General features: G+C 33.4%; 40 protein-coding genes and 4 pseudogenes (1 of these 44 cut by a window edge). 2 read left to right on the top strand and 42 right to left on the bottom strand.

Annotated features, from left to right (window positions below):
• Nucleotides 1–454 precede the first annotated feature (454 nt).
• The 8 genes and pseudogenes from HMPREF3239_RS10110 to hflX all read right to left on the bottom strand — a co-directional run bounded on the left by HMPREF3239_RS10110 (nucleotide 455) and on the right by hflX (nucleotide 6,879).
• A complete protein-coding gene (locus HMPREF3239_RS10110; protein ID WP_256323752.1) occupies nucleotides 455–958 on the bottom strand; it encodes a head morphogenesis protein in 504 nt (167 codons plus the stop codon).
• Nucleotides 910–1,045: pseudogene (locus HMPREF3239_RS12820) on the bottom strand (hypothetical protein); the annotation flags it as partial. The gene HMPREF3239_RS10110 and the pseudogene HMPREF3239_RS12820, both read right to left, overlap by 49 nt.
• A 72-nt stretch (nucleotides 1,046–1,117) precedes the next feature.
• Nucleotides 1,118–1,312, bottom strand: a complete 195-nt coding sequence (locus HMPREF3239_RS10105) for a hypothetical protein (protein ID WP_037548898.1) — start codon at nucleotides 1,310–1,312, stop codon at nucleotides 1,118–1,120.
• Nucleotides 1,309–2,158, bottom strand: a pseudogene (locus tag HMPREF3239_RS12710) (minor capsid protein); the annotation flags it as partial. The gene HMPREF3239_RS10105 and the pseudogene HMPREF3239_RS12710, both read right to left, overlap by 4 nt.
• Before the next feature lie 123 nt (nucleotides 2,159–2,281).
• The gene (gene glnA, locus HMPREF3239_RS10090; protein WP_070855558.1) at nucleotides 2,282–3,622 is read right to left on the bottom strand and encodes a type I glutamate--ammonia ligase; all 1,341 of its coding nucleotides are present in this window, start codon (nucleotides 3,620–3,622) and stop codon (nucleotides 2,282–2,284) included.
• Between the two features lie 20 nt (nucleotides 3,623–3,642).
• Nucleotides 3,643–4,008, bottom strand: a complete 366-nt coding sequence (locus tag HMPREF3239_RS10085) for a MerR family transcriptional regulator (protein WP_053029363.1) — start codon at nucleotides 4,006–4,008, stop codon at nucleotides 3,643–3,645.
• Nucleotides 4,009–4,394: 386 nt separating this feature from the next.
• Nucleotides 4,395–5,633, bottom strand: a complete 1,239-nt coding sequence (locus HMPREF3239_RS10080; protein ID WP_070855557.1) for a methionine gamma-lyase family protein — start codon at nucleotides 5,631–5,633, stop codon at nucleotides 4,395–4,397.
• Between the two features lie 16 nt (nucleotides 5,634–5,649).
• Nucleotides 5,650–6,879, bottom strand: coding sequence for a GTPase HflX (gene hflX / locus HMPREF3239_RS10075; RefSeq protein ID WP_371106765.1), 1,230 nt, complete (start codon nucleotides 6,877–6,879; stop codon nucleotides 5,650–5,652).
• Nucleotides 6,880–7,000: 121 nt separating this feature from the next.
• Here hflX and HMPREF3239_RS10070 point away from each other — a divergent pair, with 121 nt between their 5' ends.
• A complete protein-coding gene (locus HMPREF3239_RS10070; RefSeq protein ID WP_070855556.1) occupies nucleotides 7,001–7,477 on the top strand; it encodes a glutathione peroxidase in 477 nt (158 codons plus the stop codon).
• Nucleotides 7,478–7,675: 198 nt separating this feature from the next.
• Here HMPREF3239_RS10070 and hfq read toward each other — a convergent pair whose 3' ends face one another.
• The 17 genes from hfq to HMPREF3239_RS09985 form a co-directional block, all read right to left on the bottom strand.
• The gene (gene hfq, locus HMPREF3239_RS10065; RefSeq protein WP_053029359.1) at nucleotides 7,676–7,918 is read right to left on the bottom strand and encodes an RNA chaperone Hfq; all 243 of its coding nucleotides are present in this window, start codon (nucleotides 7,916–7,918) and stop codon (nucleotides 7,676–7,678) included.
• Nucleotides 7,872–8,870 carry a tRNA (adenosine(37)-N6)-dimethylallyltransferase MiaA gene (gene miaA, locus HMPREF3239_RS10060; RefSeq protein ID WP_070855555.1) on the bottom strand — a complete coding sequence of 333 codons (999 nt, stop codon included), beginning with the start codon at nucleotides 8,868–8,870 and terminating at the stop codon, nucleotides 7,872–7,874. Before miaA ends, hfq begins: the two co-directional genes overlap by 47 nt.
• A gap of 15 nt (nucleotides 8,871–8,885) precedes the next feature.
• Nucleotides 8,886–9,809: an alpha/beta fold hydrolase gene (locus tag HMPREF3239_RS10055; protein ID WP_070855554.1), complete on the bottom strand. Its 924-nt coding sequence runs from the start codon at nucleotides 9,807–9,809 to the stop codon at nucleotides 8,886–8,888.
• Between the two features lie 456 nt (nucleotides 9,810–10,265).
• A complete protein-coding gene (locus HMPREF3239_RS10050; protein WP_053029356.1) occupies nucleotides 10,266–11,939 on the bottom strand; it encodes a glycerol-3-phosphate dehydrogenase/oxidase in 1,674 nt (557 codons plus the stop codon).
• 152 nt (nucleotides 11,940–12,091) lie between these two features.
• A complete protein-coding gene (gene glpK / locus HMPREF3239_RS10045; protein ID WP_053029355.1) occupies nucleotides 12,092–13,591 on the bottom strand; it encodes a glycerol kinase GlpK in 1,500 nt (499 codons plus the stop codon).
• A 117-nt stretch (nucleotides 13,592–13,708) separates the two neighbouring features.
• The gene (locus HMPREF3239_RS10040; protein ID WP_053029354.1) at nucleotides 13,709–14,527 is read right to left on the bottom strand and encodes an MIP/aquaporin family protein; all 819 of its coding nucleotides are present in this window, start codon (nucleotides 14,525–14,527) and stop codon (nucleotides 13,709–13,711) included.
• A 228-nt stretch (nucleotides 14,528–14,755) separates the two neighbouring features.
• Complete coding sequence (locus HMPREF3239_RS10035) at nucleotides 14,756–15,289, bottom strand: glycerol-3-phosphate responsive antiterminator (RefSeq protein ID WP_053029353.1); 534 nt, start codon at nucleotides 15,287–15,289, stop codon at nucleotides 14,756–14,758.
• A 14-nt stretch (nucleotides 15,290–15,303) separates the two neighbouring features.
• A complete protein-coding gene (gene mutL / locus HMPREF3239_RS10030) occupies nucleotides 15,304–17,337 on the bottom strand; it encodes a DNA mismatch repair endonuclease MutL (protein WP_070855553.1) in 2,034 nt (677 codons plus the stop codon).
• 12 nt (nucleotides 17,338–17,349) lie between these two features.
• Complete coding sequence (mutS, locus tag HMPREF3239_RS10025) at nucleotides 17,350–19,977, bottom strand: DNA mismatch repair protein MutS (RefSeq protein WP_371106764.1); 2,628 nt, start codon at nucleotides 19,975–19,977, stop codon at nucleotides 17,350–17,352.
• A 279-nt stretch (nucleotides 19,978–20,256) separates the two neighbouring features.
• Nucleotides 20,257–20,748: an energy coupling factor transporter S component ThiW gene (thiW, locus tag HMPREF3239_RS10020; RefSeq protein ID WP_053029350.1), complete on the bottom strand. Its 492-nt coding sequence runs from the start codon at nucleotides 20,746–20,748 to the stop codon at nucleotides 20,257–20,259.
• Nucleotides 20,749–20,769: 21 nt separating this feature from the next.
• Nucleotides 20,770–21,135 carry a YlbF/YmcA family competence regulator gene (locus HMPREF3239_RS10015; RefSeq protein ID WP_070855551.1) on the bottom strand — a complete coding sequence of 122 codons (366 nt, stop codon included), beginning with the start codon at nucleotides 21,133–21,135 and terminating at the stop codon, nucleotides 20,770–20,772.
• The gene (miaB, locus tag HMPREF3239_RS10010; RefSeq protein WP_070855550.1) at nucleotides 21,136–22,680 is read right to left on the bottom strand and encodes a tRNA (N6-isopentenyl adenosine(37)-C2)-methylthiotransferase MiaB; all 1,545 of its coding nucleotides are present in this window, start codon (nucleotides 22,678–22,680) and stop codon (nucleotides 21,136–21,138) included.
• A gap of 314 nt (nucleotides 22,681–22,994) precedes the next feature.
• Entirely contained in the window at nucleotides 22,995–23,291 is a 297-nt protein-coding gene (locus tag HMPREF3239_RS10005; RefSeq protein WP_053029347.1) for a thiamine-binding protein, read from the bottom strand.
• 45 nt (nucleotides 23,292–23,336) lie between these two features.
• Nucleotides 23,337–23,963 (bottom strand): poly-gamma-glutamate hydrolase family protein, encoded by a 627-nt coding sequence (locus HMPREF3239_RS10000; RefSeq protein WP_070855549.1) that lies wholly within the window; start codon nucleotides 23,961–23,963, stop codon nucleotides 23,337–23,339.
• Nucleotides 23,964–24,182: 219 nt separating this feature from the next.
• Entirely contained in the window at nucleotides 24,183–25,049 is an 867-nt protein-coding gene (locus tag HMPREF3239_RS09995) for a 2-oxoacid:ferredoxin oxidoreductase subunit beta (protein WP_053029345.1), read from the bottom strand.
• The gene (locus HMPREF3239_RS09990; protein ID WP_070855548.1) at nucleotides 25,050–26,810 is read right to left on the bottom strand and encodes a 2-oxoacid:acceptor oxidoreductase subunit alpha; all 1,761 of its coding nucleotides are present in this window, start codon (nucleotides 26,808–26,810) and stop codon (nucleotides 25,050–25,052) included.
• A gap of 133 nt (nucleotides 26,811–26,943) precedes the next feature.
• Nucleotides 26,944–27,738 carry a TIGR00282 family metallophosphoesterase gene (locus HMPREF3239_RS09985; protein ID WP_053029343.1) on the bottom strand — a complete coding sequence of 265 codons (795 nt, stop codon included), beginning with the start codon at nucleotides 27,736–27,738 and terminating at the stop codon, nucleotides 26,944–26,946.
• A 159-nt stretch (nucleotides 27,739–27,897) separates the two neighbouring features.
• Between HMPREF3239_RS09985 and HMPREF3239_RS09980 the strand changes: the two genes are divergently transcribed.
• Nucleotides 27,898–28,113: a hypothetical protein gene (locus tag HMPREF3239_RS09980; protein WP_053029342.1), complete on the top strand. Its 216-nt coding sequence runs from the start codon at nucleotides 27,898–27,900 to the stop codon at nucleotides 28,111–28,113.
• A 327-nt stretch (nucleotides 28,114–28,440) separates the two neighbouring features.
• Here HMPREF3239_RS09980 and rny read toward each other — a convergent pair whose 3' ends face one another.
• The 17 genes and pseudogenes from rny to truB form a co-directional block, all read right to left on the bottom strand.
• Nucleotides 28,441–30,000, bottom strand: coding sequence for a ribonuclease Y (rny, locus tag HMPREF3239_RS09975; RefSeq protein ID WP_070855547.1), 1,560 nt, complete (start codon nucleotides 29,998–30,000; stop codon nucleotides 28,441–28,443).
• Between the two features lie 612 nt (nucleotides 30,001–30,612).
• Nucleotides 30,613–31,659: a recombinase RecA gene (gene recA / locus HMPREF3239_RS09970; RefSeq protein ID WP_053029340.1), complete on the bottom strand. Its 1,047-nt coding sequence runs from the start codon at nucleotides 31,657–31,659 to the stop codon at nucleotides 30,613–30,615.
• 175 nt (nucleotides 31,660–31,834) lie between these two features.
• Nucleotides 31,835–32,977 carry a CinA family nicotinamide mononucleotide deamidase-related protein gene (locus HMPREF3239_RS09965; protein WP_070855546.1) on the bottom strand — a complete coding sequence of 381 codons (1,143 nt, stop codon included), beginning with the start codon at nucleotides 32,975–32,977 and terminating at the stop codon, nucleotides 31,835–31,837.
• Between the two features lie 157 nt (nucleotides 32,978–33,134).
• The gene (pgsA, locus tag HMPREF3239_RS09960; protein ID WP_070855545.1) at nucleotides 33,135–33,710 is read right to left on the bottom strand and encodes a CDP-diacylglycerol--glycerol-3-phosphate 3-phosphatidyltransferase; all 576 of its coding nucleotides are present in this window, start codon (nucleotides 33,708–33,710) and stop codon (nucleotides 33,135–33,137) included.
• Nucleotides 33,711–33,743: 33 nt separating this feature from the next.
• Nucleotides 33,744–34,136: a helix-turn-helix domain-containing protein gene (locus HMPREF3239_RS09955; RefSeq protein WP_070855544.1), complete on the bottom strand. Its 393-nt coding sequence runs from the start codon at nucleotides 34,134–34,136 to the stop codon at nucleotides 33,744–33,746.
• A 21-nt stretch (nucleotides 34,137–34,157) separates the two neighbouring features.
• Nucleotides 34,158–34,988, bottom strand: coding sequence for a YmfK family protein (locus tag HMPREF3239_RS09950; protein ID WP_016930681.1), 831 nt, complete (start codon nucleotides 34,986–34,988; stop codon nucleotides 34,158–34,160).
• A 129-nt stretch (nucleotides 34,989–35,117) separates the two neighbouring features.
• On the bottom strand, nucleotides 35,118–35,822 hold the full coding sequence (gene ymfI / locus HMPREF3239_RS09945) for an elongation factor P 5-aminopentanone reductase (RefSeq protein ID WP_070855543.1): 705 nt from the start codon (nucleotides 35,820–35,822) through the stop codon (nucleotides 35,118–35,120).
• Nucleotides 35,822–37,111: an EF-P 5-aminopentanol modification-associated protein YfmH gene (gene yfmH, locus HMPREF3239_RS09940; protein ID WP_053029335.1), complete on the bottom strand. Its 1,290-nt coding sequence runs from the start codon at nucleotides 37,109–37,111 to the stop codon at nucleotides 35,822–35,824. Before yfmH ends, ymfI begins: the two co-directional genes overlap by 1 nt.
• Nucleotides 37,111–38,391 carry an EF-P 5-aminopentanol modification-associated protein YfmF gene (yfmF, locus tag HMPREF3239_RS09935; protein WP_070855542.1) on the bottom strand — a complete coding sequence of 427 codons (1,281 nt, stop codon included), beginning with the start codon at nucleotides 38,389–38,391 and terminating at the stop codon, nucleotides 37,111–37,113. The genes yfmH and yfmF overlap by 1 nt, the downstream gene beginning before the upstream one ends.
• Nucleotides 38,392–38,412: 21 nt before the next feature.
• Entirely contained in the window at nucleotides 38,413–39,129 is a 717-nt protein-coding gene (locus tag HMPREF3239_RS09930) for a GntR family transcriptional regulator (protein ID WP_070855674.1), read from the bottom strand.
• Nucleotides 39,130–39,132: 3 nt separating this feature from the next.
• Nucleotides 39,133–40,590, bottom strand: a pseudogene (locus HMPREF3239_RS12815) (DNA translocase FtsK); the annotation flags it as partial.
• Nucleotides 40,591–40,739: 149 nt separating this feature from the next.
• A pseudogene (locus HMPREF3239_RS12810) lies at nucleotides 40,740–41,550 on the bottom strand (cell division protein FtsK); the annotation flags it as partial.
• Nucleotides 41,551–41,789: 239 nt separating this feature from the next.
• Complete coding sequence (rnjB, locus tag HMPREF3239_RS09920) at nucleotides 41,790–43,463, bottom strand: ribonuclease J2 (protein WP_053029332.1); 1,674 nt, start codon at nucleotides 43,461–43,463, stop codon at nucleotides 41,790–41,792.
• 386 nt (nucleotides 43,464–43,849) lie between these two features.
• A complete protein-coding gene (gene pnp / locus HMPREF3239_RS09915) occupies nucleotides 43,850–45,952 on the bottom strand; it encodes a polyribonucleotide nucleotidyltransferase (protein ID WP_070855540.1) in 2,103 nt (700 codons plus the stop codon).
• A gap of 135 nt (nucleotides 45,953–46,087) precedes the next feature.
• Complete coding sequence (gene rpsO, locus HMPREF3239_RS09910) at nucleotides 46,088–46,357, bottom strand: 30S ribosomal protein S15 (RefSeq protein ID WP_053018906.1); 270 nt, start codon at nucleotides 46,355–46,357, stop codon at nucleotides 46,088–46,090.
• Nucleotides 46,358–46,469: 112 nt separating this feature from the next.
• On the bottom strand, nucleotides 46,470–47,441 hold the full coding sequence (locus tag HMPREF3239_RS09905; RefSeq protein WP_053029330.1) for a bifunctional riboflavin kinase/FAD synthetase: 972 nt from the start codon (nucleotides 47,439–47,441) through the stop codon (nucleotides 46,470–46,472).
• A 14-nt stretch (nucleotides 47,442–47,455) separates the two neighbouring features.
• Nucleotides 47,456–47,662 carry the 3' portion of a tRNA pseudouridine(55) synthase TruB gene (gene truB / locus HMPREF3239_RS09900; protein WP_053029329.1) on the bottom strand. 711 nt of this gene lie beyond the right edge of the window, so the window shows 207 of its 918 coding nt (coding positions 712–918); the start codon falls outside the window, past its right edge; it ends in the stop codon at nucleotides 47,456–47,458.

Raw genomic sequence — 47,662 nt, 5'->3', positions numbered from 1 at the left:
AGATTTTCTTCTTTCTCTAGCTAGACGGTCTTTAATTATTTGAGATACTTCTTCTTGGGAATATGTTTTCTCATTATGTTGGGCTTGTTCATTAGGTGTTTCTAAATTCTCATTGCTTTTTACTTCTTCAGTAATATTACTTTGATTGTCTTCCACGAGATATACCTCCGTTTTTAGTCTGTCGACTTTACATTCCATACTTGCTTTTATAACGTCATCAGCACGTTTTGGACATAAAAAATAACCTTCCTTAGAAGGTTAAAAAAGTGTATAAAAATAGCACCACTTTCTATTTATATGGGTGGAAAGGATGCTACTAATTTTTTTCTTTTAATTTAATATCATTTTCAATATCTTTTATTATTTCATCAACTGTTCCTTGTCCATCAAGTTGGTATACTACCATAAATTACCACTACCTTTTGCTTAAGATGCCTAAATTATATATATTTTTTTAAAAAATATCAATATCTCTCTTTTCTAATTTAACCTTTTCCATATTTAAGAATGTTTCCTTAAAAATTTTAAAGATTTTTATTTTAGAGTAACCATTACTTTTAGATAGACATTTTATTTGTCCGCCATTAGGCACTATAGTCATGGTTTTAATAGAATCGAATTTTATAAACATAGTTAAATCATGCAAAGAAAAACCTGACTGGCCTGGATGATTATGTAACATAGTTATTGAACTAGGTTTACTATTAATCAATAATTCTGTTGACTTTTCACCTGGCAAAAATGAAACACTATTTTCATTGCCAAATACTTTTATAACTTTGCCATCTTTTAATAAATATGCAACTTCATTGCTATCATTGTTTTCTTCGGCATCTTTTAGAAGTGCTTTATGTTGTTCTTGTATAAATTTATTATCTTCTTTTGTATGTGTAGGAATATCAATATACCTTACTTTATCAATTGCTTGATTAGTAATATTACTTTGGTTGTTTTCCATGAGATATACCTCCGTTTATAGTCTGTCGACTTTTCATTCCATACTTGCTTTTATAACGTCATCAGCACGTTTTGGACATAAAAATAACCTTCCGGAGAAAGCTAAAAAAGTGTATAAAAATAGCATCACTTTCTATTTATATGGGTAGAAAAGATGCCATTAAGATATTATTCTTATTTCTTTAATTTCAGAGTCATCAATAGAGTAAATACCTAATTCAGTTTCTAAATCCATTACAAAATTTCCTGAATCACTTTCATATGGATTTTCAAAATTTATTACATCTCCAAAAAGTTTATTATCATCATTTAAAACTACGTTTACTTTATGTCCGTAAGACCTAGCTATTCTCATTTTTTCATCTCCTTCTTAATATAAGGAACTACATGTGTACCTGTCTTAGAATAATGTACTTTCCCTAATTTAGTATTAATATAACGACCATTTACAAAAGCTTTTCCAATTACAATACCAAAGTCTATAATTTCTTTTTTATTAAATTTATTGTTAACTAATAACATTATACCAGAATTTGATTTTTCCATATGTAATTTATTCAATTCTCGAGTAGGTATATTAGTGTAGCTTCGAAGCTTATAATTATTTTTAATGGTCTTCAATTTACTTTCTTAAAAAAGTCTATGATTTTTACAATGTCTATTTTGTTTTTCTAGATTAATTTCTACTTTTATTTTACCACTACGTATTATATCAAGCTTTTTTTGCTTTCCTTGTAATTTTTCTTTTCTATTACATTATCCTGTATCCGATATTTATCTTTACGTTCAGTATAGAATTTATCCCGCCAGTTTCCCACATGCGGTACTGTAGTACTTCCACACCAAGGGTGCATAGTGGAGCATTTATGCCAGGTATCATATCTTTAACTTTAAATACTTTGCCATTTAAAGAGTGGCATATTTTAGATGTTTTTTTGTCTATTTTGGCCACATATTTATATTCGCCATCTTCACCTAATTCTTTTAGATAAGTTAGCTTCTGTGATTCAGCCTGAACACGTGCTGATTCAGTAACTAATAATCTACCAGCATTATAAGTAGTGGAATTGGTTTGCTTTTTAAACTCAGATACATACTCATTAGGATGTCTCCCTCTAAGTAATACATTGCTCGTCGTTTTTTCCACTTCTTTTTGAACTAAAGCCATATCTTGCCATAATCTAGTTGTCCAGTAGTTGCCATTTTAGTATAAGAGAATACTATTTTATCTATTAGTTGCCCACTTTTTATACAAAAAAAGAAGCTAAGGCAAAATGCCTTAACTCCTTATACCACTAAGTCTTTCCCCGATTTGCTTAGCGAATTAATATTGTTTCATGTATTGATCGCGTTCCCATTCAGACACTTGAGTACGGTAATAATCCCATTCAATTGATTTAGAGTTTATAAATTGATTGTAAATGTGATTACCTAACGCTTGTTTAACTGTGTCATTTTCACGCATAGCTTTTAAAGCAGTGTAAAGTGTTGAAGGTAAGTCTTGGATACCTACAGCTTCACGTTCTTCACGGTTCATTTCATAAATATTTTGGTTAACTGGTTCTGGAACTTTAGTTTTGTTCTTAATACCATCTAAACCAGCTTGTAGGATTGTTGCTAATGCCATGTAAGGGTTAGCAGCTGGGTCTACTGAACGTACTTCAATACGAGTTGATAAGCCTCTTGAAGATGGCACACGTACTAATGGTGAACGGTTTTTACCACTCCAAGCGATATAACAAGGTGCTTCGTAACCAGGAACTAAACGTTTATAAGAGTTTACTAATGGGTTACACACAGCTGTAAATCCACGTGCATTATTTAAGATACCTGCAGTAAAGTGATAAGCATCTTCAGTTAATTGCATTTCACCATTTGGATCGTAGAATGCATTTTCTTTACCTTTAAATAATGATACGTTGAAGTGCATTCCGCTTCCGTTAACACCGAATAATGGTTTTGGCATGAATGTTGCATGTAAATTATGCTTACGTGCGATTGTTTTAACAACTAATTTAAATGTTTGGATATTATCACAAGCAGTAATCGCATCTGCATATTTAAAGTCAATTTCATGTTGTCCTGGCGCAACTTCGTGGTGACTTGCTTCGATATCGAATCCCATATCTTCAAGTTCTAATACGATGTCACGACGGCAATTTTCACCTAAGTCTGTTGGTGCTAAATCGAAGTAACCACCATTATCATTTAGTTCTAATGTTGGTTCACCTTTTTCGTCTAATTTAAATAAGAAGAATTCAGGTTCAGGCCCTAAGTTGAAATCTGTATAGCCCATATCTTCCATTTCTTTTAACACACGTTTTAAGTTGTTACGTGGGTCACCAGCAAATGGTTCACCATCAGTCGTATATACATCACAAATTAAACGAGCTACTTTACCTTGACCAGCAGTCCAAGGGAAGATAACCCAAGTATCTAAATCTGGGCATAAATACATGTCAGATTCTTCGATACGTACGAAACCTTCGATTGATGAACCATCAAACATCATTTCGTTATCTAATACTTTTTCTAATTGGCTAACTGGTACTTCAACGTTTTTGATTGTACCTAAGATATCTGTAAATTGTAATCTTAAGTATCTAACGTTTTCTTCTTTTGCAAACTTACGAATATCGTCTTTACTAAATGTACGTTTAGGCATGGTAGAAATCCTCCAAAAATTTATTTAATAAACCGTGATAAATCGCCACGATTTATTGGCAAAGCTTCACCGTGTGGTTTCTGCGTTGCGTCAACAATCATTCTTTTTCTAATCTCTTGTTCATCTGATGTAAGATGCCCTTGATTATTAGTTATGATTTGCTTAATCCCTTTAAGGTTAAATCCTTTCTCAATCAAAGATTTAATTTCAAGAAGACGTTCTAAATCATTTAACGAAAATAATCGCTTGTTTCCTTCTGTACGCTCGGGCATGACAAGTTCATGTGTTTCATAGTAGCGGATTTGTCTTGCAGTGAGTTCTGTTAATTTACAAACAACACTCATAGAGAACACGGCCATATTACGTCTGATTTTATCGTTAGACATTCATAACCTCACCTCTACTTTTGAACTTGATATTAATTTAGCATAGTTTTAATCGTATTACAAAAATATGTTAGGTTTTCTTACATGAAAATTTTAAAACTAAATTTAATATTAATTTCAAGCTCTTTTCAATAGGTAATATAGACTCATTTATATAATATTTTTTAAAAAAAGAGGCTGTGACATAAATAATATAATGGTGCTACTTCGCAAATTCGCAGTAGCTGACTGAACTGAAAAGGCGCTTTAATCAAGCTTTTCTCAGTTCTAGTTATCCTTGCGGGCGGTGCCCCAACAAAGAGAATTTCATTAAGAAATTCCACAAGTAAAGCAAGATGGGAGCGGACGACGAATGTAAAAAATTCTGTACCACTCCCATTAAGCATCTATATTAAGTTTTGTTCCTTCAAATTAGTAACTGCACGAGTAACAGCTAGTTTAACATGTTCATAAGTTAATCCACCTTGAACATATGCTTCATATGGCGGTCTTATCGGTCCATCTGCTGACAATTCAATTGAAGACCCTTGAACAAAAGTACCAGCAGCCATAATTACATCATCTTCATAACCCGGCATATAGCTTGGTTCCGGGCTGAAATGTGCATTGATTGGTGAAGCGTGTTGTATACTTTGGCAAAATGCTATCATTTGTTCTTTCGTATCAAATTGTACGGTCTGTATTAAATCCGTACGTTTGACATTATATTTAGGAACTGTTTGCATATTCATTTTTTCTAATAATAAGCTCGTAAACAATGCACCTTTCAAGCTTTGACTAACTACATGTGGTGCTAAGAAGAAGCCTTGATACATCTCTTGTAACGAATACAATGATGCACCTGCTTCTTTACCAATTCCTGGCGCTGTTAATCGATAGCCACAACGTTCGATTAAATCTTTACGTCCTGCGATATAACCACCTATCTTAGCTAAACCGCCACCTGCATTCTTAATTAATGAACCTGCTATCAAGTCTGCACCAACTTCAATAGGTTCACGTTCTTCGACAAATTCTCCGTAACAATTATCCACAAAGATTATAATATTTGGGTATCGTGCTTTAATAGCTTGAATTGCTGTCTCAATTTCTTTGATAGCGATGGAAGGTCTTTGGTCATAGCCTTTGGAACGTTGAATGGCTACTACTTTTGTCTTTTCTGAAATTGCTTCAAGTGTGGACTGAAAATCTATTTGCCCTTCTTTTAAAGGTACTTCATTATATTCAATTCCATGTTCTTTTAAACTTTCAATACCATTACCATTTACACCAATCACTTCAAGTAACGTATCGTATGGACTTCCAGTAATATATAATAGTTCATCGCCGAATTTAAGTGTACTTTGCAGCGCTAAAGTAATCGCATGTGTGCCTGAAATTATTTGTGGGCGTACAATCGCATCTTCAGCTTTAAATGTATGGGCATAGATATCTTCAAGATGATCCCGACCAAAATCATCATATCCATAGCCTGTACTCCCTACTAAATCACTTTCTGTAGCTTTAACGTAATGAAAGGCATTTAAAACTTTTTCTTGATTTAAATATGCAATTTCTTCTATTTGTTTAAAATATGGTGATAACGTTTCCTCTACGTCTTTAACCAATGATGAAATATCTGACATTCTTACATACTTCCTTTTATTGTTTTTTATATCCAGTAATCACATAATCCTCATTTTTAGGATCAAAATTCATTTCTTCAATTAGCGTATGCTGCTTCAAGAAATAAAGTCTATCTGCATTTGTACTAGGAACCTTCTCTTCATAATATGACAATGCGGCTTTCACTTGCGCGATTAAAAACGCCTTAACCTTTGATTTATCCCCTTCAACTCGACTAGAGACAAAAATGGATGGTGATGCAGATACTGGACTATCATCACTGTCACTACATTGATCTTTCTTATTAAATATAACTGCTTGAGGTATGTGACTCATATCTAAATCATTAATTAATTGATTAACTGTATCATATTGAGAACGGTACTCTGAATGACTCGCATCTACGACATGTAATAATAAATCCGCACCTTTTGCTTCTTCTAACGTAGATTTAAAGGCAGCGATTAATGTCGTTGGTAATTTTTGAATAAATCCAACAGTATCTGAAATAATTAAATTAAATCCTTCATTAATTTGAATTTGACGTGTTTTAGGATCTAACGTCGCAAAGAGTAAATCTTTCTCAAATGTTTCTTCACCTGACAATACATTAAACCACGATGACTTACCTGCATTCGTATAACCAACGAGCGCAATTTGAAAGACTTGATTTTGTTCGCGTTTATTACGGTAACGTTCCCTATGTTCCACTACAGTTTGTAATTGATGTTTAATTTCATTCATACGTGTACGAATGTGACGTCTATCCATTTCTAATTTCGTCTCACCAGGACCTCGTGTACCTATGCCACCACCAAGTCGTGATAAGCTTTTACCATGCCCTTGAAGTCTTGGTAATAAATAATCTAATTGCGCTAACTCTACTTGCAATTTACCTTCACGACTACTTGCTCTCAATGCAAAAATTTCTAAAATCAACTGTGTTCTATCGATAATTTTTATGCCCAAATTATCATTTAATGTTTTTGATTGTGCGGTAGTTAACTCATCATTGGTCACTACGACATCTATATCATGAAACTCAATAAACGCTTTTAATTCGTCAATTTTACCTTTACCAACGTAATACTTATGATCGACTTGTTCTCTATTTTGAGTGACCTGTCCTTTAACATCAAGCTGACAAGTTAATGATAAAGCTTTTAATTCTTCCATTGTTGAATCGAAATTAAATTCATTATCATTTTGAGCATGTACACCGACTAATACAGCAGTTTCCAACTTTTTCTTTGTCGCGTGTGTCATACGCTGTGTCACGTTATACATCTCCTTCTAATGTGTTTCTCAAATATTCTATCACAGTGTCTATTCAAAGACTATCTACTAAAATTATGTTACATTATTCTTATATCGAAAGGGTGATACTATGGAAAATATATATGACTTTGTGGTACAAAAATCTAATGGTGAAGATTATAAATTAGAAGAATACAAAGGCAAAGTAATGCTAATTGTTAACACTGCAAGTGAATGTGGTTTCACGCCACAATTTGAGGGTTTACAAGCATTGTATGAGAAATATAAAGACCAGGGTTTTGTTATTTTAGGTTTTCCATGTAATCAATTTGGTGGGCAAGAACCTGGTTCAGGTGCTGAAGCTAACCAAAATTGTAAAATTAACTATGGCGTAACATTCCCAATCCATGAAAAAGTAGACGTTAAAGGGGAAAATCAACATCCTTTATTCCGCTTCTTAACTGATGCAGCTAAAGGTATGTTAAGCGAAAAAATTAAATGGAACTTCACAAAATTTTTAGTTGATCGTGAAGGAAACGTCGTGAGTCGTTTCTCTCCTCAAAAGAAACCAGTTCAAATTGAAAAAGATATCGAAAAATTATTATAGATTAACATTTAATTAAACTACGATAAAAAGCTACATTATAGAGTTATCATTTTACTCTATAATGTAGCTTTTTATATTACAAACATTCCTCTATTTGTCAAAAGTGCTAAAATATGATGAGTTTATTACAAGTCACACTGTCATTAAGACCGTTGTCTACGCTCTTAAGAACTTGCAACGTTGCACTTTAATTACAACTTATTCTTCACTATTTACTGGTTCATTAGAATCTGTAACTTCAGTTTCCACAGTAAATGTGCTGATCGCATGTTTGTATATCAAATGTTGTTTACCTTGAGAAACTAAGCTGACAACATATTTGTCAAAGTCTTCAATAACACCTTTCATTTGAAAGCCGTTTAAAAAGAAAACTGTAACTTCTGTTTGTTGTGCTTTAAAGTTCTCTAGTGCTTGATCTTGGATGTTGTGGTTTGCAATCATGTTTAGAACTCCTTTTATTTATTTGGGTTGTAATCTCATCTAACATCATTTGAAGTGTCATTGTCTCTCTATCAAACCATTGAACATGTAATTTATTCTTGAACCATGTCAATTGTCGCTTAGCATATTGTCTTGAATGTTGTTTTAATGTTTCAACTGCTTGGTCTATTGATAACTCACCATTTACAACAGGTACCAGCTCTTTATATCCAATTGCTTGCATACTTTGAGTAGATTCATAACCCTGTTCTACTAGGTTCTTCACTTCATTAAATAATCCGTGGCCCAACATAATATCTACACGTTTATTTATTCTTGAATATAATGTTTTGCGCGACATTTCAATCCCTATTAATAATGTATCATAATTTTCTGTAAATTGTTGCACTTTCTTGCGAGAACTTATAAGTTTTTTTGTATTTAAGTAATATTCAATCGCTCTATACACCCTTTTTCTATTATTGGGATGTATATCTTGTGCTGATTGTGGATCAAATGTCGCCAAATAATCATGCACTTCTTGATTAGTCAATGGTTCTAATGCTTGCAATTTAGACTTGGTTTGCACTTCAACTTCTTTTGAAACGGACTCATCTTCGAATGGATAATCATAAATTAATGATTGAATATATAATCCCGTACCTCCAGCTATAATAGGAACCTTGCCCCTAGCAGTTATATCTTTAATCAAACTTTGTGCTTGTTGTTTGAAATCATACGCTGAAAATGAGTCATCTGGATTTAAAATATCAATCATATAATGGGGGATGCCATCCATTTCTTCATTCGTCACCTTAGCTGTACCGATATCCATTTGTTTATATACTTGCATAGAATCCCCACTAATGATTTCACCATTGATGCGTTTTGCTAATTCAATACTCAATTCTGTCTTACCAGACGCGGTTGGTCCGACTATAACCACTAAAAATGGTTTATTGACGTCGTTCAATCGTTATCCCTCACTTCAATTTTTCTTTATTACTTGTTTCTGAATCCAGTCAAACATATGCGTCCATATCATTTCCTTATCATCTTCAAATAAAATTTCATGTCTTCTATTCGCATAAAGTTGAACTGTTATATGATTGATGCCTGCACGTTTGAATTTTTTTCCCAACTTCCGTATACCTTTACCATAGTCACCAAATGGATCCTCCTTACCAGAGATAAGTAGTATTGGTAACTGAGCGTTCATTTTTTTGAGTTGCTTATTATTAGCCGTACTTATCATATGTTTCACTGTTTGATAGATTAATTGGTTAGATACTAAGAAACCCGTATAATCATCGTTAACAAATTTGTTAATTTCATCACGCTTAGAGGATAGCCAATCACTCTTTGTTTCAGGTTGATCTATTTTCTTATTAAATGATTTATAAACAAATTGATTCATCCACTCTAATCGGTTACGCTTTCCACAAATAAGTGTGATTAATTTTAACGAAATTATAGCTGGAATTCCTTTGTATTTAGGATATTGACCAGTACCTGTAAGTATTAAGCCTTGTGCAACATCTGGATATTTCTCTACGAACAAACGAGCAATAATTGAACCCATTGAATGTCCTAAAATGATATATGGAATATTGCTATCTGAACTATGGAGTGTTTGAGCTATTTCATAAGCATCTTGGGCTATGGTATGCATGTCATTGTAATGACCTCTTTCACTTTCATCTATATCGATACCGTGACCTCGATGATTGTGTCGTATCACATCGTATCCTTGATGCGTTAATGCCTGCACAAGTGATTCGTAACGATCCATATGCTCAGCCATTCCGTGAAAGATATGAACGACACCAAATGTTGCTATCTTCGCTTTATCTACTTTAACTTCTATCATAGTGCCGTCTTCAACGGTAATTTTGAATGATTGTTGACTCACGCATATGCCTCCTTGCAAAATTAATTACTTAACCTTAATGTCCTATATTCCTTTAAATATACCTGTCATTCTTAATGTTATCAAATTGTTAGACTCATTTTAACAACTTCAATTGCATCTTTATAGGAGCAAGTCTGAATTCATCTTGAAATCGTTGTCCTCCCCATCTTATTTTGCCTGTAAAATCACTCTATATTAGTGACATTTTCCAGTGAAATTCTCTTAAGTGAGATGTCTCCGCCAATAATCTTACTTTTGAAACACTAAAGCGGGAGTAGAACAGAATTTTTTAAAATCGTTGTCCTACCCCCGCAAGGATGACTTGAACTGAGAAACCTTAATTTAAGTACGCGCTCAGTTCAGTCAGTTACTAAATATTCATATTTTTAATGACTTTGATGTTTCATTTAATACACGCATATATGTGTTAAATTCTTAAAACATCTATTTTAAATTTTATTTTAGAACCGCAAGTTGTTCATTGCCGTGTGTTGCTTCTTCAATCGCAATATTAATTTCTTTAGTAAATTCATTGCGTTGACTTTGAGTATAATTCAGTAATTTAGCAAGCTCTTCAACGACTGCATCTTTATATTGTTTTACTTGGTTAATATTGAAATACAATTTACCTGTTCTACGAATTAAGAAATCTGTTGGTTTATAAACCATTTCATTTTGAACGCTATATACTAATTCAACGTACATTTCTAGTGGTAAATTTAATGTTTTGTCTTGTGCTATTTGTGCAATGTTAAATAATTTATCAACGTTAGAACCATATTTAGAAGCTAAACGTTCAGCAACATCAGCTTGAAGACCAATTGCCTTACCTTCTTCAACTTTACGTGCTACGTAATTTTCAAAGTTTGCACTTCCGCCTACATCACCACCAGAAATCGGTGTATGTTTCGTTTTACAATCATCAAATGTTAATTTGTATTCTTGTTTTAAACGTTTTGCTAATAAATCGACAATTTCTAAAGCCATGTGACGGTAACCTGTTAATTTACCACCAGCAATTGTTAAAAGACCTGATTTACCTTCCCAAATTTCATCTTTACGTGAAATTTCAGAAGGATCTTTTCCATCTTCTAATATTAACGGTCTAACTCCGGCCCAAGTTGATTCGATATCTTCATCTTTTACATTTACGTCTGGGAACATATAGTTAATTGCATCAATAAGATAGTCTCTATCTTCTTGTGTTGTTAATGGTTTTGTTTTGTCATTATCATAGAACGTGTCGGTTGTTCCGACATACGCTTTACCTTCACGTGGAATGGCAAAAATCATTCGTCCATCTTTTTCAGTATCGAAATAAACCGCTTGTCTTAACGGGAATTTAGATTGATCAATGACAACATGAACACCTTTAGTTAAACGTAATTGTTTATTGTTACGCGTGTAATCTTTTTTACGAACTTCATCTACCCAAGGGCCTGCAGCGTTAATGACTTTTTTAGCATTGATTTGGTACATTTCACCAGTTAATAAATCTTGAACTTCAATACCTCTCACTTTAGATTTTGCATCATAAATGAAATCGGTTGATTTCGTATGATTTAAAACTTCTGCACCATTTTCTTCGGCACGTTTCATAACTTCAATTGTTAAACGCGCATCATCAGTACGGTATTCAACATAATAACCGCCACCTTTTAAACCATCTTTTTTCACTAATGGTTCTTTGTTTAATGTTTGTTTTTTACTCAACATTTTTTTACGTTCGTATTTTTTTACACCGGCTAAGCGATCATATGCTGTTAAACCTAAGTTTGTTGTGAATTTACCGAAAGTACCACCTTTGTGCATTGGTAGTAACATCCATTCTGGTGTCGTTACGTGTGGACCATTTTCATAAACAATCGCACGTTCTTTACCAGTTTCAGCTACAACTTTGATTTGTGCTTGTTTTAAATATCTTAATCCACCATGAACTAATTTAGTAGAACGTGAACTTGTACCTTGAGCAAAATCTTGCATTTCTACTAATGCTACTTTCATACCACGTTGAGACGCATCTAACGCAATCCCTGCACCTGTGATACCGCCTCCGATGATTACGACATCATATTCTTCATTTTGTAAATTTTTCTTAATTACTTCTCTATTTAAAGTTGATAAAGCCATAAATATACCCCTCCGACATTTTATTTTTGTGAAAAAAGAGAGACCTATCCATACAGAATCAAACTGTATGAAACAGGTCTCTCAAATCTCGACTAATTTATTAACTTAATTTAATCATATCACACTTCAATAAACTAAGCCATGTTTAGAGATTAATCTTCTAATTTAAAGACCTGAGTAGCTTCAACTGCTTTTTTCCAACCTTTATATAACTTAGTTCTGTCTTCTTCAGACATCTGTGGTGTAAATTCTGTTTCTAATTGCCATCTATTTGCGATTTCATCTTTACTATCCCAGAAACCAACTGCTAACCCCGCTAAATAAGCAGCGCCTAATGCTGTAGTTTCTTGAATTTCTGGGCGCTCTACTGCAGTATTAACAATATCTGCTTGGAATTGCATGATAAAGTTATTTTTAACTGCACCGCCATCAACACGTAAATTGTTCACTTCAATTTTAGAATCTTTAGACATCGCTTCCATAACATCACGTGTTTGATAACATAATGATTCTAATGTTGCTCGAATGAAGTGTTCTTTTTCAGTACCACGGCTCAAACCGAAGATGGCACCTCTTGCTTCTGAATCCCAGTAAGGCGTACCTAATCCAACGAATGCTGGTACGAAATAAACATTATCAGTAGAATCAACGCGAGTCGCATAGTTCTCAGATTGAGGCGCTGAATTTATAATTCTTAAACCATCACGTAACCATTGGATTGCTGATCCTGAAACAAAGATAGAGCCTTCAAGTGCATAATTAACTTTACCATCTAAACCATACGCAATAGTAGTTAATAATCCACTTTCAGATTTAACTGGTTCTTCGCCAGTATTCATTAACATAAAGCCACCAGTACCATACGTGTTTTTCACATCTCCACGTTCGAAACATGCTTGTCCAAATAGTGCAGCTTGTTGGTCACCAGCGATACCTGAAATCGGTACTTTTTGGCCAAAGAAATGATAGTCTCTTGTATGTGCGTAAATTTCACTAGATGGTTTAACTTCTGGTAACAATTGTTTAGGTACACTTAATAATTCAAGAAGTTCTTCATCCCATTTTAAATCATAAATATTATACATTAGTGTACGACTTGCATTTGAATAGTCTGTAATATGTGCTTCTCCACCAGACAATTTCCACACGAGCCAAGTATCAATTGTACCAAATAATAAGTCGCCATTTTCCGCTTTTTCTCTAGCGCCATCAACGTTATCAAGAATCCATTTCACCTTCGTTCCAGCAAAGTATGGGTCTAATAATAAACCTGTTTTATTACGGAACGTTTCTTCATGTCCTTGCTCTTTTAATTCATGACAGATTGCTTGTGTTTGACGAGATTGCCATACAATTGCATGATAGATTGGACGTCCTGTATTTTTATCCCAAATAACTGTCGTTTCACGTTGGTTTGTAATACCAATACCCTCAACTTGATCAGCGTTAATTTCATTTTCATTTAACACTTCTGCCATAACTGCTAATACTGAAGTCCAAATTTCATTAGCGTCGTGTTCTACCCAACCTGATTTAGGGAAGTATTGTTTGAATTCTCTTTGTGCAACACCTTTGATGTCGCCTTCTTTATCAAATAAGATAGCTCTTGAACTTGTTGTTCCTTGGTCTATCGACATGATGTATTTTTCCATAAATTTTCTCCCTTTCTGCTATATGAATAAACAATTGTTAAAGAATTTAAATATTAAGGAAGTGTACTATAGTTATAGCACTTTTCCAAAAAAATAATCATAAATGTAAGATATTAATTAATAAATTGATTCAATATCATTTGATTTATTAGCTTTATTCAGTGCCAAACCAAGCACTAATGTAACGATAACTAGTAAAATACCAACTGCACAAATCAAATCAAATTGTCCTTTGTAGAAGACTTTATAAATAACTGCTCCTAACATGCCTCCTGCAATAGGCCCCAATACAGGTACTATAGCATAGCCCCAGTTAGAACCACCTTTACCAGCTATTGGTAGCATTGCATGTGCAATTCTTGGTCCTAAATCACGTGCAGGATTGATGGCATATCCAGTAGGACCACCTAAACTTAGCCCAATTGCAACGATTAAGGCACCAACGATAAGCGGATTTAATCCATCGGCAATTTTATTAACACCAATAAATAAAATACCTAAGCAAAGAATCGCTGTACCAATAATTTCACTCAAAAAGTTTGCAAAATAGTTCTTAATTGCTGGCGCTGTAGAAAATACACCTAACTTCGCACCTTTATCTTCTGTTGCTTTCCAATGTGGTAAATACATTAACCAAACGAGCACACCACCTACAATACCTCCAAGCATTTGACAGATTATGTAACCTGGTACTTGCGCCCAACTAAAACCGCCGTCCATCGCTAAAGCAATAGTCACCGCTGGATTTAAATGTGCTCCTGAAAATTTTCCAACTGCGTAAACACCCATTGATACAGCTAGTCCCCAACCTGCTGCAATAACGATCCAGTCAGAGTCCTGACCAGCGCTTCGCTTCAAATTAACGTTAGCACAAACGCCACCACCGAAAAGAATTAGAATAGCAGTACCTAAAAATTCTGCTAAATAAACATTCATGATGAATCCTCCTATAAGACAAAAAGATTCCTACAAAAGCGCTAATAAAGGCATTGCAGAAATCTCTTCGTCTCTTAATCTTAATATTAACTTGTTTAAATCATACAGAAAGTTTGTAAGCGTTGTCAATACTTTCGTTGAAATTTTGTCACATTTAAGTAATCCTAAAAATTGATTGTTCTCATTTTTATAAAATTAAGAAGGAAGTTGGATTGATGGCGGTACGAATTACCATAATGCACGGTTACTGGTTGTAACGTAGCTCGCACCGCTATTAAGTGCCTGAGTTATTTCGCTTTCTTCATTAATCAAACCACCAGCAATGACTTTTGAAGCAGTTTCTTCATCAATGATTTTAACAACTTTATGCGCTATACCAGGTAATACTTCTACATAATCAGGCTCAACTTTCTTAATTAAGTTAATACTTCTACTTAAGGCTTGACTATCTATAATAAACACCCTGAAAATCGTTAACTTATTTAACGATTTAGCTTTTTGAATTACTTTAGATTTGGTAGAAACGATTCCTTTAGGACTATATGTTTGAATGATATATTCACAAGCATATTCATCGACAGCCATACCCTTAATTAAATCGATATGAATATAGGCTTCAATTTGATTCGCCTTTAACAGCGCCATAACACTTTTCAAATGACCAATATGCATATCTAATAGCACACATATTTTATAATCTGTTTTTATTAATTTCTCTAAGTCTTTCATATTCCGTATCGCAGGTAAAACGTATTCTTTCATAAGCATTTTCCTCTCTACATGACGCGTTTAAATAGTTTTTCTAGTTCATAATTCGAGAAGTTGATGATAATAGGTCTGCCGTGCGGACATGTGAATGGGTCTTCCGCTTCACGTAATTGATCAATCAAATCCGCCATCTCATTATTTTTTAAATAATGATTTGCCTTAATTGATTTCTTACAACTCATCATAATCGCAGCATCTTCACGCATTTTTTTTACACTTATTTTTTTATCATTTAATACCAATTCAACCATATCTTGAATAATTTCTTCCGCTTCCGCTTTTGGGAACCAAACAGGGTAACTATTCACGATATAATCATGACCGCCAAAGTGCTCTAAATGAACGCCTACTTTGTCTAATTCTTCCTGATATTGGTCTATAATCATTTGTTCATCTTTTGAAAAGTGAAAGGTTAATGGTATCAACAAATCTTGGACTTCATTCGTCACTTCGCCAATTTTTTCTCTAAAATATTCATATTTAATACGTTCTTGAGCAGCATGCTGATCAATCATAAACATGCCGTTTTCATTTTGCGCAATAATATATGTACCATGTACCTGGCCGACAACTTCCATATATGGAACACGTCGCGATGGTGTGTTACTTACCTTTCCTTTAATATCATTGCTATCTTGTGGTTGATATAGTGCTTGTAGATCTTTTGGCGCTATTTCATCACTCATATTGGCTTCTGATGCGCCTTTTGTTGCGTAATTTATATCCTGATTATCTGGGTTAGTCGTATCACTATCCATTTCATTCAAAATTTCTTTTTGAATTTGGAAGTAATCTTTGTCATCGGCGCGTTTATTATTGTGAACGATGCTTTTCGTACTTTCATTTATGCTATCTTTATTATCTGGACCATCGTACTCATAATTTGCTTCATTTAAGTTATCGTCATTAAAATCACTAGATGTCTTATAGGTTGGAGTCGCAGTCTCTTGATTCAATTTCTGTTGACGTCTCTCAAAGTCTATTTTTTGCTGTTCAAATTGATTTAATACTTTATTTTTTTTAGGTCTTCTATCCAAATTATTTTGCGGAATTAAAATTCTATCCTTGAAAGCCTCTCGAATTTTCTCAACAATTAATTGATATAATTGTTCTTCTTTTGATAATCTGACTTCTAATTTCGTTGGATGAACATTCACATCTACAAGTATTGGATCCATTTCGATATTTAAGTAACAAATCGGATAACGTCCAATTGTAAGTAGTGTATGATACCCTTCAATAATTGCCTTATTGAGTACAAAGTTTTTAATATATCTGCCATTAATAAATATTGAAATATAATGCTTATTACTTCTTGAGTGCTCTGGTTTAGCTACGAAACCTTCTAAGTGATAATCACTCGTATCACCTTGAATATGTACTAAATCTTTTGCAACTTTTATACCATAGATTTCAGCCATAACTTCATTTGTTTTACCGGAACCGTTAGTTTTCAACAATGTTTTTCCATCTGATATTAAAGAAATACGTATATCGGGATGACTCATTGCCATACGATTGACGATATCTGTAATTTTGCCTAACTCTGTATATAAACTTTTTATATATTTTAGGCGAGCTGGTGTATTGTAGAATAGTGATGCTACTGTGATGTCGGTACCTTTTTTAGCTTTAGCTGGTTTACGACTTAAAATTTCGCCATTTTCGGCATAGATTTCATGACCATTCTCACTATCTGTACACGTCTTAAGCGTAACTTTAGCTACTGAAGATATACTTGCTAATGCCTCACCACGAAAACCTAATGTTCTAATGTGAAATAAATCATCATCTGCATCTAACTTACTTGTTGCATGTCTATGAAATACTAAATCTAAGTCATCTTGTTCAATACCAGTACCATTATCTACGACTCTGATAGAAGAAATGCCTGATTGTTCTACTTCAATATTAATTTCAGTAGATTGTGCATCGATTGCATTTTCTAACAATTCTTTCACAACTGAGCTTGGACGCTCTACTACTTCACCAGCTGCTATTTTATTCGCAAGAGACGTTTGTAGTTCCTTAATTTTGCCCATTTTCCAACACCTCTATCTCAATTGATTTTGTAATTCACTTAGTTTAAGTAATGCTTCAATCGGTGTCATATTTGATATATTAAGTTTTTTAATCTCTTCTTCGATTTCACTTACTGTTGGTTCTGAATCGAATAGATTAAATGATGCTTGTTCAAATTCATTGCTTGTTGCATGATTGTCAGTTTGTACTTTTTTATCGCTATCTTTTTTATTTTGTGTAGCGTTAATATCGTGGCTATCGACTGACACCGATTCCTTAAGCACTGAATTACTAGTTTCTTCATAATCATTGGCGTTTTGATGTTGTTCGAAAGCATCTAAAATAACTTGCGCACGATTAATCACTTCATCTGGTAGGTTAGCCAGTTTAGCTACTTGAATACCATAACTATCATCAACAGCCCCATCTTTTACTTTATGTAAGAAGATTAACTCTCCTTGATATTCATCAGCGGCAACATGTACATTTTTAAGGCTTGGTAGTGCTTGATCTAATGTAGTTAATTCATGATAATGCGTTGAGAATAACGTTTTTGCGTGAGACGTTTGAGCAACATACTCAATCATGGCTTGGGCTAAAGCTAAGCCATCATACGTCGAAGTACCTCTACCAATTTCATCGAAAATGATTAAACTATTTTCAGTCGCATATGTTAATGCTTTTTGTGCTTCTAACATCTCTACCATAAATGTACTTTTCCCTGATACTAAATCATCTGCAGCACCAATTCGAGTAAAGATTTGATCAAATATTGGCAATGTTGCCTTATCACATGGAACATATGCCCCCATTTGAGCCATAATACTGATGATTGCAACCTGTCTCATGTAAGTTGACTTACCTGACATATTAGGACCAGTGATAAGATAAATAAAGTTGTCTTTGTCTAATTCACAATCATTAGGAACGTAGTCATTATAGTCCATTACACGTTCAACCACAGGGTGACGTGAGTTTTCTAATTTTAATGTTTTATTATCACTAAATTCAGGTCTAACATAGTTGTATTTTTGTGCAATTTCAGCAAAACTTTGCAAGCAATCAAGTTCAGAAATAATTTTAGCCTGCTTTTGAAGTCTTTCCGTATAAGTTTTAATATGTTCTCTTAAACGAACAAAAAGTTGATACTCAAGTTCTACTGCTTTATCTTCAGCACCTAAAATAATATCTTCTTTTTCTTTTAACTCATCTGTTATAAAACGCTCAGCATTTGATAAAGTTTGCTTACGGTGATAACCATATTCATTCGGTTCAAATCCTTGTAAGTTTGCTCGTGTAATTTCTATAAAATATCCAAATACTTTGTTGTAGCTAATTTTAAGTGATTTAATTCCTGTTCGCTCTCGTTCTTTAGCTTGTAACTGTGCCAACCAATCTTTACCATTTTTAGAGGCCTCTAAGAATTCATCTAATTGTTTACTAAAGCCATGTTTAAACAAGCCACCATCTTTAATGGAAATAGGTGGTTCTTCAATTAAACTGTCTTCTAATACCTGTAATAAATCTTCTAATGGTTCAAGAGAACTAAATTGGTTTGTTGCAACGTCATTCATACTTTCGAGAAGTGCTTTAATATTAGGAATCTCAGAAATTGAATGTTTAAGTTGAATTAAATCACGTGCATTGACGTTACCATAACTTACGCGACCAACTAATCGTTCTATATCATAAACTTGATTTAAATAACCTCGTAACGTATCTCTTTCAATGAAGTGATTCATGAATGATTCAACTATATTTAGTCTCTCTTCTACTCTTTCTTTATTAATTAAAGGTCTGTCTATCCATTGCTTAAGTCGACGCGCCCCCATTGGTGTTTTCGTTTCATCCATTAACCATAAAAGCGTGCCTTTTTTAGATTTTAATCTTATACTTTCAGTTAATTCTAAATTTCTTTTAGCGTAGTAATCCATCTTCATGAAATCAACTGCAGCATATGTGATTGCACTCTCTAAATGAGATAGATCTCTCTTTTGTGTATGATATACATAGTCGAGTAATAATTGAGTAGCTTGATACGTATGATGATCAGTTAGTTGATTAACCTCATATGAAGCATCCGAAATTGTTTCTCTAACAGTTATTGTTTCTGTTGTTAAATAGATTTGTTTTTTAAGGCTTTCATCAATTTCTTGATTAACAACGATTTCGTTAGGATTTATCGTTACAATTTCATTTATTAAAGTATCTTCATCTTCAATTTGAGTAGCTTTTAATTCACCAGTTGAAATATCACAATAACTTAAGGCATAGTTACTATCTTGTTTAATAAAACTTAAAATATAGTTATTTTGGTTCTCATCCATACCACCTTGTTCCATTACTGTTCCAGGTGTTACTACTCTAACTACTTCTCGTTTTACCATACCTTTCGTTTGCTTAGGATCTTCCATTTGTTCACATATTGCTACTTTGTAGCCATTATTTATTAACGTTTCAATATAGCTATTCGCAGAGTGATAAGGTACGCCACACATAGGAATTGGGTTTTCTTTTTTAGCATCTCTTTTAGTCAATGTAATTTCTAATACTCTAGACGCTTCTTTTGCATCCTCAAAAAACATTTCATAAAAATCGCCTAATCTAAAGAATAATAAACAATCTTGGTATCGCGATTTAATTTTCAAATATTGTTGCATCATCGGTGTCGTATTCGACATATTTTCACAACCTTACTATATTTTTCCGAATTATAACGTACTTTTAACTTATATATTTTAACATATGAAATGTTACAACGCTCGTGAGTTCATTTAATTTAACTTTATATAATATTGCAAAATTTATTTATCACAATGATCAATAAAAAAAGATTATCATAACAAAATTAAGAATATAGACATTTTTTATACGTCTGCCTCTTTCTTTTGAAAATGATAATCTCAAATTAATTAAAACAACTCTTCATTCACAAAGTATTATTTTTTAAACTTATCCAGTAATCCTCGTTTTTTCAACATAAAAAGTAAGAAATAACTAATCGCAGCACCTATAAAACTTGAAATAATAAACGCTATCATTAATGGTTTAACAAAGAAATCTTGCATGCCTAAGAACCATGCCATTGGAATACATAACAAACTTCCTATTATACCAGTACCAATTACTTCACCAACAGCAGCCATAAAAATATGTTTCCTGTACATATAAAACACACTGGCTAAAAGTACACCAATCATACTTCCTGGAAATGCGAAAAAGCTACCAGTGCCAAATAAATTTCTTAAGATCGATGAGATGAGTGCTTGAGCTAAACCATACCATGGTCCCACAAATACTGCACATAATACATTGATAAAATGTTGCACAGGTGCTGCTTTTATAGGTCCCAATGGAATGATAATAAAACTACTTAACACAACGTTAGTGGCAATCAACAATGCTGTAAGTGTTAGTTTTCTATTGTTCATAGTGCTTATCCCTTTCTTATATTATTCCTTATGTTCATCTTCATTATGTTCGTTTAAACGATCTTCCATAGTACTTATCATCAGTTGTAATAAATCATTCGCTTCATATTGTGCAGAGCGAAATTCCTCAACTATTGGTAATTCATTAATTTCATGTTCTAAAGCTTCAATCTCATCTTCTGATTGTTGATAGGCATGCTGTTTACCGTAATTTTGAAAATTAACTGACTGCTTTTGTTGTTTTTTTAAACGGTTCATTTTATTTTCAATATTACGATTGTCATGAATTTGTTTTTCTATATTTTGATATGATTTTATAAGGTCTAAATCTTTAATTTTATTTGTGAGTTGATCGGCTTGTTTTAAAATTTCATCTTTGCTATACATTTAATTAGTCACCATTGGCGCACTATGAAATTCTTTGAATGTACCATTTAATGAATATTGTTTTGTTTCATCAATTTCAACGTCTACTAATTTTCCGATTGCCTCACGTGGACCTTTAAAGTTTACTAATTTATTCTTCTCAGTATAACCGGCTAGAACCGTATCATCTTTCTTACTAACACCTTCACATAAGACAGTTACTGTGTGCCCTTCATATTGATTCATCGCTTTTTCAGAATAATGACCTACTTTTTTATTTAAACGTTGCAAGCGCTCTTTTTTCACATCTTCAGGTACATTATCTTTCATTTTAGCAGCTGGCGTACCATCTCTTTGAGAATATAGGTACGTATATGCATGTTCAAATTGGACCTCATCATATAATGATAGTGTTTCTTGGAATTGTTCTTCGGTTTCGTTAGGATATCCAACAATTATATCTGTCGTTAATGCGACATTCGGAATGGCATTTTTAATTCTATGTACCAAATCTAAATAACTTTCTCTCGTATATTTACGTCCCATAATTTTTAATACAGCATTATTTCCAGATTGCACAGGTAGATGGATATGTGGCACTATATTTCCACCTTGAGCTATAACTTCAATCATTCTATCCGTAAAGTCCCATGGATGACTTGTAGTAAAACGTACTCTTGGGATATCAATTTTAGAAATATCTTCTAATAAATCTCCTAATCCATAATCTAGATCCTTAATATCTTTACCATATGAATTCACATTCTGACCAAGCAAAGTGATTTCTTTATAACCATCTCGTGCTAAACCACGAACTTCGTCAATGATATCTTCTGGTCTACGACTACGTTCTTTTCCTCTAGTAAATGGCACAATGCAATATGTACAGAATTTATCACAACCATACATAATATTAACCCATGCTTTCGTACTGCCTTCACGAACTTTTGGTAGGTTTTCAATAATGTCGCCTTCTTTAGACCAAACTTCTACAACCATTGCTTTAGAAAGATATGCTTCTTCTAATATTTCTGGTAATTTATGGATATTGTGTGTACCAAAAATCATATCTACATTTTGATATGACTTAAGTATCTTATTTACGACTGACTCTTCTTGAGACATGCATCCACAAACACCGATTAATGCTTCAGGTCTATTCTTTTTTAAATGTTTTAGGTTACCAATTTCACTAAAAACTTTATTCTCAGCATTTTCACGAATTGCACAAGTATTAATCAAAATAACATCCGCTTCATTTATATCATCTGTAGCTGTATAGTCTAAAGCTTGTAAAATCCCAGCCATTACTTCTGTATCGTGTGCATTCATTTGACAACCATATGTTTTAATTAAGAATGTACGCCCTTTTCCCATTCCTTGGTATTTGTCTTCTATATGAAAATCGCGATTATAATTAATATCTTGTTTACCTCGTTTACGTGCTTCTTTTAAACTAGGTGGTTGATAAATTTTTTCGAAGTATTTACTATAATCTTTTTCTACTTTCTTATCGCGCTCATTTAAGATATTTATCGTACCAGCTTTTCTTTGTTCTTCATTCACTTTAAAAAATTCCTTTCTATATGCCCTAATATCATTAGTTCATTATATTAAAATTAATTATAAAGTGCAAAAAGAGTTAAAATAGTTAATAAATTTGTCATTTTAAAAAGGAGTGAGTCAGAATTCTTTTAAAATTCATCGTCCACTCCTAGTTTGCTTTGCTTGTAGTATTCTTAATGATGCTCTACTTGTTGGGGCCCTTGACTAGAACTGAGAAAAGCTTGATTAAAGCGCCTTCTCAGTTCAGTTAGCTACTGCGAATTTACAAAATAACATCATTATATTATTTATGTCCTAGCCCCTTCAAAAGCCATTTATTCACTATCATATTTTCCTGTTAACGTTTCAATTGTGATACCAGCTGGTACATGATAAAACTTAACTTGACTAATAATACTTGGACATTCTAATTCAACCATTCGTTCATGTAATTTCTGAATTAGGATTAAACATTCACTCATATCGCCTTGAACTGTGGTTTCAAGAGGACCCACTCTAAAATGTAGACCAGAATCATTTATGATTTTGATAGCCTCATCTACATACGGTATAACGTCTTCGTTGTTAGGCGTTTTTGGAACGATTTGAATACTCATTAATGTATCTTGCATTAATAATCACCTCAGTCTATTCTATTACTTTAATTCTACCACGCATTAATTAAAATTGCCTTCAGTAATTGCTATATTAATTGCTTTACTAAAATCAAACATCTTATCGTCCCAATTCGATTCGTCCAACCTACTTTTACGGTTGCTCTTATTATTTTTGAATAAAGATTTTCTCAAACTAGACGTTAACTCTATTTGCACACCTACACCATTTTTTGTACAATTCACGATATTATTATCTTGAGTACCAGACATATGACTAGGTGCTTCTTTTACTTCTATACCAATTTGACTTAATTCTTCAACAATACGCTCTTTTAAAAGATTATCTTTACCACCGATATAAGCGATTTCATCTTCACCAAGACATCCATGAATTGTGATTGCACGTTCACTTGTTTTTACTAAATCCATAGCAATGTCATTATCATAATTAATAGATGTTACGTGCAACTCATTGTTTCCTTTTGTTCGCATACCATTAAATGCAAAATAATTAAATTGTCCATCATTAGCAATAACACGCGCAAGTTCAGTAGTAGCAGGTTCTATTCCACCGCCATGTATCGCTAGAATTGTTATTTCGCTATCTCTATTATCAGTGACAATTTCCCAATCTTCATTCTCAATCGTTTCACTTTGCAATTCTCTCATAGACTGATATTTATCCATTTTGAAACCTCACTTAAGTAAATTATTATTACTTTTCTTTTCCCTTCATTTTATTCCTAAAAAGTATTTATCTAAAATTTAATAATGATTACTTAAACTAAATACTTTTAATAGTATCTAAATACTAATGTATGATTCAAAAAATATGTAATGAATAGGTCGTTATACAAAAAACTCACCTCCAAACATACGTTGTTTAGAAGTGAGTGAATTAAATTTTTATACAAATTGAGAAGTTAAGTTGTTGAAATCTTCTTCAGTTATATGAATATCTCGCTTAGATAATGCACTTTCATTTAGTTCTTCTATTTGAGATTCATATGACGGGGTTTCAGTGTCTTGATACACGATACCTTTGACTAAAGACTCATGATCTAAAACAGTCTTCATAGCTAATTGTTTATCAGACGTATCATAGCCTTCTATGTCATCTAAGCTTGTTAAATGTTCTTTAAACCAATCATACGTATTTACTTTGTTATAAGTAACACATGGTGAAAAGACATTTACAAATGAAAAGCCATCATGATTAATCGCATCTTCAATGAGCTTAGTTAGCGCTTTAATATCACTAGAGAACCCTTGGGCTACAAATGTTGCACCTGATGATAATGCTAATTCAAGTGGTGCAACATTCTTCTCGATATTACCTTTAGGCGTAGATTTTGTTATGAAACCTACTGCAGATGATGGAGAGGTTTGCCCTTTAGTTAAGCCATAAATTTGATTGTCCATAACAATATACGTCATGTTCATATTACGTCTTAATGCATGAATAGTATGTCCCATACCAATAGCGTATCCATCACCATCGCCACCAGAGGCAATGACAGTTAAATCCTTGTTCGCCATTTTAACCCCTTGTGCTAGTGGTAATGCGCGTCCATGTATACCGTGTACGCCGTATGAATTAATATAACCAGATAATCGGCCTGAACAGCCAATACCAGTAATGATTGCTACTTCCTCAGGCTCTAATCCGACGTTGGCAGCTGCTTTTTGAATAGCTGCTTGAACTGAGAAATCACCACAACCTGGACACCAATTTGGCTTCACATTATTACGAAAATCTTTAAATGTAGCCAATTAAACCAACTCCTTAATTTCACTTACTACTTCTTGCCCTTTAGATTCAATTTCATGAGGTAAGAAAGGTGTACCATCATATTTAGTTTGATTAATCAATTTATCTTGAATTGTTGTATTCATTTTAAGGATATTTGAAAGTTGCCCTTGATAATTATGTTCAACAACAATGACTTTAGATGCTTTATTAATAGCTGATTGAATAACATCTTTCGGCATAGGATGAAGTTGACGAATCTGCATAGTATTCACTTTTAAACCTTGCGCATTAAGTCTTTCAGCGCCTTCTTGAATCGCACCTTTACTAGATATAAATCCAATAAATAAAATATCGGCTTCTTCGTGTTGTTCATTTAATTCAACTGGCTTTTCTATTAATAGATTTGCTGTTTTACGCATTCTCTTGTCCATTTGTTGACGTCTATTTTCAGCCGCTTCACTTGGTTTACCTTCTTCATTGTGTTCTACGCCAGTTACATGATGTATACCACCTTTAACTCCAGGTATAGGTCTAGGTGATACACCATTTCCTGTTAACGCATATCTTCTAAAGTATTGTTTGTCATCCTCTTCACGTTCAATATCAGATTGCAATAATTCGCCTCGTTGAATGTGAATTTTATTATAATCAAGATGTTCAACCGTTTGTTTACCTAATGATAATTGTAAATCACTCAATACTATTACTGGACATTGATATGCTTCAGCTAAGTTGAACGCTTCAATCGTTAAATAGAAAGCATCTTCAGCATCAGTAGGGGCTACGACAATCTTTGGTATATCCCCATGCGTACCATAAATCATTTGCATTAAATCAGATTGTTCTTGTTTAGTTGGTAAACCCGTTGATGGTCCACCACGTTGTGTATTAATAATTACTAATGGTGTTTCCGTCATACCTGAAAGGCCTATAGCTTCCATCATAAGTGAAAGACCTGGTCCTGCACTGGCAGTAAATGCTCTAACACCTGCATAATTAGCACCGATTGCCATATTAGCTGCAGCAATTTCATCTTCAGTTTGTACTACTGTACCGCCTACTTTAGGTACGTTCGCAATCATATATTCCATTATTTCAGATGCAGGTGTAATTGGATAGGCAGCCATGAAACGAGAGCCCGCTGAAATAGCACCTAACCCTATTGCATCATTACCAATCATATATAAATGAGGATCTTTATCCGTTGGTTGCAATTTAAAATCTAACTGTAAATCATTTATTTGTGCTTTCATCAATGCATAACCTTGATTTAAAGCTTCAATATTCATTGCTACAACGTTTTCACCTTTTTTGGTAAACATATTTGTTATAAGCGTTTCGAATGTAGTTGTATCTAAATCCATGATGGCACACGTTGCACCAACAGCAACCATATTCTTCATAAGTGCAGTACCTAGTTCTTTAGCTGTGCTAGTAAATGGTAATTCAATAAGTTGAGCACGACACGCTTCAGGTTTCGTCGGTTTTGCCTTTGCATCAGCAATAATAATACTATCCTCGCGCATTTCATGATGGTTCAATTCAATTGTTTCTTGGTCAAAAGCCACCAAAATGTCCAAATCATCACTAATTGCATGTACAGGTGTAGTGGATACTCTAATTTTATTATTAGTGTGTCCGCCTTTAATACGGCTTGAGAAATGTCTATATCCGTATAAATAATATCCTTTACGGTTCATCGCTGTGGCAAAAATTTCACCTGTCGATTCGATACCTTCACCTTGTTGTCCGCCCACTTTCCATGATATTTGTGATTTCATATCATATGCCTCCTGTGGAATTAATTCATAATAAATCATAACAAAAATAACCACCGTCTTACTATGACAACAGTGGCAATTATTTAAATTCATACTAATGGACTATATCCAATCGTCTATGAATGGTTTCAAATTATTTATTAAAAGGATGATCGTCGTTGATGAGTATTCTTTCAATATGCTTAGTTTTTCCTTCTTTATCTAAATCTATAATAACACCTGAAAGAACACTTCTGCCATCATTCGGCACAACATGACGTTGTGGCAAGCTTGTGATAAATCGTTCAATGACTTCATCACGATTAATTCCGAGTATTCCGTCATAATACCCTGTCATACCTACATCTGTGATATAACCCGTACCATTAGGAAGCACACGTTCATCCGATGTTTGAATATGTGTATGCGTTCCCACTACCGCACTGACTCTGCCATCTAAATACCATCCCATTGCGTTTTTTTCTGATGTCGTTTCCGCATGGAAATCCACAAAAATGTAATTCGTTTCTTTTTTAGCTTCTTCAATTAGTTGATCAGCTTTTTTAAAAGGGTCATCTATATCTTGCATAAATGAACGTCCTTGTAAATTTATAATCGCTAATTTAATATCATTAATTTGAATAAATCTCATACCTACACCAGGTGCTTCACTAGGGAAATTTGCTGGTCTAACCATTCTATTTGCATTATCAATAAAATCATAAATTTCACGTTGTCCATATGTATGATTGCCCATTGTCATGAAATCTACACCATCTCTTAATAATTGTTTATACAATTTTTCAGTTAAACCTTTACCATGTGCTGCATTTTCAGCATTAACGATACTTACAGTCGGTCTATAAGATTGTTTAATTTTAGGTAAATATTCAGCAATCGCATTTCTTCCAACTTTTCCTACGATATCGCCAATAAATAATATTCTCATTGAATGTTCATCCTCTCATAAAAATAGTTTAATTCATATAGGGCTATAATAAAAGAGGATATTCTCACTCTTTTTAAATTAGATATCTATTTACTTTAGCATGTATACAACATATGTTAAGATAGATTTAACAAAAATAATAGGAGTTGTAAAATTTACATGTCAATTAATATTGATCCAGAGAAGTTTGCAGAATTAGTGGTAAAATCTAATCCGTCTAAATCAGAAGATGCAGAAGACATTGCTAAAGAAAGTCTTGAATTATACATCAATGCTTATCGTTTAGCGGAAAGATACTCAAATATTGCTACTAATTGTTATGATACAGCAGAAATTATTTCTGAATTGAAAAAAACTGATTTACAACTTAAATAATTTATTAAATCATCAATTAAGTAAAACACAAAAATATTTTAAGTTTACATTTAACAATTATTATAAGTGATTGAATTTTAAGTGTTAAGTTGTACATTTGCACTAATGTTCAATCATTGGTTCGGAGTGAGATAAAGAAATTTATCTTGCTCCTTTTTATATCTTAAACTTGAAGTATGACAAATGATCAATTAATTTTCAAGTTCTCCCTTTCATATATGTTAAAGTTCACCTGGTACTTCTTTTACGGTATGACCTCATTTTTAACTTTTAAATGACGCTTTAAAGGCATAAAAAAACAGATCCAAAAATTGGATCTGTTAAAAATTATTTCGCATACTCTACTGCTCTTGTCTCTCTTACAACTGTCACTTTGATGTGACCAGGATATTGTAGTTCATCTTCAATTTGTGATTTAATGTCTCTAGCCAACCTGTGTGACTTCAAGTCGTCTATTTCCTCAGGTGATACAATGACTCTTATTTCTCGACCTGCTTGGATTGCGAATGCTTTTTCAACACCATCATAACCTTCAGAAAGTGTTTCTAAACGTTCCAATCTACGTATATAATTCTCTAATGTCTCTTTACGAGCACCTGGTCTTGCTGCAGATAATGCATCAGCAGCTGCTACCAAAATAGATATGATTGACGTAGGTTCTACATCACCGTGATGTGAATGAATTGCATTAATGACAGTGTCATTTTCTGCATATTTCTTAGCTAGTTCAACACCAATTTCTACGTGACTTCCTTCAACTTCATGATCGATGGCTTTACCTACATCATGAAGCAATCCAGCACGTTTGGCTAAGCTGACATCTTCCCCTAGTTCAGCAGCTAACATTCCAGATAAATGCGCTACTTCAATTGAATGTTTTAAGACGTTTTGACCATAGCTTGTTCTATAATTAAGACGACCTAAAACTTTAACTAAGTCTGGGTGCATGTTATGAACATTAATTTCAAATGTGGCTTGTTCACCAGCATCTCTTATAATGTCATCTACTTCTTTTCTAGCTTTATCAACCATTTCTTCTATTCTGCCTGGATGGATACGTCCATCTGAGACTAAATTAACTAATGCAGTACGCGCGATTTCACGTCTAATTGGATCAAAACCAGATAAAATGACTGCTTCTGGTGTATCATCAATGATTAAATCAATACCTGTTAATGTTTCTAAAGTTCTAATATTTCTACCTTCTCTACCAATTATGCGACCTTTCATCTCATCATTTGGTAAATTAACTACTGAAACTGTTGACTCTGTCGTATGATCAGCAGCTAAACGTTGTACGGTAGTAGCCAATAATTCTTTTGCTTTTTTATCAACTTTTTCTTTAGCTTCTTTTTCTTTTTCTTTAACAAGTACAGCAATATCTTGTGACAGTTCTTGTTCAACCCTTTGAAGTTGTTCATTAACAGCTTCTTCTTGAGTGAGACCGGAGATGCGTTCTAATTCTTGTTCATGCTTCATTATTAATGTTTGAACACTACTCTCTTTTGCATCTACTTGTTGTTGTCTTTCTTCAAGTTTAGATTCCTTTTGTTCTAAAATCTCATCTTTTTTATCAAGAAGATCAGATTTTCGATCTAAATTTTCCTCTTTTTGAAGAAGTCGGGCTTCTTGTCTTTGAAGCTCACCACGTCTTTCACGTAGTTCTGATTCAGTTTGTTCTCTTATGATTTGGTTTTCTTCTTTTGCCTCTAATAATTTTTCTTTTTTGATATTATCAGCTTCTTTTTGACCTTGCTTAATAATATCATCAGCAGTTTGTCTAGCTTGTAATTGCTTTTGATGCAATAAATTTCGGGCTACAATATACCCCACAACAACCCCTAGAATAATCCCCAGCAAAATGAGTAGGAGGTTTAATAAATTCACATAAACACCTCCTTTTTCTAGGTATTTGCTTTGTATATCAAAATCTCTTCATGATTTTTATGAATGTATAATAATTATACATATCAATTGTACGTTTATTAACTTGTTAGTGTCAAGATATGAAATTGCACTGGTGTGATGGTCATTCATTCCAATCCCCGATCCCCACCTTGCTTTGCTTGTTGAATTTCTTATGGAAATTCTCTTTGCTGGGCCCCCAATCCCCAGCTTGCTTTGCTTGTTGAATTGCTTGATGTGATTTCTTGTGTTGGGTCATGTACAACCGGGATATCTATTTAATTGAATTCACTTTATTTAAGTGTTTGTTAAATTCTATGCCATACAGCAAATTGCTATCACTATTTATAACGTTTTCTCAAACTATGTATTCATTGAAAGTTCTATTTTTATATAACAAAAAGTCTACTACATTTTCACTGATACACTACTTCTGTTGACACTTTTTTCATTGTCCATAACGAAAGTAGCTTATCAAATGTAGAAGACTCTTATCATGTTTCAAGCAACTATTTAAATGAATCGTTTTGTTTACTCATACGTTTCAAGTAAATTAATATACCTGTGTTTAATTCAAAATTAAAGTTTTAAACGCTATTCTTCATCAAATAATGTTTGAGGCGCATCTTCTTCTTTATCCTCAACATCACCATCAAAAATACCAAGTTTTTCTCGTAATTTACGATCAATTTCTTCTTTAACTTGTGGATTTTCTTTAAGATACGTTTTTACATTTTCTTTACCTTGACCCATGCGATCACCGTTATAAGAATACCATGCACCTGATTTATCTACGATATCATTTTCAACACCAAGATCAATCAATTCACCTTCTTTAGAGATACCTTGACCATACATGATGTCTACTTCGGCAACTCTAAATGGAGGTGCAACTTTATTTTTTACAACTTTAATCTTAGTTCTATTACCAACAATTTCTTGTCCTTGTTTTAACTGTTCAGCACGACGAACTTCTAAACGTACAGAGCTATAGAATTTTAACGCACGTCCACCTGGTGTAGTTTCAGGGTTACCAAACATAACACCAACTTTTTCACGTATTTGGTTAATGAATATAGCCGTAGTATTCGATTTTGAAATGGCACCAGATAATTTACGTAGTGCTTGTGACATTAAACGGGCTTGAAGTCCCACATGTGTGTCACCCATCTCACCTTCAATTTCTGCTTTAGGTGTTAATGCTGCAACAGAGTCAACTACTACTATATCTACTGCGCCACTTCGAACAAAAGCTTCGGCAATTTCTAAACCTTGTTCACCATGGTCTGGTTGTGATAGATATAAATTATCAATATCTACACCTAGTGCTTCAGCATATACTGGATCCAATGCGTGTTCGGCATCGATGAATGCAGCAACGCCACCATTCTTCTGTACTTCAGCAATAGCATGTAAAGCTACTGTAGTTTTACCAGAACTTTCTGGACCATAAATCTCAATGATTCTACCTTTAGGATAACCTCCTACACCAAGTGCATTATCTAAAGTAACTGAGCCACTTGATACACTTGAAACACGACGTCCTTTGTTGTCGCCTAGTTTCATAACGGCACCTTTACCGAAAGATTTTTCCATATTTTTTATAACTGTATCTAAAGCTTTTTGACGATCATTATCCAAAGCGAAACCTCCTATTAATGAGTTAATCCTCGTATTAATATCTTAACTAATACTATACATTCATTTGAATCTAATTACAAGTTTTTTGCGAATATTTGTTCGCTTTTATTGAAGTGTCTAATCACAAAATCGAACAAACGTACTCAATAAGTGCTCATATTTTCAAAAAGAAACATTATTTAAACCAATTTAATAATTTTATCATGGCATAATTTTGACTTCTGTTTTGTAATATATTTCGTTTTAACGGCATTTTAAATGTTTCAAATTTAAATACACGTTCATCGCTATATCCAAGATAAACTTGCTCTTGATCATGTAATAACGCTATACCCAATTTAGTTTTATATAAATCTTTTACATATTGTGTTGCGTATTTGAGTTTATCTTCAATATTATCTATCTCAGAGATAAAGACACGTGAATCTGGTAATTGTCCCTCTAAAAGATGATTGGTATCATAATTTTTTAATCGTGTGTACAGTGCGCCATTAGTCACACCATCATATAGACTAAAGCGTGTATCCATAGCATTCATTAGTGCTTGTTCAATTACAATATCATCTGAACCATAATAATATTTCCCAATTCTATCAAGAATTGCATTCTTAGTAGGTTCAATTAAGTGTTTACATTCATTTTTCGTATCGGCATTGGCAGTTAATCTTATATATACTTCATGCGTACCAGCTAACGGTGCGATGGTTGGGTTATCTTGATGATCGATTAAATCCATTAATTCAGTTTCAACTTTAGATTCTCCAATTCCAGCAAATCTCAATTGTTCTGAAAAAATAACGCTATCATCATCCATTAAACAAGGTAATAATTCATTTTTAGCCATTGGTTTCATTTCACTTGGCGGACCAGGTAGCAAAATAACTTTCTTATCTTCTATTTCCACTAACATACCTGGTGCCATTCCATAGTGATTTTGTAATACTTTAGCACCTTCAATAACTAACGCTTGTTGTTTATTATTCGGCGTCATTTCTTGACCTTGTTCTTTAAAATAATTTTCTATATATTCTAATGCTGTAGCATCAGTTACTAGATTTTTACCAAGCACTTTTGCAACAGTATGCTTTGTTAAATCGTCTTTCGTAGGTCCTAATCCTCCAGTGAACACAATTGTGTCATATCGTTTTAACCCGTCTTTAATTACACGTTCTAATCTTTGCGGATTGTCTCCAATAACCGTATGTTCAACGACACTTTTTCCAATACTGTTAAATAATCTTGATAAATATTGTCCATTTGTATTGGCAATTTGGCCCAATAAAAGTTCTGAACCTACAGCAATAATTGAAATATTCATGTTCATTTCTCCCTATAGTGATAATTCTTACACGACATCTATTATTATAATGCATCGAATGACGCTTATTCTAAAATTTAAACTTAAAAAACCAAGAATAACTAGGAATAGCGTTGTCTTTCTATTCACTAGTATTCTTGGTTATATTTTCACTAATTTAATGTTTAAAAACATCTCTACCTTTATAAAAGTATTCAATACCAGATAAAATCGTAAATAAAACACCAATATAAAGTAATACTTGGCCTATTTGAATGCCTATCCAAGTTGCTAATAAATCACCCAGTAAAATCCAGATAATTGCAACCATAGTCACAGCAGTTTTAATTTTGCCTAATTGTCCTGCCGCACTTACAAAACCTTGCTCAATTTGTAATAATCGTAATCCTGTAACTGCAAATTCACGTGCGATAATAATAATGGCTACGACAGAATTCGTAAGTCCTAATTGGACCATAACTATTAATGCACTTGAAACGAGTAATTTGTCGGCTAAAGGATCTAAAAATTTACCCATATTCGTTACAAGTTGCCATTTTCTAGCTAAGTATCCATCAAGAAAGTCACTTAAAGAAGCTACAATAAAGATAATTGCAGCAATAAATTGCTCAATGCGGATGTCATATCCACCTAAAATAGATACATTGCCAAATCCAAAGTTCACTAGAGCAAATAAAATGAAAACTGGAATTAATATTACCCTAAAAATCGTGATTTGATTTGGTATATTCATGTTAAAGCCTCATTTCTAATTTTATCTCTTATTTTATAATAGTAACACAGCTAAGACCCATAAGATAAACGTAATTACAATAATACCGCCAATTAATATCATTAATTGTAGAGGTTCTTTATCTTTAGTGCGATATGTAGGCGCTTCATCATTATGGTATCTGTTCAGAAGTTCATTTAATTGATGTTGACTATCCGGTATTTCCTCACGATGCGCTTGTATCAATTGATGTGAATCTATATTTACTACACTCGCATATCGGCGAATAAATCCCTCTGCATAGTCCACTTTCGCTAATTCATCAAAGCGGTTTTCTTCGATTAATTTAAGCGTATCACGTTTAATTTGAGTACGCTCTTCTAACTCTGCTAAAGTCATACCTAATCTTTCGCGTCTACCTTTCAATGTTTCACCAATTGTCTTCACTTTCAAAAGCCTCCACAACCACTATTCAAAAAATCCAAAACCTCCGCCAAACATGTCTTCTCCAAAGTCTAGCGAATTTTTACTTTTAACCGTTTGTTGCTTCATTTGATCATATTCAATTTCTTGATTTTCATTCTCTCGCAATTCAATAATATAATCAAAATCATCCATGCTATAGTTCCCTGATTCTACAAATAAGTCAGGATGTTCAACCACCTTAATTGATGGTAATGTCATGACTTCACGAACTAATTCTTGATGCTTAGGATTTGATTCTCTAGCAGTGACAGCGCCATCAATAATATAGACATGATTTGAATCATATTCCCCTTTAATAAGTGAACTGCGTACAGTTTGCTTAATTAAAGTAGAGCTTATAAATAACCAACGTTTGTGAGCACATACGCTTCCAGCTACTATAGATTCCGTTTTTCCTACACGTGGCATACCTCTGATACCAATCAACTTATGACCTTCCTCTTTGAAAAGTTCAGCCAAAAAATCAACTAATAATCCTAAATCTTCACGTTCAAAACGAAATGTCTTTTTATCATCAGCATCTTGTTCAATATAACGTCCATGCCTTACAGCTAATCTATCACGCAATTCAGGCACTCTTAATTTGGTTATTTCTATTTCACTAAGTTCATTGATTATATGTTCAAAGCGATTAACTTTTTCAAGACTATCTGTTTTAATTAATAAACCTCGTCGGCCTTGATCTACCCCATTAATCGTAACAATGCTTATGCCTAACATGCCAAGTAAACTTGAAATATCACCTAGTAAACCTGCTCGGTTAACCGTGATTTCATACTCAAGATACCATTCTTTTTTTTCGGCTACTGTCATCAATATCCGCCCCTTGTTTTAAAATGGTAACCTACCATTGGAATATTAAAAATTAGTAATCATATTATAGCATTTAGAACTTAATACAAACACAAATTTTTTTATTCTTCGTTTTCAATCTGTCTCAAATTAGATATACCAAGCACCATTGACTTTTTGAATTGTTCCAGTAACACTTTTTGCAAGTGGACTCCACAAATAAGCACATGTATGAGCAATTTCATCAGGAGTTATCATTCGCTGTTGTGGTAACTCTGCTAAAATAGACGCCATATCGTCTGAATTAAATGATTGTGCCATATTACCACTTACAAAACCAGGCGTAACTGCATTGACAGTGACATTCGTCATTGCTAATTCCTGGCTTAGCGCTTTAACAAAGCCAATTTGAGCACTCTTCATTGTAGAATAAATGGTCTCCATGCTTGCACCTGTTTCCCCCCAAATGGACGAAATAACAATAATTCGACCATATTCACTATGACGTATTGTGTCTATAAAGTAACGACAACATCGTATTAATTGCTTAACATGAAGATTGTAGCTATGATCAATATCTTCATCTGACATATCTTGTAGTAAGCCGTACAAAGCTGTACCACTACTATATATCAAGCAATCAATATGTTTCACATGGCCAAACGTTTCTTCCAAATCAATATCTTGTGATAAATCAGCTTGTATAAATTCAACAGCTTCTCCTTCATACTTAGCTTGTAACGTATTTATATCAGATTGAAAATATTGAACAATGACTTCGTTACCTTCCTCTAATAACCGTTCTACAATTGCTGTACCAATACTTCCTGAGCCACCTAGTACTAATGCTCTCATTAAGATTTAAGCTCCAAACGACTATCAACCATATTATCAATATTTAAAAACTTAGATGCTGTTTCATTAATACTGTCTAATGTTATATTCTCAATAATATCTAACATATCGAACACACTAACACCCTCAAAATATAATTTAGCATATTGATTCGCTATATATTCAGGAGAATTTAAACTTGAAATATATTCACCAATAAATTGTTTTTTTAATAAATCAAATGCTTCTTGGTCTTTCAATTTACCGCGATGCATGTTGAGTTCATTTAATAACACTTCTTTCAACTTATTTGGATGTTGTGTCGCACTCGTAATGATTGAAAAACAATAGGTAGGTTCGAGCACAAATTGATAGCCAAATGATTCATCAATCAAATCTTCATTCAATAATGTTTGATAGAAATCCGTTTCTTCACCAAATACTAATTCGAAAAATAGCGTCATTTCTAAATCATGTTGTACATATTGTTGTGGTGATGCCTTAGTTGGTTCATTTTTAAATCCTAACATTAACCTAGGTGACTGTAGCTTCATTTCTTCAGTTACAAAAGGTGTTATCACTTTAGTTGGCTCATCAATAGTCGCTCTTTCAATACTAGGTTGATTCGTTTTATCTCTTTTATTTTCATGCGTTTCAACAATATCGCGTATATTTTCTGGATTCACATCGCCAACTACAAATAACACCATATTCGATGGATGATAAAATGTTTCATAACATAGATATAAGTCATCTTTTGTAATATTATAGATACTCTCTACGCTACCAGCTATATCCACTTTAATTGGATGATTTTGATACATCGCACGTAGCGTATTAAACATAATTTTATAGCCAGGTTGTTCTTGATACATTTTTATTTCTTCAGCGATAATACCTTTTTCTTTATCAACCGTTTCCTTCGAAAAAAATGGTGTCTCTACCATTTCTAATAATCTTAGAATATTACTTTCAACATTATCTGTGGCACTGAATAAATAACTAGTACGATCAAAACTAGTAAATGCATTGACTTGCGCATTATCACTTGCAAATGCAGTAAATAAATCTTCAGTGTCATCCTTTTCAAATAATTTATGCTCTAAAAAGTGAGCAACGCCATCTGGTACAGTTACAAACGCATCTTGATTATGTGGTTTAAAAGTATTATCTAGAGAGCCAAATTGAGTCGTATACGTTACGAATGTTTTTTGAAACCCTTTTTTGGGAATAACGAATAAACGTAACCCATTAGCTAATTCATGTTCAAATACACGCTCATCAATGAGTTCATAATATGTTTCTTTCATTAAGAATGACCACCCTTCGTAAGTGCGTAAATCGTATCAAGTTTTGCTTTATTGGCCATAGTTACCACATCTTCTTTAGTAACTTTTTGGATGTGATTAATATAGTTTTCATCTGTTTGCACACGTTCTAAAAGTAACTGATTTTGCATAACTTCGATAATACTTTTAGGTCGATCGGCAATCTCATGTCTATGAGAGATGATAATTTTTTTGGCGAGTTCTAATTTATCCTCGTCAAACTCACCACGTTTAAATTTATCAAACTCTTCCAAGATTGTATCTTTAGCAAGTTCAAATTTATCTGCTGATACACCACTTAATACAAAGAGATAACCATTTTTACCATCTAATTGTGAATGGATTGAATAGGCTAGACTTTGTTTTTCACGTACTTCATTAAATAAAACGGATGATGGGTCCCCACCAAACATCGTATTTAATACTACTAATGCATAATAATCTTGTGCCCCAAAACGCGTTGGAAAGCGATAACCCATATTTAATTTTGCTTGATCCACTTCATCCTCTTCAACAATATATTGTGGTTCTGAGTTTGAATCCATTAAATACGGTTCATTAGATTGCGTCATTTCAAATGGTTTAATTATAAATTTCGATTTGATTAATTGCTTAACCTCTTGTTCATCTACATTGCCAACAACATAAACCGAACATTGATCATTGTTAATCATATTTTGATATGTATGATATAAGCTTTCAGGTGTAATTGTATTTATTTTCTCAATTTGCCCTGTCGCTAAGTAGCGATACGGTTCATCTTTAAACATGTATTTTAATAAATTTAAAAATGAATATTGCGCCTTATTATCGATAATAGCTTCAATTTTTTTAGTTAGTAAAGATTTTTCTTGATTAACAAATGTTTCGTTAAACGCACTATTTTCAATGAGTGGTTTATTGATTACTTCATATAAGACATTCAATCCTTTTTCAAAAAGTGGTGTTGAATCTTTGAGGTAACGTTCATTAACAATTTCTAATGAGATAGTGATCACATGTTTATCTTTAAATTTAGAAACAAAACTATGTATGTAAGCACCATATAATTCTGACAGTTGTTTACTAAACGCTTTATCAGTTGACCATTTTTGTGTAGCACGAACTAATAATTTACTAAGTAAAGATCGTGCTGTGATGGTTTCGTAATCTAAAGGTGCCATAAATTTGAAAGTAATCATAGTTGTCTTAAATTTATCTGTAGGTAACACATCGATATGTATGTGTTGGTCTTGATTGATTTGTTGTTCTAACACATTCATCCACACTCCTTAATATCAAATCTATATTTTTGTACGTGTCAGTTTAAATTTAACTAAACTGCTCTTCACATAATTTAAAGAATATAAAATAGGTTTACCCAATTCATCATAGTGTACAACCTTTAATAGCATTAAACCTTCATGTGGAGAAGCGTTCAGAATATCAGAAATATGTGGCTCATAACTAATTGCTTCAACTTCTGTTTCAGCAGAAGCAACTTTATGACCGGTATTCGTCTCAATTGCATTTAGCATGGAACCATCACTGATTTGATAATCAGTACAGGTAAGATAATTTTTTGAAATTTTATCCAAACAATAAATAACTGGCTGATGATTTGCAGTGCGTAGACGCTCGATAATTGTAATTGGTTGTTTATCTTCAATGCCTAACATTTGTGCATCTAATATGGAGGCAGGTTGTTCCTCTAAACTCAAATATTCAGTTCCTGAGTGGTAACCTGCTTCTTGAATCATATCGTTAATGCTGAATAATTTATTTAATGGATAGAAGAAGGGGTGTAATGACTTTACACTTGGTCCTTCTTCAAAGTTATCAGTCAAAACTTGTTCAGTAATGAGTTCACCAATTGCATCATAGACATCGTCTGTTTTCACATTCAATTCTCTGGCAATAGATAAATTGCTAGGTAGTTTATCACCAGGTTTTAAAGATTGTTCTTTAATTTGCTTAAGAATATACTCCTTAACTTTAAAAGCTGCATTTGTCTCTGTCATCATTTACACCTCTTCATCATCTAAATTTACTAATACTTGTCTTGGTTTACTACCTTTTTGCGGTCCGATAACTTGGTTTCGTTCTAAATCATCCATTAATCTAGAAGCACGATTATAGCCAATTCTAAATTGGCGCTGTAATAGCGACGTACTTGCTTTTTGCTGCTCAATAACAAATATATAGGCATCATCATATAGAGCATCTTCACTCTTCATTTCTGATTTGTCTACAGGTGCATCTGGTTCCATTTCTTTCACGTAATTCGCTTTTTGTTGTTCAACAACATAATTAACAACATCTTGAACTTCTTGGTCACTTAAGAAAGCACCTTGTACACGCGTTTGAGATGACTCTCCATTACCTACATAGAGCATATCACCTTTGCCGAGTAGCTTTTCGGCTCCACCAGAGCCAATAATTGTTCTAGAGTCAGTTTGAGAACTTACGGCAAATGCAATACGTGAAGGAATGTTGTTTTTAATAATACCAGTGATTACATCTACTGATGGTCTTTGTGTTGCAACGATTAAATGAATGCCTGCTGCTCTGGCCATTTGAGTAATACGTTGAATGGCATTCTCAACTTCTTTACCTGCAACCATCATCAGATCAGCTAATTCATCTACAATAACTACGATATATGGTAATTCTGCTTGTTTCTCATCGAGTTCTTCATTTTGACGTCGTATAAATTTATTATACCCTTCAATGTTACGTGTAGACGAATGTTGGAATAAATCATAGCGTCGTTCCATTTCTGCCACTACCTTTTCTAAGGCTTGAGAGGCTTTATGTGGATTGGTCACTACTGGTATTAGTAAATGTGGCACCCCATTATACACATTTAATTCTACCATCTTAGGGTCAATCAACATGAGCTTAACCTCATGTGGTTTAGCGTTTAATAGAATACTAGTAATAATACCGTTAATACATACAGACTTACCACTACCTGTTGAACCGGCGACAAGAAGGTGTGGCATTTCATTCAATTGAATTGTCATTGGTTCACCAGAAATATCTCTACCAAGACCTACTTCTAATTTGTTACTTGCTGGAAATTTAGATTCAAGCACTTCCTTAAGGGTAACTAATGAAATCTTATCATTTGGCACTTCAATGCCTACTGCTGAACGTCCAGGTATTGGCGCTTCAATACGTACATCTTTTGCTGCTAATGCAAGTGCAATATCATTATGTAAGTTCACAATTTTGCTTACTTTAACGCCTTGAGCAGGTTGAATTTCATATTGTGTTACGGCTGGCCCAATTTTAATCTGTTTCACTTTAGCATTAACACCAAAGTTTTTCATTGTAGATTCAAGTATTTGGCCTTTACGTTGAACTTCAGCCTTAGACGTTGTTTGTTGTTTAGATGGCTGATTAAGTAATGATAATGGCGGAATGTGATATGCAGCATTAGCCTCTTCTCCCGCTTCAGAAATTGAACCGTTCATTTGATGATCATTATTAGAAGCTGAATCTGACTTTGTATTATGATGTTGATAGTTGTCGTTATTTTGATTTTCTTCTTTAGCATGATCTTCGTTATTAATACCAAATTGTCTTTTCTTGCGCTTGTTAACAGGAGGTTGTTTATTTTCTTGCGACTCACTATGACCATAAATAGGAATGTCTTCCGGTTCTGGATTAACTTCTGGAAAATCACTTACATCTTTAATTTGCTCTGACTCAAGTTGTTCTTGTTCAAATTCATTTTGTCTTTGACGCTCACGCTCTGCTTCTTTTTCACGTTGGCGCGCTTCTTTTTTGAGTTTATTTTGTGCTCTTTTTTCTTTCAAATTAGATGACGCACTTTGACTCGAATTTTTCATTTTATCAATTAAAGATTTGACAACATCTCTATGTCTAAGTTTAAGCAATAGTATAATACTTGAACTTAATAAAACTAATGTGAGGATGATGACACCTGCAATGGAAATAAGTGGAATAAATATTTTAAGTAAATAGAATCCTATTAAACCACCACCGAAATTTGGAAAATGACTATGTTCATAAGCCTTATATACATAAGATAGAACTGGCTCTCTTTGAGATACCGCCCCTTTTTGAAAATGGTAAATAATTTGTGTTGTAATCAATAACACAAATTGTAGCGATATCAATCCGAAAGTACGTCTTGTCTTAGGGAATTGCTTTTGCATTGCAATATAAACCGTAATTAAACTGAGTAATATGTATGTTAAATAGCGACTCATTCCAAACAAATAATTGAAAAAGCTATCTATCATTCGACCCACAATGCCTAATTGGAACATTCCTAAAATCGACAAAATGACTATTATGATTGCAATAACATAGCGTAAAGAACTGTCCTTCTTCTGTTGCTTTTTTTTAGTCGATTTACGGGTTGTTGCGCCCTTTTTACGGGTTGTAGTTTTTTTCTTAGTTTGTGGCAAAATCGTACACCTTCTTTATTTCTCACTTAGTAACTCTTTGTAAAACATCTAATTCTCATTTTTCCGATATGTATTATTAATATTTTTAAAAGTACGAAAGAGGTTGGAACAATACATACCACATTTAGACTCAAAGTGTCATAAAATAAAGTGAATAATTAAGGCTATTCTCAAACGTTGCCTTTAAAATTATTACACAACTGTGATGTTGTCCCGACCTCTTTTTGATTGAATATATCTTATATTTCAGAAATGACTGGTATAATCATTGGACGACGTTTCGTACTTTCAAATAGCAATTTACTGATTTGATCTCGCATATTTTGTTTAATGTCAGACCATTCAATACGTTTTTCTTGAAGACCTGCTTCAACAATTTCACGAACCTTTTCTTCTGCTTCCTTCATTAATTCTTCACTTTCACGGACATATACAAATCCACGTGATTGAATTTCTGGACCAGCAGCAATTCGTCTGTTTTTCGGATCCAATGTAACAACTGCGATAAAAATACCGTCTTCTGCAAGTAAATGACGATCTCTTAAAACGATATTACCAACATCTCCTACACCGATACCATCGATGAGAATATTGCCAGAATTAACTTTTTCGTTTAATACCATGTCTTTACCGTCGTAGTGTATAACGTCACCTTTTTCAACTAAGAAAATTTTCTCCGGTGCTACGCCAGTTTCATTAGCTAATTTAGCATGTGCAATCTGCATTTTAAATTCACCTTGAACAGGGATAAAGTATTCAGGTTTCATGATATTAATCATCATTTTTAATTCTTCCATGCAACCATGACTAGATGCATGAATTTTTTTATTATTAGGAATAATATATGCACCTGCACGCACTAATTCATTTAATGTATCAGCAATAATTACTTCCATATTCGCTGATGCAGTAATCGCTAAATATACAGAATCTCCTTCTTCGATATTCATAATTTTATGCTTATGTTGCGCCATTTGACTCAATGCCTCGATAGGTTCGCCTTCCATACCAGTAGCTATAATTACGACTTCATTTTTAGGATAATTTCCTACTTCATTAATTGGAATTAGTAAGTCTTTAGGAATATCAAAATATCCCATTTTACGTGCAATATTAAAAGAACTTTCTAATGAACGACCTAAAAATGAAACTTTACGGTTCAATTTACTTGCTGTATTTAATACTTGTTGAATTCTAATAAAATTAGAAGCATAACAAGATACAATTAAACGACCTTTCACTTTCGCAAACGCATCATAAATATGCGATTCAATTACATTCTCAGGTGTATTATAGCCTGGTTTCTCAGCTTCTGTAGAATCACTAATTAATGCGAAGACACCCTCTTCACCAATTTCAGCCATACGTTTGATATCAGGTGCATAGTGTCCTTGTAAACTTTGGTCAAATTTAAATTCACCAGTATATACGATAGAACCGTATGACGTGTGAATGCAAATACCTAAACTATCAGGAATACTATGTGTAGTATTAAAGAACGTAATATTAACATTTTTAAATCGCATAACTGAATCGTGATTAACTGTATAATAACGAACTTTCTTCTTAACGTTACGAGACTTCATATTTTCTTTAACAAGCGCTAACGTTAATTTAGAACCATACACAGGTGCATCAATTTGTTCTAAAATATAGCTAACCGCACCGATAGCATGTTCATGACCATGGCTTAAAAAGATTCCTTTTAATTTATCTTTATTATCAATGACATATTGGATGTCAGGAATAACGATATCTACACCTAACATTTCATCTTCTGGGAACATTAACCCCGCATCTAACATAAACATTTCATCGTCTACTTCAACGATATACATATTTTTTGCGATTTCGCCCACACCACCAAGTGGGATGATACGAATATCGTCATTCTTTTTTTTCACTAAACTCAAAATGTTACCTCCTATTATAAAAATCCCCGTCCATATAAACTCATAATTTATTATAATTTAATTTATGTTGGATGTACACTATTAAAGTGTTTCTCAGGGCATTATAGTCATGATTGAATTTAGTATTTAATAAAAAAATAGGGATTGATTTATTAAATCGCGCAAAACAAAAGAAAGTGGGACAGAATTTTTCTTAAATTCGTGTCCCACCCTCGTATGGATGACTAGAACAGAGAAAAATTTGATCTAAATGCCTTCTCAGTTCTGTCAGCTACTTTAATTTGCAAAATAGCATTATTATATTTTTTATATCCTAGACTCTCATACTAGTAAAATAACAGTTATTGACTAAGTTAAACATGCGTTTCTAACAAGCGCTTTACTGTTTATTTATTTTCATCTAATACTTTGTGAGATGCGTTAACGCGACCTTGTTTATCAATTTCAGTAATTTTAACTTCGATTTTATCTCCAATACTCAATACATCTTCTACTTTATTAATGCGTTCTTTTGAAATTTGAGAAATGTGTAGTAATGCATCTTTACCAGCAAATAATTCAACGAATGCTCCATATTTTTCAATACGTTTAACTTTTGCGTTATAAACTTGACCTACTTCAGCCTCACGTGTAATTTCTTCAATAATTTCACGCGCACGATTGATCATGTCTTGATCAACTGCACCAATAAAGATTGTACCATCTTGCTCAATGTCTAATTTAACACCAGTTTCATCGATGATTTCGTTAATTTTCTTACCACCTGGTCCAATAACGTCTCTAATCTTTTCAGGTTTAATATGCATGATTTCCACTTTAGGTGCATAAGCACTTAGTTCTTTACGTGGTTGATCAATCGTTTGTAGCATGTGATCCATAATTGCTAAACGACCTTGTCTAGCTTGCTCTAAAGCCTCTTCAATGACTTCACGTGTTAAACCGTCAATTTTAATATCCATTTGAATCGCAGTGATACCATCTTTTGTACCAGCCACTTTGAAATCCATATCGCCTAATGCATCTTCCATGCCTTGAATATCTGTAAGTATTGTATAACTATCTTCTCGTGTTACTAACCCCATAGCTATACCAGCAACAGGTGCTTTAATTGGCACACCTGCATCCATTAAAGCTAATGTTGAACCACAAATAGATGCTTGTGATGATGAACCATTAGATTCTAATACTTCACTTACAATACGAACAGTATATGGGAATTCAGATGTATCTGGAATAATGTATTTTAATGCTCTTTCACCTAAAGCACCATGTCCAATTTCTCGACGACCTGGTGCTCTCACTGGACCAGTTTCACCTACTGAGAAATTAGGGAAATTATAATGATGCATGAAACGTTTTTCTTGTTCTGGTCCTAAACCATCAATTAATTGATAATCGCCTAAGGCACCCAATGTGAGCACAGATAAAGCTTGTGTTTGTCCACGTGTGAACAGCCCTGAACCATGTGCACGTGGTAATAATCCAACTTCTGATTCAAGCGGTCTAATTTCATCTGGTTTTCGTCCATCTGGTCTAATCTTTTCATCAGCGATAAGACGACGCACTTCTTCTTTAACTAAATCATTTAAAATTGCATAAACTTCATCAATTAACAATTCATTCTCAGGATCTGCTTCGTCAATAAATTCAGTTGCAATCTCAGCTTTTAACATGTCTAAATTTTCATCACGTTGTTGCTTATCAAAAGTCAAAACAGTTTCTTTTAGACCTTTTTCTTCGGTTAATGCTTTAACTCTTGATACTAATGCTTCATCACGTTCTACAGGAACGAATTCTTTCTTAACTGGTTGAATGTGTGCTATCACTTCTTCTTGGAATGCTACTAAACGTTTGATTTCGTCATGACCAAAGAAGATAGCTTCTAACATTTCTTTCTCAGTTATTTCGCTTGCACCAGCTTCTACCATGTTTACTGCCTCTTTATGTCCAGCAACTTCTAAATCTAGGCGCGAAACTTCTTTCTCTGCAACGGTAGGATTAATGACATATTTACCATCAACATAACCTACGTTCACACCAGCAATTGGTCCTTGGAATGGGATGTCTGAAACACTTAATGCCATTGAAGAACCTATCATTGCTGCCATTTCTGGTGAACAATCTGGGTCTGCACTAAGCACCGTGTTCATAATTTGAACATCATGACGGTATCCTTTTGGGAATAGTGGTCGAATCGGTCTATCGATTAGACGTGCTGTTAATGTTGCTTCATCCCCTGGACGACCTTCACGTTTTTTAAATCCTCCTGGAATTTTACCAGCAGCATACATTTTTTCTTCATAGTTAACTGTTAATGGGAAAAAGTCACCATCACGTGGTTCTTTAGATGCAACGGCAGTTGATAATACGACAGTATCTCCGTAGCGTACTAGCACTGCACCATTAGCTTGTTTAGCTAGTTGCCCTGTCTCAATCGTTAACGATCTTCCAGCCCACTCAGTTTTAAATACCTTTTTTTCTTGAGACATTATGAATCTCCTCTCTGAAATCTATTAACTACATCATATCATTTATTTTTAAAATTTTATATTAGTGTTTAATATTAAACGATAAAAAAAGGAAAGTACCAAACTAAATGGTGCTTTCCTCTTAATATATTAGAATTAACGACGAATACCTAATGATTTAATTAATTCACGGTAACGTTGAATATCTTTACTACGTAAGTAGTTTAATAAGTGACGACGACGACCTACCATTTTTAATAATCCACGACGTGAATGGTGATCTTTTTTGTGTTCACGTAAATGTTCGTTTAATGCAGCGATTTCTGCAGTTAAAACAGCGATTTGTACTTCTGGTGAACCAGTGTCAGTTTCGTGCACGCGATATTCTTTGATAATTTCGTTTTTACGTTCTTGTGTAATTGCCATAATTAAATTCCTCCTAAATTTGTATACACCTTAATCTGAGCTAGGCGTCGGAGTCTCAACCCGCCAAGATAAAGGAATAATAGTAGTGAATTCCATTTCTTAGAACTCAACTTTAGATATTATACGATACATCATCACCAAAATCAACCGATAGTAGGTATTTAGCTTTTTCTTTATCATTGTTCATTTGTTCAACTAAAGGATCGATACCATCGAATTTCACTTCTGGTCTCAAGTAATGATGCCAATATACTATGACACGCTCACCATATATATTGTCATTAAAATCAAAAATGTTAACTTCAATTACTACTTCAGCTTTTGATGGGTCATGGAAAGTAGGTTTCACACCAACATTAGCGACACCACGATAGATTTTATTTTCGGCACCAATTGCCATACTTACAGCGTAAACACCTTTTTTAGGTAATACATAGTCATCACTTGGTTGAACATTTGCGGTTGGGAATCCAATAGTACGACCTCGTTTTTCCCCTTGTACTACTGTTCCTTTAATTCTGTAAAGATAACCTAATTGCTCATTGGCTTTTTTTAAATTACCTTCTTTTAAAGCTTCCCTAATCGCTGTAGTAGAAATTTTTTCGGTTTCCATCTCTTGTTTACCAACAATGGTTGTGCTAAATTCATTCATTTCATTTAATACAGACATGTTACCTTTTCCGAATTTACCATATGTAAAATCAAATCCAGCAACTACTTCTTGCACATGATTATTAATAATATAATCTTGGACAAATTCTTCTGCGGTTACACTCGCAAAGCGTGATGAAAAATTGATTACAATACAATAATCTACATCATGTTGTTCAATCATCTCAAGTTTATCTGAAAGTGGTGTTAAATAGTCCGTACGTTTACGTTCTGGATTTAACACGACAGAAGGGTGAGGATCAAATGTTGTAACTGCCTTTTTTAGATTTCGCGCTGCAGCACGCTCATCCAACGCTTCGAACACTTTATGATGACCACGATGCATGCCATCAAAAAAGCCAAATGCCATCGCAACGTCTTCTTTTATCAATTGATCTTCTTGAATTGGATGGGTTACTTCTATCACTTTCATAACTTTTGACTCCTTTAATTAAATACTTTTTTAGGTTTAATTTCATATTTTTTATCTGGATGTTGAACATAAATTGCCATTACTTTCTGAGTTTCAGAATCAACAAAAACTAATTGTTCATCAATGATTTGATTAAAAAGTCTTTTATTAAACTTTTGTCCATTTAATATTCTTTTTTTCATATTCTCATCAGAAATGTTGATTTTCGGCAAACTTTTCAA

This window comes from Staphylococcus sp. HMSC34C02 (assembly GCF_001838705.1).
GTDB lineage: Bacteria > Bacillota > Bacilli > Staphylococcales > Staphylococcaceae > Staphylococcus > Staphylococcus borealis.
The sequence above is the reverse complement of the archived record's forward strand: the minus strand, read 5'-3'. Positions and strand labels throughout refer to the sequence as shown.

Bases quoted from the DNA above. Each gene is read 5' to 3' on its own strand.
- hflX (WP_371106765.1), bottom strand. From the start codon at position 6,879: ATGACACACGCGACAAAGAAAAAGTTGGAAACTGCTGTATTAGTCGGT.
- pgsA (WP_070855545.1), bottom strand. From the start codon at position 33,710: ATGAATATACCAAATCAAATCACGATTTTTAGGGTAATATTAATTCCA.
- ymfI (WP_070855543.1), bottom strand. From the start codon at position 35,822: ATGAGAGCATTAGTACTAGGTGGCTCAGGAAGTATTGGTACAGCAATT.
- HMPREF3239_RS10110 (WP_256323752.1), bottom strand. From the start codon at position 958: ATGGAAAACAACCAAAGTAATATTACTAATCAAGCAATTGATAAAGTA.
- HMPREF3239_RS10005 (WP_053029347.1), bottom strand. From the start codon at position 23,291: ATGCAAGATACATTAATGAGTATTCAAATCGTTCCAAAAACGCCTAAC.
- HMPREF3239_RS09985 (WP_053029343.1), bottom strand. From the start codon at position 27,738: ATGAGAATATTATTTATTGGCGATATCGTAGGAAAAGTTGGAAGAAAT.
- thiW (WP_053029350.1), bottom strand. From the start codon at position 20,748: ATGAACAATAGAAAACTAACACTTACAGCATTGTTGATTGCCACTAAC.
- HMPREF3239_RS10035 (WP_053029353.1), bottom strand. From the start codon at position 15,289: ATGAAAGAATACGTTTTACCTGCGATACGGAATATGAAAGACTTAGAG.
- HMPREF3239_RS10085 (WP_053029363.1), bottom strand. From the start codon at position 4,008: ATGTCTAACGATAAAATCAGACGTAATATGGCCGTGTTCTCTATGAGT.
- pnp (WP_070855540.1), bottom strand. From the start codon at position 45,952: ATGTCTCAAGAAAAAAAGGTATTTAAAACTGAGTGGGCTGGAAGATCG.
- HMPREF3239_RS09990 (WP_070855548.1), bottom strand. From the start codon at position 26,810: ATGAAATCACAAATATCATGGAAAGTGGGCGGACAACAAGGTGAAGGT.
- HMPREF3239_RS10015 (WP_070855551.1), bottom strand. From the start codon at position 21,135: ATGTATAGCAAAGATGAAATTTTAAAACAAGCCGATCAACTCACAAAT.
- HMPREF3239_RS09905 (WP_053029330.1), bottom strand. From the start codon at position 47,441: ATGAAAGTGATAGAAGTAACCCATCCAATTCAAGAAGATCAATTGATA.
- HMPREF3239_RS09950 (WP_016930681.1), bottom strand. From the start codon at position 34,988: ATGACAGTAGCCGAAAAAAAAGAATGGTATCTTGAGTATGAAATCACG.
- yfmF (WP_070855542.1), bottom strand. From the start codon at position 38,391: ATGAATGTGTTAGAACAACAAATCAATCAAGACCAACACATACATATC.
- hfq (WP_053029359.1), bottom strand. From the start codon at position 7,918: ATGATTGCAAACCACAACATCCAAGATCAAGCACTAGAGAACTTTAAA.
- HMPREF3239_RS10040 (WP_053029354.1), bottom strand. From the start codon at position 14,527: ATGAATGTTTATTTAGCAGAATTTTTAGGTACTGCTATTCTAATTCTT.
- mutL (WP_070855553.1), bottom strand. From the start codon at position 17,337: ATGGGCAAAATTAAGGAACTACAAACGTCTCTTGCGAATAAAATAGCA.
- HMPREF3239_RS10000 (WP_070855549.1), bottom strand. From the start codon at position 23,963: ATGGATAAATATCAGTCTATGAGAGAATTGCAAAGTGAAACGATTGAG.
- mutS (WP_371106764.1), bottom strand. From the start codon at position 19,977: ATGCAACAATATTTGAAAATTAAATCGCGATACCAAGATTGTTTATTA.
- HMPREF3239_RS09965 (WP_070855546.1), bottom strand. From the start codon at position 32,977: ATGAATATTTCAATTATTGCTGTAGGTTCAGAACTTTTATTGGGCCAA.
- glnA (WP_070855558.1), bottom strand. From the start codon at position 3,622: ATGCCTAAACGTACATTTAGTAAAGACGATATTCGTAAGTTTGCAAAA.
- HMPREF3239_RS10070 (WP_070855556.1), top strand. From the start codon at position 7,001: ATGGAAAATATATATGACTTTGTGGTACAAAAATCTAATGGTGAAGAT.
- HMPREF3239_RS10105 (WP_037548898.1), bottom strand. From the start codon at position 1,312: ATGAGAATAGCTAGGTCTTACGGACATAAAGTAAACGTAGTTTTAAAT.
- HMPREF3239_RS09930 (WP_070855674.1), bottom strand. From the start codon at position 39,129: ATGACAGAGACAAATGCAGCTTTTAAAGTTAAGGAGTATATTCTTAAG.
- glpK (WP_053029355.1), bottom strand. From the start codon at position 13,591: ATGGAAAAATACATCATGTCGATAGACCAAGGAACAACAAGTTCAAGA.
- HMPREF3239_RS09980 (WP_053029342.1), top strand. From the start codon at position 27,898: ATGTCAATTAATATTGATCCAGAGAAGTTTGCAGAATTAGTGGTAAAA.
- HMPREF3239_RS10080 (WP_070855557.1), bottom strand. From the start codon at position 5,633: ATGTCAGATATTTCATCATTGGTTAAAGACGTAGAGGAAACGTTATCA.
- HMPREF3239_RS10050 (WP_053029356.1), bottom strand. From the start codon at position 11,939: ATGGCTTTATCAACTTTAAATAGAGAAGTAATTAAGAAAAATTTACAA.
- yfmH (WP_053029335.1), bottom strand. From the start codon at position 37,111: ATGAAAGAAACATATTATGAACTCATTGATGAGCGTGTATTTGAACAT.
- rpsO (WP_053018906.1), bottom strand. From the start codon at position 46,357: ATGGCAATTACACAAGAACGTAAAAACGAAATTATCAAAGAATATCGC.